Below are 57671 nucleotides of genomic sequence, written 5' to 3' on the forward strand. Positions count from 1 at the left end.
CCCTGATTCTTGAAGAATCTTCTTACCTAGCTCTACGTTTGTTCCTTCTAAACGCACAACTAATGGTAAGCTTAAGCCAACTTGTTTTGTCGCTTCTACAACACCAGTTGCAATTACATCACACTTCATAATTCCACCAAAGATGTTAACAAAAATCCCTTTTACATTTTGGTCAGATAGAATAATTTTGAACGCTTCTGTTACTTTCTCAGCTGTAGCGCCGCCCCCAACATCAAGGAAGTTAGCCGGGTCTCCGCCATAGTGCTTAATGATGTCCATTGTGGCCATAGCAAGTCCAGCACCGTTTACCATACAACCGATGTTTCCATCTAATGAAATATAGCTTAGGTCATATTTAGACGCTTCAATTTCTTTCGCATCTTCTTCATCTAAATCGCGATACTCTAAAATATCTTTTTGACGATATAGTGCATTTGAGTCGAAGTTTAGCTTCGCATCAAGTGCCATTACGTTTCCATCGCCTGTTACAACAAGTGGGTTGATTTCAGCGATTGAACAATCTTTTTCAACAAATACAGTATATAAACCAGCCATAAATTTAACTGCCTTACCTACTAATTCTTTTGGAATATTAATATTAAACGCGAGTCGACGCGCTTGGAAACCTTGTAGACCAATTGCTGGATCAATGTATTCTTTGAAGATTTTTTCAGGAGTTGCTTCCGCTACCTCTTCAATCTCCGTACCACCTTCTTCAGAACCCATTAATACAACTTGAGAAGTAGCGCGATCTAATACTAAACCAATGTAGTATTCTTTCTTAATATCGCAACCTTCTTCAATAAGTAAACGCTTTACTTCTTTCCCCTCTGGACCTGTTTGATGCGTAACGAGCGTTTTACCTAAAATATCTTGTGCATATGTACGAACTTCATCTAAGCTTTTCGCTACTTTTACACCACCCGCTTTTCCACGTCCCCCAGCATGGATTTGCGCTTTAACAACTGAAACTTGAGATCCAAGTTCTTTAGCAGCTTCAACCGCTTCTTCTACACTATATGCTACTTTACCATTAGGTACTGCTACTCCATATTTTCTTAGGAGTTCTTTCCCTTGATACTCATGGATATTCATTTCCCATCCTCCTAACGTAATCAACCAATAAAATAGACTGCGCTTTCATTGTATAAAAATAATTGTCTAGTTGTCTACTATTCAATTAAAAAATATTAAAATAATTGGAAAATTATTTTTTCTTTATCTCTTGGTCCAGCTGATAAACAAACGCAAAAACCTCTGCCACCACTTCATAAAGCTCGCTTGGAATCTTTTCATGAATAGTTAGCGTGCTTACTAGCTCGGTTAAAGAAGCATCTTTTTGAACAGGAACGTTATGCTCCTGTGCCTGTTCAATGATACGCTTTGCAACTTCTCCACTTCCTTTGGCAACGATCCTAGGCGCCTCATCTCTTTCTTGATTATACGTTAGCGCAACCGCCTTTTGTTTTCTATCATTTATGCTCATATCAAAAAGTCAACTCCTCCTCTATACGAATAAGACGATGTAGACATTTTCTTTTCAATTGAACTTTCTTGTTTCAAAGGACGATAACTAACTCCTGATAGCTGGTAATCCAACTCTTCCAGCTTTTTTACTAAGCTTTTTGTAAACTTTTCACCGCTCTCTTTCAACAGGTCGGCATATTGATTTATTATCTGCAAAGTAATGATTCGATTTTGGATATTTACACTAATGACAACGTCTTGTAACGCTTCAAGGTTCACATAAAACAAAATATGACAATAATTAGGATTAACCCCTTGGTTTTCTTGTCTTTGACCACTCCATTGTATAGAAACATCTCTCCACTGTTTGCCAACTAACAGTGGAACTTCCATGTAGAAGTTAGACAGTGGACCATTGGCCTGTGATAGAAGTTGAAAACCAGTTATTCGAGATATAAGCAGCTCCATCTTCTCTCGAATACCTGCATCGTCGACCGATTTGACTTCTGAAGCTAAAAGGTTCAGAAGTGCTCCTCCACCTTCTTGTGATAATCCAAACGCGTGAAAGAAAGCTGTTAAGCGCTGTACTCCCATTAGTTGTTTGATTACCTCGCTATTAGAGTACTGGTCAATTGCTTTCCATGCGTTCGAGAATGCTTCATACTCCCCAGCCTGTTCGTACACTTCTTGTGATAGCTGACGCACCATGTCAAAACCTTCACGAAAAGATTCTTGCACCTTGGCTAAGAACACAGCTTTCACTTCGCTTTGCTGTAAGGTAAATAAGCGTGAGGCTACACTTAATACGTCTTCTTCCCTTTTACTCTTAGGAAACAAATTCAAATGTTGCAGCATTTGATAGGCTTTTTCGTTATGATTCGTCGCTTGTAACCAATTCACGAATGTTTTTTTAAAAGGTTCATTTTGAGCACCGCTAGACTGAAAAAAGATTGAATCAATTACCTTTCCAAGCCCTGAGTTTGGATTATATTCTTTAATCGCTTGTAACTCTTTTGAAAAAGAGCTGCTTCCCATAACATTTTTCAATGCATCGAACACTTCTTTAGACAAGGGAAGACGCAGCTTTAACATATAGGTTAGAATTTCCTTCGTTTGTTCTGTCAAGCTCTCTTTTGCAAGAATATTACCGAGGCTATTTACCTTTTCTTTAGTAAGCGCATGTCCTTGTTCTACAAGATTAGACAACCACTTTTTGCTCTCTTTATTCACTTCAATTCTCAGTTCTTGCACTAATGATTCAACTAATTCAGAACCTTGTTTGATGGGAGAAATCATTTTTAAGTGCGGCAATTCTCCTTCTGTCGAAGTAACTTGAAACCAGTAGTTTTGTCTAACTATTAATGGGGCTTCCAATTTTCCTACCATTGTCATTCCGTTGAGCTTTAAAAGTGCTGTTTGTTTCGGAAAAAGTTTGAGCACCCGTCCAAGAACATGATCGCCAGCAGTAAGTGTAAACGACCTGGTACTATGACTAGATGCTGAGAAAAGCTGTTGAAAACCTGAAATTTTCATCATTCTTCCCCCTCTTTACCACTTATATTTTCTCTTTAATAGGTGCAAAAGAACGGCGATGCTCCTTTAAAATTCCATAGGTATCAATTGCCTCTAAGTGTTGCTTTGTACCATATCCCATATGCTTTTCAAATCCATATTCGGGATAAATTAAAGCTAGTTCCTTCATCATTCGGTCTCTTGTCACTTTTGCAACCACAGAGCTTGCTGCAATAGAAATGCTTGTGGCATCACCTTTAATGATAGACTCCTGCGGAATATTAAGCGGCAACTCCATAGCATCTATTAATAAGGCTTGAGGCTCAATAGATAATCCCTCGATTGCTTCTAACATGGCTTTTTTCGTTGCTTGATAGATATTTAATTTATCAATAGTTGCTGCATCTACAATTCCAACACCAACTGCTACTGCTTGCTGACAAATCTGTTCGTAAAACTCTTCTCTCTTGGCTTCTGATAACTTTTTAGAATCTGTTAATCCAGGTAAAAAGAAGTCCCTAGACAAAATAACTGCGGCGGCAACTACCGGTCCTGCTAAAGGTCCTCTCCCTACTTCATCAACTCCTGCAATAAACTGTAAGCCTTGGTCATACAGTTTGTTTTCATATGCTAACATTTGATAGAATTGCTCTTTTAAGCTCTCAGAGGCTTGTATTTGTTTCTTTCTTTGTACAACAGCTTGTTGTACACCCTTGCGCTCATCTTGCTCATACTGCGCAAATAAGGGATCCTGAAGGTTGTCGATTGCTTGCAACGCCTGCTTAATGTCATTAATGTTTAGTTTCATCTTTTCCTCTCTCCTTACTATCCTTCTATATCGACTGTTCTGTTATTATTTTCAATCAATAAAAAAGCCGCCTTTACCTTACATAGGTAAAAAGCGACCTTAACTTTTTTTACAGCCTATTCTTCTGACGAAAGCTCAGCTGGATCATCAAACGTTAGCATTCCTAGCTTATCCGTTCGAATCTCTCTCAGCACCAGTTCGGCTGTTTTATCATAATCAACCATTCCACCGCTCATAATACAACCTCTTTTTTTGGCAATCGCATCAAAAAGCTCAACAATATCCTCTGGTATCTCCTCAAGACCATAACGCTCTTTAAGATTAACGGGATAATAGCGAGAAAGGAAGCGAAGTGCATAAACACAAATGTCCTGCATGTTAACGATTGTATCTTTAATTGCACCTGTTGTCGCTAATTTATAGCCTACCGTTTGATCTTCAAACTTCGGCCAAAGAATTCCTGGCGTATCTAAAAGCTCTAGCTCACTTCCCACTTTAATCCATTGCTGTGCTTGAGTCACACCAGGACGATCTCCTGTTTTGGCAATCTTTTTGCTTGCTAAGCGGTTGATAAGCGTAGACTTTCCTACGTTGGGAATTCCAACAATCATCGCTCGAATCGCACGAGGTTTTTTAATTCCTTTTGCTTTCATTCTCTCAAATTTTTCATGGAGAATTTCTTTTGATAAAGAGACAATTTGTTTCATCCCTTTTCCTGCCTGTGCATCAATCGCTAACGCTTGTACACCCTGTTCACGATAGTAACGCAACCATTCTTCTGTCATGCGCGGATCCGCTTTATCTGTTTTATTTAATAAGACAATGCGAGGCTTATTTACAATAATCTCATCAATCATTGGATTTCTTGATGATTGTGGAATACGAGCGTCTACTAGCTCATATACAATATCAATTAATTTTAGTTTTTCCGTAACTTGACGTCTCGCTTTCGCCATATGTCCCGGAAACCATTGTATTGTCATGTTCTACTCACCTTTTATCAATTACTACATTTTTTAATTAGATAGTCGAGCTTCAGATAGCGGCCAGTAAACTAAGCTTGTCTTTCCAAGTACTTGATCCATACTTACAAACCCAATTTGTCTACTATCCTTACTGTAGCGACGATTATCTCCCATTACAAACAAATGGCCTTCAGGTACTTCTCCTTCACCTGTTAAACCTTCTAGGGTAAAATCTTCTGTTAAGTTACCATCAATAACTTCTTTTTTATATTCATCAAGATATGGTTCTTCATACGGCTTTCCGTTCACATATAAAACATCATCACGATATTCAATATGATCACCCGGTAGACCAATAATTCGCTTTATGTAGTCCTTTTGTTCATCTGCATGAAAGACGATAATATCAAAACGATCAGGATCCCCAATTTTATACGAAAACTTATTTACAATCATGCGGTTCTGATCATGTAGAGTTGGCATCATTGATAATCCATCTACTACAATCGGCGCAAATAAAAAGTAGCGAATAACTACAGCTAATAAAACAGCAATAGCAATGGCTTTAATCCATTCAAAAAATTCATTTTTTCCTCGGGCCATTCTCAGTCCCCCAACCTTTATATACTACATCTTTTATTGTATCTGAAAGTCACTGAAACACCTAATAATTATAAAAAAAGATTTGAAAAAAGGAGCTTGTTTAACAAGCTCCCCTTCACGATTATCGAATTTCTTTAATACGCGCAGCTTTACCACGTAATTCACGTAGGTAATAAAGTTTCGCACGGCGTACTTTACCACGGCGCATTACTTCGATTTTTGCAATTTTTGGCGTATGAAGTGGGAATGTACGCTCTACACCTACACCGTAAGAGATCTTACGTACTGTAAATGTTTCGCTGATACCACCACCACGACGCTTGATAACAACACCTTCAAATACCTGAACACGTTCACGGCTACCCTCAACGATATTTACGTGTACACGTACAGTATCACCAGGACGGAACGTAGGAAGATCGGTTTTAAGTTGTTCTTTTGTAATTTCTTCGATTAATTTTTGCATCGCGTGTTTCAACTCCTTCCAACAGACGCTCATAACAATGCTTATAGATCATTGCAGCGGAACACCGTTATAAGTGACAAAAGCCTATCAGCTCAAGCCACAAGATTTATCTTAGCACACTCTCATGGCGTATGCAATAAGAGAAATTATTTTTCTGTATCTTTTAAAACACATTGGGAACTCTTCGTCTTATTCACTTTCTTCATTTTGCAATTCAGCTATTATTTTCTTTTGCTGTGAAGAAAGCTCAAGCTGTTCTAGCATATCTGGCCTTCTTAGCAGCGTTCGCTTGAGAGACTCTTTTTCGCGCCATGCTGCAATTTTTTGATGGTCACCGCTCATTAAGACATCAGGAACCTTAAATCCTCTGAAATCAGCAGGACGTGTATAATGTGGGTGTTCTAACAACCCTGTGCTATGCGAGTCCTTTACAGCCGAATCCTGATTCCCTAATACGCCTGGCAATAGACGTACTACGCTGTCAATTACAACCATTGCCCCTAGCTCTCCACCGGTTAACACATAATCACCAATTGAAATCTCATCAGTTACAACGTGCTCACGGATTCGCTCGTCATATCCCTCATAGTGACCACATACAAAGATTAGATGCTCTTCTTGCGCTAGCTCTTCTGCTTTTTTTTGCGTATAGCGCTCTCCTTGTGGACACAGTAAAACAACGCGTGGCTTAGAGTCTTTTGTCAGCGCATCTACCGCATCAAAAATTGGCTGAGGTGTTAATACCATCCCTGCTCCGCCGCCATACGGATAGTCATCAACATTTTGATGCTTATTCGCTGAGTATTCTCTAAAATTTACCACGTTTAACTCTACGGCTTGCTTTTCTTGCGCTTTTTTTAAAATGGATTCACCAAACACTCCTTCAAACATTGAAGGAAATAAAGACAGGACATCAATCTTCATCAGTCTAATAACCCTTCCATTACTGTAATAATAATTTCTTTATTCTCAACATCAATCTCCTGAACAACTGCGTCGATATAAGGAATTAAAATCTCTTTTCCATCTTTTCCTTTTACAACCCACACATCATTCGCACCAGGAACTAAGATTTCTTTTATCTTCCCAAGCTCTTGACCTTCTTCCGTTTTAACAATGCAGCCAATAATTTCATGAAAATAAAACTCACCGTCTTCAAGCTCAGACAATTGATCTTCCGATACTTTCACCGTGCTGTTCTTAAATTTCTCAACGTCATTTACATTTGGATACCCTTCAAATGATACAAGGTCAAAATTTTTATGCTTTCTATGCGTAGCCACAACTACCTCAACAGGTTCAGTTTGCTTTTCTTGGAACAAATAAAGTTTGTTTCCTACTTCGTAGCGTTCATCTGCAAAATCTGTGGTTGAGATAATGCGTACTTCACCTTTAATCCCATGTGTATTAACAATTTTACCTACTTTAAACCAATTATTCATTGTTCACCTCTATCGAATTTCAACGACAATGCCGTCTTTGATTACAATCTCTTTTTTTTGCTTTATATCATTCCAATTATCACCGATTTTCACTTCAAGCAACGAATCCATTTCTGATTCAACAAGCTCACTTCCTAACGCCAGGCGCTCTAGCTGTTCAATTTGAAAATCAATTACGTCTATTTTTTCAAGTCTGGATGAACGCTCTTTTTCAAACTGGGTATGAAGCAAAGATGATTGAGTTTTTTTTGTTTTCTCTATTTGTTTCAGTTGAAACTTAAGCTGCTCTAACTCTTTTTGCAGCTCGACTTTTCGCTGAGAGAAACGATTATGTAGTAACGCCTTGCTGCTTTCCGTCACAACTTGCTTCACAACAACCTTTTGAATAATTTGCATCAAACCCCTCCTCTTCATCCTACGATTCTTATTAAACCATTTCTATCCGTCATTTGAGAAGTAGTTACATAAAAAAAAGGGGGAGGTTATCCCTCTCCCTTTTTTCACTCTTGAATTTTCACATGCACTTTTTTATCTAATTGCGATGCCGCCGCAGAGACAACAGTCCGAATCGCTTTGGCAACCCGCCCTTGCTTTCCAATAATCTTTCCGATATCTTCTTTGTGAACTTCAATGAAGTACGTCACTTGATGTTCTTCACTTACTTCTTTCACTCGGACTTCATCTGGATAATCAACAAGTGGCTTAACAATCGTTTCAATTAGTGATGTCATCGCGAGTATAATTATTTTCCTAATTTAGCGTTATGGAATTTCTCCATGATGCCTTCGTTAGAGAAAAGGTTACGTACTGTATCAGATGGTTTTGCACCATTTTGTAACCATTTAAGAGCTAACTCTTCATCAATTTTAACTTCAGCTGGTTGAGCTACTGGATTGTAAGTCCCAACCACTTCGATGTAACGTCCATCACGTGGTGAACGAGAGTCTGCTGCTACGATACGATAGAAAGGAGATTTTTTAGCTCCCATACGTTTTAAACGAATTTTTACTGCCATTTTTAAAGCACCTCCGAATATGTTTCAACAAGATAATATAATATCAAAAAGATAAAATGTTTGTAAAGGTTTTTTTCTTAACAGTATAAAAAATATTTTATTCTGTTTATTTTTACAACTAAATTTAGTGACAAATTAAGAAAAGAAAGGTAATTTCATGCCCTTTTTCTTCCCTTTAGACATGTTTGTCATTTGCTTCATCATTTTCTTCATGTCTTCAAACTGCTTCAATAGTCGGTTAACCTCTTGAACCGATCGACCGCTACCTTTTGCAATGCGTTTTCGTCGACTAGCGTTAATGATTTCAGGATTTGTTTTTTCAGCTTTTGTCATGGAACGAATAATCGCTTCTACATGACTAATTTGCTTTTCATCTACCTGTAAGTTCTTGAGGCCTTTCATTTTATTAGCACCTGGAAGCATGCCAATAAGTTCATCTAACGGCCCCATTTGACGAACTTGAGCAAGCTGCTCTAAAAAGTCATCAAATGTAAACGACTGCGTACGCAGTTTCGCTTCAAGCTCTTTAGCTTTTTCTTCATCTACGTTAGCCTGCGCTTTTTCAATCAGCGTAAGAACGTCTCCCATTCCTAAGATACGAGAAGCCATACGCTCTGGATGGAATGCATCGATTGCATCCATCTTTTCACCCAAACCAACAAACTTAATCGGTGTATTGGTAACTGCACGAATTGATAAAGCCGCACCACCGCGCGTATCTCCATCTAGCTTCGTTAATACCACACCTGTTAAGCCAAGCTGTTTATTAAAGCTATCAGCTACGTTTACAGCATCCTGACCCGTCATTGCATCGACAACTAAGAAAATTTCATGAGGGTTTGTGAGCTCTTTAATTTGCTCTAACTCTTCCATTAAATTTTCATCTACATGCAAACGTCCGGCTGTATCAATTAATACATAATCATGATGCTCTTCTTTAGCATAAGCAATGGCCTGCTTTGCAATTTCAACGGGACTTACTTGATCTCCCAGTGAAAAAACAGACATACTTAACTGCTTTCCAAGCGTCTCAAGCTGTTTAATCGCCGCAGGGCGATATACATCAGCTGCTACAAGCAATGGGTTGCGGTTATGTTTCTTACGCAGTAGGTTAGCTAGCTTACCAGTAGTTGTCGTTTTACCTGCACCTTGAAGTCCTACCATCATAATAACCGTAGGAGCCTTTGGAGCCACTGCAATTTTGCTTTGTTCGCCGCCCATCAGTGCTGTTAATTCTTCTTGTACAACTTTAATAACCTGTTGACCAGGCGTTAAGCTTTTTAATACGTCTTGACCTACTGCGCGCTCACTTACTCGCTTAATGAAGTCTTTTACTACTTTAAAGTTTACATCCGCCTCTAAAAGGGCTAGGCGTACCTCACGCATCATTTCCTTAACATCTGCTTCAGTTACTTTACCTTTTCCCTTTAGCTTTTGTAACGTGCTTTGCAAACGGTCAGCTAATCCTTCAAATGCCATATATGCCGCCCCCTAATCTAATTTCTCGAGCGAATCAAGAAGAGAAGAAAGCTTGTTGTTTGTTTCAAGTTCGCCTGTCAGTTCATTTTTTAGTTGTTGAACAATTGATTGACGCTCTTGAAACCGTTGAAATAACAATAGCTTTTCCTCATATTGTTCAAGCATTTGCTCTGTACGTTTTATATTATCATAAACTGCTTGACGACTCACATCAAATTCCTCTGCTATTTCACCTAGGGAATAGTCATCTAAATAATAAAGAGACATATAACTTCTTTGCTTTGGTGTAAGCAACGCTTGATAGAAGTCGTATAAAAAGTTCATTCGCGTCGTTTTTTCTAACATACGACCGCCCCCCCTTGTTAAGTGAAAAGCCTTTACATGTCTTTAGTTTACAAAGAAGCAATTAGAATGTCAAGTTTTTTCCTTAACAGCAAAAACGCGACGAAGAAAGGCTTCATCGCGTTTTTAAATTAACTGTTTTGCACTTCATCTTCTACCGCATTAGCAAATAACCCATAGATGTATTGTTCCGTATCAAACGGCTGAAGGTCGTCCATCTTTTCCCCTAGCCCTACGAATTTCACTGGTAAGTTCAGTTCGTTTCGAATAGCCAACACAATACCACCTTTTGCAGTACCATCTAGCTTTGTCAGAACAATTCCCGTTACGTTTGTTGCTTCTGAGAAGATTTTAGCTTGGCTAAGAGCGTTTTGCCCAGTTGTTGCATCCAACACAAGTAGCACTTCATGTGGAGCTCCAGGCACTTCACGCTCAATTACGCGTTTTACTTTCTCTAGCTCCTTCATTAAGTTCACTTTATTTTGCAAACGACCCGCTGTATCACATAGTAAGATATCCGCTTTACGAGCTTTTGCTGACTGAATAGCGTCATACATTACAGCAGCTGGATCTGACCCAGCTGATTGCTTAATAACATCTACTCCAACGCGTTCGCCCCATACTTCAAGCTGCTCAATAGCACCTGCACGGAACGTATCGCCTGCTGCCATCAGAACGTTCTTGCCTTCTGACTTAAACTTATGAGCAATTTTACCAATTGTTGTTGTTTTCCCTACGCCATTAACACCAACAAACAGAACAACAGTAAGGCTATCTTGCTGCATATTAAGGCCTGCCAGCTGTTCCTCGCCTGACTCATAGATATCAATTAATTTTTCAGAGATGACCGCTTGAACTTCTTGAGGATCTTGAATGTTCTTTCGTTTTACTTCATCTTTTAATTCATCAATCAAATCCATAACAGTCGAAACGCCAACGTCTGCGCCGATTAGAATCTCTTCCAACTCTTCAAAAAACTCTTCATCCACTTTTCGATAGCGAGAAACTAAATCATTGACGCGTTCTGAAAACGAATCGCGCGTTTTTGAAAGTCCATCTTTAAACTTTTGAGTAACGGAGTCTGTTTGATTTGTAATCTTTTCTTTTAATCGCTTAAAAAAGCTCATGTTTTAACACCCTTTCTACTAAACATATTGCTTCGAATCTTCTAAGCGTACGGATACAAGTTTTGAAACTCCCGATTCCTGCATTGTTACGCCGTACAGCACATCTGCTTCTTCCATTGTTCCTTTACGATGCGTAATGACAATAAACTGTGTTTGCTCACTATAACTTCTTAAGTACGTAGCAAAACGGTGCACGTTCGCCTCATCTAAAGCTGCTTCTACTTCGTCTAATACACAAAACGGTACAGGACGAACCTTTAAAATGGAGAAGAGAAGAGCAATGGCTGTTAAAGACCGTTCTCCTCCAGAAAGAAGCCCTAAGTTTTGAAGTTTTTTACCTGGAGGCTGGGCAATAATGTCCACCCCAGTGTTCAACAGATCCGTCGCATCTGTTAGCTTCAGCTCTGCTTTTCCTCCACCAAATAGAGACTGGAATACATGGTTAAACTCTTCCCGAATTCGGTAGAACGTATCAGAGAAACGCTTTTTCATCTCTTCATCCATTTCATCAATAACCTGATAAAGCGTGTTTTTAGCTTCATCTAAATCATTTTTCTGGTTGCTTAAAAATTCATAGCGCTCTGCTGTTCGCTCATATTGTTCAATAGACCCTAAGTTAACCGTACCAAGCTCCTCGATACCTAACTTAATAAGCTTAATCTTTTTACGAGCTTCGTCAATTGGAATCGTTAGCTGATACGAAGCTTTTGCTGCTTCAAAGCTCGTTTGATATTCTTCATTCAGCTGATGTAAACGACTGTCTAACTCAACGTCAATTCGGTTCAGTTTTACTTCTTCGTCTTTTAACGCATTTGCAATTTGCTTATGCTGGCGATGCAACTCTTTGACAAAGCGCTCTGCATCTTCTAGCTTGTTTTGTGATTTCAAGCGCTCTGCCCGACAGTCATCCATTTTCTTCAACGTTTCTGCTTTTTCTTTAACCTTTTCTGCAGCCGCTTCTTCTAGTGAAAGCTCTCCAGAATCATTTGATGTCATCTCATTCGTTAAAAGTGCCAAGTCTTCTGTTACTTCTTCTAAGCGCTTCGTTGTTTGATTTAGCTCAAAGCAAATACGATCATATTTTTCACGCTTATTTTTAAGAGACTGTTCTTGTCCAGCCAGCTCTACTTTTACTTCGGTTAGCTTCTGGCGCACTTCCTCTCGGGAAGTTTGTTGCGTACGCTTACGATGAGTAAGCTCTTCAATAACTCCCTCTAGCTCTGAAGTCTGTTCTTTTGCTTCACCTAGCTGCTTTTCTAACACTTGAATTCGCTTGATCAAATGTTCTTGATCGCTTTTAAAGCTAACCATGTCTTGATCATACATCGCTAATCGATCGTTTACCGCTTGCTCTTCAATTTCTACTTGCTTCACATCTCGATCTAACGCTTTTTCTTGCTCTTCTAGACGCTTAACAAAAGACTGTTCTTTACCAATAGCTTGTTCCAACTCTTCAATCGTTTCTTTCTTAGCTTTCACATTTTTCTCAAGTTGAAGCGTTTTTTCTTCCATTTCCTTCAGCTTCGCAGTAATTGTTTCAAGCTCTCGCTGACGACCAAGCAATGAATTGGTTTTTTGCTTAACCGATCCACCTGTCATGGACCCGCCTGGATTCACCACGTCTCCTGTTAAAGTAACAAAGCGGTAGCGATGCTGAATCAGTCTAGCAAGCTCATTTGCTCCTTTTAAATCTTTTACAATAATAACCGTACCAAGCAAGTTCTCTGCAATACTACGATACTTCTCATCATATTTTACAAGCGAAGAAGCGACGCCCACAAACGTATCGTGAGTTTCAATTAACGAAATGGTTTGTGGCGGTATAAAACGCGAACGCACGGATGTTAATGGTAAAAATGTAGCGCGTCCGTAATGATTTTGTTTTAAAAAGCTAATTGCTTGTCGCGCACTCTGCTCATCAGACGTCACAATATGCTGAGTTGCACCACCGAGCGCAATTTCAATCGCTGTCTCATACTCTTTCGGCACGCTAACTAGTTCAGCAATAGCTCCTTCAATCCCGTGAAGCTTCTGGCTTCTCGCTTTTAAAATTTCCTTTACACCATGGAAATACCCTTCATAGTCCTCCTGCATCTCTTCAAGCATTTGCTTTCTAGACTTTGTTTGCTGGACGTATTGATAGGCTTGATACAGGGTTGACTCTTGCTTTCGATATTCCTCTCGCAGGGAATCGAGCTTTGCAAGCTGCTCTTTTAATTGACGCGTGGCATCCTGCAATTCTTGTTGAAAGTTTTGCAGTTTATCAATAAGAGCTCCTTTTTTCCGCTCTAGATCCACTCGTTGTTGAACATATTGCTCGTTTGCTTTTAAAAGCCGCGCTTCTTTTTCAGACGTTTGATGCTTTTGCTGCTCTAGAAAAGCAATCTCATTTCGAGAAGCTGTCTGTGCATTTGCCAACTCAAAATATTCGCTTTTTAACTGCTCTAACTGCTCATCCAGGTTTTCACTATACGTTGCAAACAGACGCTCTTGTTCGGCTACTTCTTCACGCGTTTTAGCAACGTCGTTTTCAAAGGCAGTTAAGTCATTCTCTTCTTTTTGCTTCGCTATCAGCAACTCTTTTTTTGTTTGAGTATACTCTTTTACAAGTCGCTCTAACTGCTCTTTATTTTGCGAAGCGTTCTTTTTACGCTCTTTTAACACTTCTTTCTTACCTTCTAGCTTTTCAACTTCTTCACTAACAAAAAGAAGGTGTTTATGTAGCGCGTCGATTTCCTCATCCGCACGCTGAATACGCACGCGTAAACAATTAATCTCTTGCTCACGCTCTCCAATGTTGGCAGAAAGCGATTGCTCCATTCGCTGATGAGATGCTATTTCTCGTTTAAGCGCTTCCCACTTACCATGAAGCTCTTCAATTTCAAAAACTGTTACTTCAATATCAATCTGTTCTAATTCTTCTTTTTTCTGCAAGTAATCTTTTGCAATGGAAGACTGTATTTTTAAAGGCTCTAACTGTCCCTCAATTTCATGTAAAATGTCAAGCACGCGATTTAAGTTTTCTTGTGTTTCAATTAACCTTAACTCAGCCTTACGTTTACGCGTTTTATACTTTAAAACGCCCGCTGCTTCTTCAAATATTTTACGACGCTCATCTGGTTTGCTGCTGAGAACTTCTTCAACTTTACCTTGACTAATAATGGAAAAAGCTTCTCTTCCCAAACCTGAGTCCATAAATAAATCCACAATATCTTTTAAACGACATGGTTGGTTGTTAATAAGAAATTCACTATCACCTGAGCGATTTACTCGCCTTGTAATGCTTACTTCATGATAATCAAGCGGTAGGAACTGATCGTCATTTTCTAGCGTAATCGTTACGTCTGCTACATTAACAGCACGCCTTGATTCACTTCCCGCAAAAATAACGTCTTCCATTTTCCCACCACGCAGTGACTTTGCAGACTGCTCGCCCATTACCCAGCGAATTGCATCTGTAATGTTACTTTTACCACTACCGTTTGGTCCAACAACTGCTGTAACCCCTGGTACAAAGTCAATTGATACTTTCTGAGCGAATGACTTAAAGCCAGTAATATCTAAACGCTTGAGGAACATATAGATTCCCCCTTTTCCTTATTTTCATAGTAAATCCCCCTTTGCAACAACCATTCGTTGCTTGGGGGGACTCGTTCCTACATCAGACTAATACTCTCTTTTACTTTGCATTCGACGCTTTTATTTTCGAGATGGCTACTTGAGCCGCTTTTTGCTCAGCTTCTTTCTTAGATCTACCAACTCCAACACCTAGCTCTTCACCATTAAGTGATACACGTGACATAAATTCACGATTATGAGCCGGGCCTTTTTCTTGTAGCACCTTGTACTCTAGCTGACCAAACCCATCTCGTTGAATAATTTCCTGTAACTGACTTTTAAAATCCATCACATGAGAAAAAGCACCCTCATTAATCTTCGGGAATACAACTTTTGTTAAAAATTGATTTACTGTTTCAATTCCTTTATCTAAATACAATGCACCAATAAATGCTTCAAATACATCCGCCAGTAAAGCTGGACGTTGACGGCCACCCGTCATTTCTTCACCTTTACCGAGCAACACTAGTTTACCAAATTCGAGCTCATTTGCGAAAGTCACAAGAGATGGCTCACACACTACGGCTGCACGTAGCTTTGTCAGTTCTCCTTCGCTCATCATTGGGTATTTTTTAAATAGAAATTGTGAGACGGTCAACTCTAACACGGCATCCCCTAAGAATTCTAAACGCTCATTATCTTCATGAGGTTTTTTACGATGCTCATTCACATACGATGAATGTGTAAAAGCTTGAAATAAGAGCTTTTCATTTTCAAACGTCACGTTGATTTCTTCTTGAAACTGTTTAAAGTTTTTTACTACTTGAGAATTATTTTTTCGGTCTCGATTCGAATAATGTTTAGGCATAAAATACCTCCGCTTACCAGCCACAATTAGTTCATAGTTTTTTCATAACATAACCCATTATAAAACGAGGTATCCTAAAAGATACATCGCATTTTGAAAAAAAAAATTATTTTTTTCAAAAATAACGCAAAAAACACAGAAAGCCCCGCTATTAAACGGGGCTTTTAATGATACAACAGAATTAAACTTGACTCTGTATGTAATTAACCGCATCTCCAACAGTTGCGATTTGTTCTGCTTGCTCATCAGAGATTTCCATGTCAAACTCATCTTCAAGCTCCATTACAAGCTCAACTACATCAAGAGAGTCAGCACCTAAATCTTCTTTGAAATTAGATTCTAATTTCACTTCGCTTTCATCTACACCAAGACGATCAACAATGATTTTTGTTACGCGCTCTAGTACTTCTGCCATTGTTCTTCACCTCCCCTCAAGTCATTATAGTAGATTTTCCTTTAAAATACTATGGCTGAATAATAAAGTTTGTCAAAACCCTTACTTTTCAATTCTTTTAAGATATTACATAACCATTCCGCCGTCAACATGGATGGTTTGTCCCGTAATATAGCGGCTTGCATCTGTAGCTAAGAATGAAACAATATTGGCAATATCTTGTGGATCACCAAAGGATGCAAGTGGAATTTGCTTTAGCATTTCAGCTTTTACTTCTTCTGGAAGCTCATCCGTCATATCAGTTGCGATAAACCCTGGTGCCACTGCATTTACTGTAATATTACGACTTGCAAGCTCTTTTGCAGATGTTTTTGTTAATCCGATAACACCAGCCTTAGCAGCTACATAGTTTGCTTGTCCTGCGTTTCCGCTAACACCCACAATAGATGAAATGTTGATGATTCGTCCATGACGTTGTTTCATCATTTGGCGAGTTGCTGCTTTCGTACATAAAAACACGCCCTTTAGGTTTGTTGATAAAACATCATCCCACTCATCTTCCTTCATTCTCATTAGCAGGTTATCTCTTGTAACACCAGCATTGTTTACTAAAATATCTAAAGAGCCAAACGTTGAAATTGCTTCTTTAATCATGCTTTGAACAGAATCTGCATCCGCTACGTTTGCTTGAATCGCAATGGCATCTGTTCCATAACCTTTAATTTCATCAACGACCTCAAGTGCTTTCGCTTCGCTACCTGCATAGTTTACAACTACTTTAGCTCCTTGCTTTCCTAATTCAAGCGCAATCGCACGTCCAATTCCACGAGACGCTCCTGTAACAACCGCTACTTTTCCTTCTAACATTTTATTCTACCCCTTTCACTGCTTCAATTGTTGCTTGTAACGTTTCAACATTACTCACTGAATAAACCGTAGCACGGCGATTCACCTTCTTCACAAGCCCTGATAATACTTTTCCTGGACCAATCTCAATAAATGTATCTACGCCTTCAGCAAGCAATAACTCAACCGTTTCTTGCCAGCGAACTGGAGAATATAATTGTTCAATTAACAGCGCTTGTACAGCTTCTTTTTGGATTGTTGGTTGCGCCGTTACGTTAGCTACAACAGGAACTTTCGCATCTTTAAAATCCATTATGCTAAGCGTATCCTGCAGTTTAGCAGCAGCGGGCTTCATTAAGCTAGAGTGGAACGGTCCGCTTACATCTAAAGGAATCGCTCGTTTTGCTCCTTTTTCTTTCGCTAGTTCACTCGCTTTTTCAACACCCTCTGCTGTTCCAGAAATTACAATTTGACCTGGACAATTAATGTTAGCAAGCTGGACAGAAGCTCCTAAAGCCGTAATTTCGTCCGTTACAGCTTTTAACTCTTCAGCACTCATTCCTAAAATGGCAGCCATTGTTCCTTCACCAGCAGGAACAGCTTCATCCATATAGCGTCCACGCTTGTTTACAGCAACAACAGCATCTTCAAAAGACATTACTCCAGCTGCTACTAACGCACTGTATTCTCCCAAACTATGACCTGCTACATAATCAGGTGTAATCCCACTTTTGTTAAACTCGTTTAAAAGCATTGTGCTAGCAGTAACAAGAGCAGGTTGCGCATGATACGTTAACGTCAGTTCATCTTGTGGACCTTCAAACATAAGGTTTGATAATGAAAAGCCTAGCACTTCATCTGCCTTTGAAAGAAGTTGCTTTGCTTCTTCAGATTGCTCATATAAGTCTTGCCCCATACCTACGGCTTGTGAGCCTTGGCCTGGAAACATAAAAGCTATTTTCCCCATTCTTATCCTCTCCTCGTTTATTCGTTATTTTATTCACTTTCAACGGAAGCTTGAATGGTAGAAGAGACGTTATTTTCTACCATATTTACGGTTTGTTTAATCGCATTAAAGATGGCCGTAGCGTCTGACGAACCATGAGCTTTAATAACCGGTGCATTTAGACCGAACAGGCCTGCGCCGCCATACTCGCTATAGTCCATTTTTGCTTTTAGCCCTTTAAGCTGAGGCTTTAACACGGAAGCAGCTACCTTGCTTTTAAAACTACTCATTAACTCTGCTTTTAACATTGAAAATAGTGAAAGTGCCGTTCCTTCAATAGTTTTCAATGCAACATTACCCGTAAAACCATCCGTTACTACAACGTCTGCAACGCCGTTTAAAAGATCTCGTGATTCTACGTTTCCGATAAAGTTAATGTTGGTTTCTTGAAGCAATTTAAACGTTTGCTTTGTTAACTCATTACCTTTTTTCTCTTCCGTTCCAACGTTTAAAAGCCCAACTTTAGGCGATTGAACACCTCTTACCTTCTCTGCGTATACCGAGCCCATAATTGCATATTGTACAAGGTGCTCAGGTTTCGCATCAACGTTAGCTCCTACATCTAGCATTAAGAAACCTTTGCCGTCCAAAGTTGGCAGCGTCGGAGCTAGAGCAGGACGCTCAATTCCTTTAATACGACCAACAACAAATAACCCAGCCGTCATTAAAGCACCCGTGTTACCTGCAGAAATACATGCATCAGCACGCCCCTCAGCTACTTCAGTAGCCATAAGCACCATTGATGCATTTTTCTTTCTGCGTACTGCACGAACTGGTTCATCTGTTGCTTCAATTACTTCTTCAGTATGAAGAATTGTGATACGCTCTGGATTTGTTAGGTACTTCTTTATTTCAACTTCATTACCAACAAGTGTAATATGTAAGTTTTCAAACTGCTGAATGGCTAATTCTGCACCTTCAATAACCGTTTTGGGAGCGTTGTCCCCTCCCATAGCATCAATTGCTATTTTCATGTTCTTTCTCATCCTTTAGTTTTATTTATCAGATGTAGATCGGTACATATTAAACGTTCCTGAAAACACCTGCTCTTGTCCTACAAAACTATTTACCTCTACGATTGTTCGAGTTTCATCTGTAGACAGAACCTTTGCTTTTGCTATCACGCGCTCATGAATCTTTACCGAACGATGATAGCGAATTGTAGCCTCAATTGTTAATGCTAATTCATCATTAATAACCGCTACTGCAAGTGAGTTTGCTTGAGCAAACAAGTGATGTCCTCTTGTAATTTGATTGCGTTGAAAAACGTGTTCTTCACGCACATCAAAGATGGAAATAGCGGATTGGTCTAGTTCAATATCGATAATTTCCCCAATTACTTCTTCAATAGGCAGAGAACGCACTTCATCTTCTAATTTCTTAGAAGCTACATATTTAATTCGCTCGCGTAATTCAGGGATAGACAATTCTAGGCGGTCTAAGCGAATTGTTTGTACGCTAACTGAAAAACGGTCGGCTAATTCTTCGTCTGTGATAAATGGATTCTCGTCAATTGTAGCTTTTAATAACAGCTGTCGATCTCTTTTATTACGCTTCATAACACACCATCCGAACTTTTAATACTAGGTACTAACAGCAGTATATAATTATTGCAATTGAAATGCAACATTTTTAGTAAAGTTACACCTCAATTGCAACGCCGATTCACTGACTATTAATCAAATTTTTCACCTGCTAATACACCTGTTGCTTCCAAATAAGAACGCATCAACTGATATTGCTCATCTTGCCAAAACGCCTCCGAATTCACAAGCTCAGTAGCATCTGTACGGGCTACTTCAAGCGCTCGATAATCGTGGACCATATCCGCTATTTTGAACTCAGGCATTCCGCTTTGCTTTCGGCCAAAAAAGTCCCCAGGCCCTCTAAGCTCAAGGTCTCTTTCTGATAATACAAAACCATCATTTGTCTCCGTCATAATATTCATGCGCTCTTTTCCAGCTTCAGACTTTGGATCTGCTAACAAAATACAATACGACTGCGCGTCTCCTCTTCCTACTCGCCCGCGAAGCTGATGGAGCTGTGATAGTCCAAAGCGCTCCGCATCATAGATGACCATAACCGTGGCGTTTGGAACGTTCACCCCTACTTCAACAACCGTTGTCGAAACAAGAATTTGCACATTGTTTACGCTAAACTCTTTCATGACTTCTTCTTTTTCATCTGGTGTTAAGCGCCCATGCATCAGTCCTACATTCCATTGCCCTTTAAAATATTGAACAAGGGTACTATGAACATCAATGGCATTTTGAACGTCCAACTTCTCTGATTCTTCAATCAATGGACAAATTACGTAGGCTTGCCGTCCTTCACTCAGTTCTTTCTGGACAAATTGCAAAATACGCTCTAGCATATCATGCTTTACCCAATACGTTTCGATTGCTTTTCGACCAGCTGGCATTTCATCTATAATCGACACGTCCATCTCACCAAAAGCAGTAATGGCAAGCGTTCTTGGAATAGGAGTCGCCGTCATAAATAATACATCTGGACTTTCACCTTTCTCACGAAGAACTCTACGCTGACCTACACCAAAGCGATGTTGCTCATCCGTAATGACAAGACCAAGACTTTTATACACTACTTCATCTTGGATGAGCGCATGAGTACCGACTAACACGTCTATTTCTCCGGCCTGAACTTGTCGCAGAAGCTCACGCCTTGCTTTCCCTTTAACTGAACCCGTTAACAACCCGACGCGCACTTGAACTTTTTCAAGCATGGCACTTAAGGATTCAGCATGCTGTTCGGCTAAAATTTCAGTTGGAACCATTAGAGCACCTTGATGCCCTGCCAATACCGTTGCATATAGCGCAACGGCAGCAACAACCGTTTTACCTGAACCTACATCTCCTTGTAATAGGCGATTCATTCGATAAGGCGACTTCATATCAGCAGTAATTTCATTCACTACTCGTTTTTGAGCGTTTGTTAACGGGAATGGCAGTTGATTTGTAAACTCAACTAAATCGCTTGATTGAAACACTTGAGACATACCAGCCGTTTCTTCTCGCTCACGCTTTCGAAGCGCCTGCATCTTTAGCTGAAACAGCAAAAACTCTTCATATACAAATCGCCTGCGCGCTTGTTTTAAATCGCTATGGTCTCGAGGTAGATGAATCGTTCGCACCGCATCTTCTCGTGCCATTAACTTATATCGATTTCGGAGCGATAAAGGGAGCATGTCTTCAATTTGACTTCCATACTGATTTAAAGCCAGGGTGATAAACTTACGAATTGCTTTTACAGTAAGCGCTGCTTTTGTGGAATAAACTGGCTCAATGGTTTGATTTTTTTTGAAAGGTGAAAACTGTAGTTCTTGAAGAGTAATCGTTTGGCGGTGCTGATCCCATTTTCCCGTCACAGTAACCGTTTGATCAATTTCAAGCTTTGATTTGTAATAAGGTCGGTTAAAGCACGTAACGGTAACAAGATAACGACCAACCAACAAGCGAAAGGTTAATCGAGACCGTTTTTTTCCGTAATAAGTAAGAGAGGGAACGCTGTGAACCTTTCCCTCTACCGTTACTTTTTCATCATGTTTAGCATCCGCTAAATCTTTCAGCTCATAGTCCTCATAGCGATAAGGAAAATGCTCAAGTAAATCTTGTACAGATTGTATCTTCATTTCTTCGAGAAGAGTCGCTGTCTCTTCTCCAATCCCTTTAATGGTTTTAATGGAAATTTTATTTAATTCATTCACTTTTGTTTAATGCAATACCAAAGATCTTTGCTTCTAGCTCGCGACCTGTTGGTGTTGCCGCTAAGCCTCCTTGTGCAGTTTCTCGTAACGCTACTGGCATTGTTTGACCAATTCGATACATTGCATCAATTACTTCATCACACGGAATTCGACTTGTAACACCTGCTAACGCCATATCAGCAGCAATCATTGCATTCGCAGCGCCCATCGCGTTTCTCTTTACGCACGGTACTTCTACTAATCCTGCTACAGGGTCACATACTAATCCTAGCATATTTTTAAGCGTAATTGCCATTGCTTCAGCTGCTTGACTAGGTGTACCACCCGCCATTTCTACAATCGCTGCCGCTGCCATGCCAGACGCTGACCCTACTTCAGCTTGACACCCTCCTGCTGCACCTGAAATGGAAGCATTGTTTGCCACAACAAATCCAAATGCTCCTGATGTAAATAGAAATTCAATCATTTCTTCACGCGTTGGATTTAATTTATTTTTCACTGCAAATAACGTTCCAGGCACCACTCCAGCTGAACCGGCTGTCGGTGTTGCACAAATCGTTCCCATCGCAGCATTTACTTCGTTCGTTGCTACCGCTTTACTTACTGCATCTAAGATTAAATTACCAGATAAAGCATTTCCACTTTCAATATACTTTTGTATTAAAACAGCATCGCCACCTGTTAGACCAGTAACGGACTGAACGCCTCTTAACCCACGCTCCACCGCTTCTTCCATAACCGTTAAATTGCGATCCATTCTTTCAAAGACCTCTTCACGGTTTAAGCCAGTAACTTCTACTTCTTGTTCAATCATAATTTCCGCTATTTTGACCTTTTTACTTTCTGCTAACTCTACTAATTCCGCTACATTTCGAAACATAGTATCCTCCCATTTTACAACATGATGTCATTCTATCTAAGCCAATATCATCTTGCTAAGCATTTATTTAAACGATAGATTACTTCCTTTTTCCAAAAAGGCATAAAAAGCAGTACGCTACTCAACCATTCTTGTCACTTTAATAATGTGCGGTAATCCTTGCAGCTCTTCAATTACTGCATCTTCAATGTTTGTGTCCATTTCAATGGCCATTAATGCAACCTGTCCTTTTTCCTTTCGAGATACTTCCATATGGCCAATGTTAATAGAATGCTTCATTAATATATTCGTCACCGTTGCAATCGCTCCAAAACGATCGTTGTGTACAACAAGGATAGCAGGATTCATGCCTGATAAATTTAACTCAAATCCATTTAATTCTGTGATTTGAATTTTACCACCACCAATTGAGATACCAACAACTTCAATTTCTTTATCACCATCAATCATTCGCACGCGCGCCGTGTTTGGATGATCAGTAATCGCTGTTTCTTCAATAAACGTCACGTCCATGCCCGCTTGTTTAGCTAATGTAAGAGACTCAGGAATTCGAGGGTCAAACGTATCAAAATCTAATACCCCTCCAATGATTGCTACATCTGTCCCATGGCCTTTATATGTTTGAGCAAAAGATCCATAAAGTGAGACGATGACTTTTTCTGGCTGTTTGCCAAACAACGTTCTTGCTACCCTACCAATACGCGCAGCACCTGCTGTATGTGAACTTGATGGACCAATCATAATTGGACCAATAATATCGAATACGGATTTATATTTCATGGTTACTCTCCCCCTGTAAAAAGGATATTAAACTTTAATGTTATCGCTATCACTTTATATGTTACTTGACGTTTTCTATTTTTGGAACCCTAGAAATTCGTTATAATAAAGTTTTAAAATTCGAAATAATAAGCTAACATTTTTCTCTTTATTCTCCGATAAAAAAGAGTTTGGGACATAACAAAATGATTGCTTCTAAGAGACGAACACTAGCTGTTCCCATCTCTTTGGTTTGTCTGAACACGTTCGTTCCATTGCGCTACGGCCACTCGCTTTCCGCGGGGAGGAACCTGAGCTTCCTCGCTGCGCTGCGGGATCTCAGTTTTCCCTCTCTTTCCCGCAGGAGTCGAGTGTCCTACGCTCCATTCCACCCTGTTTCCAACATTGTTTTCACAATCAACCAAAAAACCTGAACGATTAAAAGTGAGAAACTCTCAATCGTTCAGGTTTATCATTGGCTGAATTACTTATGTCCCAGCCCCTTTGAGTTATGCTGCTTCTTTTGTTTCTTGTTCAAGCTCTGCAACTGTTTTGATATTAAAGTTTTTAAACACGTTTGAACCAATATACCCAATAACTGCTCCACCAACTGCACATAGTGCTGCGCAAATTGTTACTTTTATTGGATCGTTAAAGCCATACATAACTGCTAAACCTGCAATAGGAGTAGCTGTTCCTGTCGCATCGTTTACCAATCCAAATAGGGAAACAATGACACCACCTACTGCTCCACCAACAAAATTTGTTACATAAATTGGAATTGGGTTAGCCGATATTATATTAGCTTGCGTTAATGGCTCTACAGCTACTGAAATTGTGGTACGACGATCTCCAAATTTCAAACGATCGAATAATACATAATTCATAAATGACGAACCGAAAACCGCTAGTGCACCAATTGCCATCGGAAGACCCGTTAAGCCAAGCATAGCTGTTAAAGCCATTGAGCTTAGAGGTGCCGTAGCAACAACCGTGATAACGCCACCGAGTATAATTCCCATTAGAATTGGATTAGCATTTGCTGTTTCCTTAATGATGGAACCAATGTTCAATAGCGTGGCATCCACCAAAGGCGAAATCCCTGTTGCGATTAAGCGTGTTAACGGTGCAATAACTAAAATTGCTCCCAATAAATCTAAACCTGCAGGCGCTTTTTTCTCTACTACTTTCATAGCAAAAGCCATGATATAGCCAGCAAAGAAGCCAGGTAACAGGCCTAATCCTGAACAGACAACCCCCATCATTAATGCGTAAACGGGAGATACGCCTAGTGCCAACGCTACTAACGCAGCAGCAGCGACGCCACCCATACCCCCAGCAGCTTCTCCTACTTCACCTAAAAATTTGATGTTTAATAAATCGCCACCCACATACAGTTGAAATGCTTCAACGAGAAACGCCGCAACGGCACCGCTTGCCAAAGCACCCATAGCTTTCATCCCATACGGTGCTTTGTTACTGAAAAGCCAAAATAAAAATAAGACCAATAAAAGCAGTGCCGTACCTTTCAAAATCTCCATTGTAAATTCCCCCTATGCTGCATTCATCTTCACTTAAGTATTCACTTTAAAGTAACGCACGATGTACGCCCCCTTTAAAAATTATCACAATATAGTAGGCTTTTCAACCGAAAGAACCATTTATACGAACAAAAGAACAAATACAAAACAAAATGTTCGTATTCTGTAAATTCCGACAGTTTAAAAATCAATAAAAAAAATGCAAGTTAGTCATAAAACTAACCTGCATTTATATTATTCAATCGCAAAGATATATGAGTATAATGGTTGCCCACCTTTATGGACTTCAACTTCAACATCGTCAAATTGACTTTCAACAAATGATACTAACTCATCCATTTCTGTATCAGTTACATCTTCACCTTGCAAAATCGTGATGATTTCTGAGTCTTCATCAACCATATGTTGTAGTAACTTTTTAGCAGCTTCAAGCTTTTCAGTATCCTTTACAACAATTTGCTTTTCAGCAATTCCCATAAAGTCACCTTTTGCAAGCTCTAAGCCGTCGATATTGGTATCACGTACAGCGTACGTAATTTGCCCCGTCTTCACATGACCAAGGGCTTCTGTCATCGCTTCTTCGTTCGTATTTAGATCTGATTGAGGATTAAACGATAGAAGCGCTGTCATTCCTTGTGGAACTGTTTTAGAAGGAACAACAGCAACGTGATCTCCTACTACAGACGCAGCTTGATTTGCAGCCATCACGATATTACCATTATTAGGAAGGATAATCACTTTTTCAGCGTGTGTTTCTTCGATTGCTTTGACAATATCTTCTGTACTTGGATTCATCGTTTGGCCACCTTCAATTACAACAGTGGCTCCGATACTTTTAAACAGCTCTGCAATGCCACTTCCCATTGAAACCGTCACAATACCGTATGGCTTTTTCTCAGCCTTTACAGGAGCAGGTGCTTCTTTCGAAACAATTTCGCTATGCTGTTCACGCATGTTTTCAATTTTCATTTTTATTAAGCTACCGTAGCGCTGGCCATAATTTAATACTTCACCCGGATGCTCAGCATGAATATGCACTTTTACGACTTCATCATCAGACACAACTAATAAAGAATCGCCCCATTCGCTTAGATCCTGGCGAAATGTCTCTTCTGAGAATGCGTGCTTTTCCATTTTGTCTGCTTCTAACCGAACCATAAATTCTGTACAGTACCCAAACTCGATGTCTTCAGTGTTCATATGGCTTTGAGCGTGCTTATGGTGTTCAGCGTTTACAAGCTCATTCATTGATGGAATTGCCAGAGGTACACCTGGAAGCTTTTCTCCCTTTAGCTCTGCTAGGAATCCTTCATAAATTAAAACTAAGCCTTGTCCACCGCTGTCTACAACGCCTACTTCTTTTAAAACAGGCAGTAATTCTGGGGTGCGATCAAGAGAGGCTTTTGATGCTTTTAGCACTTCTTCCATAAATGGAATCATTTCTGGTTGCTTTTCAGCTACTTCAACTGCTTTTTTAGCCGTATCTTTTGCAACGGTTAGAATCGTACCTTCAATTGGCTTCATAACAGCTTTATAGGCTGTTTCAACGCCCATCTCAAGCGCGTGTGCAAAGTCTACTGTCGTAATAAATTCTTTTTGTTCAATCGCTTTGCCAAAACCTCTGAAAAGCTGTGATAAGATCACGCCTGAGTTACCACGCGCCCCCATTAATAGGCCTTTTGATAAAGCTTGTCCTACTTGTCCAATATGATTTGATACATTTCTTTTTACTTCTTTAGCACCTGATGTGATCGACAGGTTCATGTTGGTACCTGTATCTCCATCTGGAACTGGAAAAACGTTTAGTGCATCTACATAGTCAGCATTGTTTGACAGATGCTGTGCTCCTTGAAGCACCATTTCCGCAAAACGCTTTCCGTTCAATGTTGTCATTGACACGAATCTTCCTCCTTAATTACACGTTCGTTACACGAACACCCTGCACGTAAATATTTACTGAGTCAACCGTTAGACCCACTGTTTGTTCTAGCGTATATTTCACTTTAGTCTGTACGTTATGAGCAATTTCTGAGATTTTCGTTCCATAACTAACAATGATATACATATCAATATGTACTTCATCATTTTCTTGCCTTACGATAATACCCCGTGTAAAGTTTTCTTTACGAAGAATGTCAGTAAGACCATCTTTAATTTGATTCTTAGAAGCCATGCCGATGATGCCATAGCAGTCAATAGCTGCCCCTCCAGCAATCGTTGCAATTACGTCTGTGGAGATATCAATTTGACCGTACTTAGTTTTCATTTCGATGGACATACTTTTTCCCCTTTCTATACATAGGCTAATAAATATTTTACTATAACCAATCTCTTTTTAAAAGAACATTCCCTAATTACCCAAATTTAACTCTCTTTATTATTGAACATACATTCAATTTATATGTCAAGGAAAATTTCTTGAAAGCTTTTGTTGAGAAGTATTGCATTATAAAGAATGCTGTGATAAATTAATATAGTATTTCTCAAAAAGCAGAATTGAGTAGTTTTTTTGTGTTAGGAGGGAAAACTATGGCACGCAAATGTGTAATCACTGGCAGAAAAGCTCGTTCAGGTAATGCACGTTCTCACGCTATGAACGCTACAAAGCGTAAATGGGGTGCTAACGTTCAAAAAGTACGTATCCTTGTGGACGGTAAACCAAAACGTGTATACGTATCAGCTAGAGCCCTTAAATCAGGTAAAGTTGAGCGCGTTTAATTTTCGATAACGAAAAAGCACCATGTATATGGTGCTTCTTTTATTATCTTGCTTTTTAATCTTTTTTAAATGAATTTAGCATGACCTTTACAATACCACCTAAAAACTTTGGAAGTTTAATCGTATAAAATTTCATACTACTCCTCCTCACCATTTCCACCATTCATCTACTTTTAATGGACTACCTTCATCCATTCTTCCATCAACATTATTAAAGTCTTTTACAAGCAATCTGCATCATTGCTTCTTATCATCATTAATATGCCTGTAGTAAATGAAAAAGTACCTCTTTGTGCAAGAAGTTCGTTACTTATACATAAAGTAGAGCCAAGTTCTACATAGTGGTTTGTTAGGGGATACTTAAAGCCTGTTAGCGTAAGGTTTTCAACACCGCCAGCATGAGGAACAAACGAGACGTATTTCGCTTGAGTTCTTACTTCAATTTCATGCGTTCCAGGAGAGAACAATTGAATGCTATTTTGCTTGTCAATTAGCTCTACCTTCACGTTTTCTTGCAGGCTTTTATACAGAAGCTGAATGGCTCCAAACGTATGATCAATTCTACCACCCGTAGCTCCAAAAACCCGAATGTACGCAGGTTTTTTAGACACAGCCCACTCAACCGCAAGCTCTAAATCCGTTGCATCTTTTTCAGAAGGATAAACATGTAAATCTTGCAGCCGATCCTGAATAGCCTTCAGCTGCTCTTCATTGATGGAGTCAAAGTCTCCAAACGCTTCATCAGGAATAATCCCCTGCTCAAGAAGAGTGAACACACCGCGATCTACACCTATCCACTTATCACATGCCTTCCACTTGTGAAGTTCCGGCACATAATTATCCGGACCTCCTGCCAAAATATGAATAATAATGATAAGCCACCCTTTCTATTTATGAATTATTTAAAAAAGTTGCCAAGGAAAAGCAGATTTCACTCCTCCTTTGACAACTTTTGTAGACTCTTTATATAGTTGAACGAATTCGATCAATTGCCGCTGCGCGGTCTTCTTGATCATAAATAGCTGAGCCAGCTACTAAAACGTTTGCTCCAGCTTCTACGCATTTTTTTGCTGTTTCTTCGTTTACTCCACCATCTACTTCCACTTCAATAGATAGCTGACGAATTTCAATAAGCTGCGAGATTTGTTCAATTTTCGGTAGTACGCTATTAATAAACTTTTGGCCTCCAAAACCTGGATTAACCGTCATTAATAAAATTAGGTCGATGTCTTCTAACACGTGCTTTACAACATCAATTGGAGTAGCTGGATTTAACGCAATTCCAACTTTCATACCATGTTCTTTAATCAATTGAATTGTACGATGTAAATGCGTACAAGCTTCTGCATGCACAGTTAAAATATCAGCACCTGCTTTTGCAAACATCGGAATATACGCATCAGGGTTACCAATCATTAAGTGAACATCTAGCGGAAGAGATGTAATTGGACGAATTGCTTCTACAATTAAAGGACCAATTGTAATGTTAGGAACAAAATGGCCATCCATTACATCCACATGAATATAATCAGCTCCACCAGCTTCTACTTCACGAATTTCTTCTCCTAATTTAGAAAAATTAGCTGATAAGATGGAAGGTGCAATTTTTGTCATGTTTAATACCTCGGCTTTCTTTGCTTGATTTCTTCAACAAACTGCAAATAATGCTCATAACGGTAAGCAGGAATTGCTTGGTTCTCCACTGCCTGCTTAACTGCACATTTTGGTTCTTTCACATGCAGACATCCTCTGAACTTACAGTCTTCACTTAAGCGAGACATTTCTGGAAAGCAGTGAGAAAGTTCTTCTACCTCTAGAGTTAGAAACTCCAAGGAGCTAAAGCCCGGTGTATCTGCTACGAGTCCTTCACCAAATGAAATAAGCTCTACATGTCTGGTTGTATGCTTTCCTCGCCCTAGAGATGTTGAAATATCATTTGTCTTCAGCTCTAACTCAGGCTTCAAAACGTTTAGTAACGAAGATTTACCAACTCCTGATTGTCCTGCAATGACCGTTATTTGATTTTCAAACAGCGGCTTAATTTCTGCAATACCACTTTCCATTACGGTTGATGTTAAAATTACCTCATATCCTATTTTACGATAATCTTCGGCATATTGCTCAATTAATTGTTTTTGTTTCTCTGACAACAAATCAACTTTTGAAATACAAATAACCGGCTGAATATCATTTGACTCTACCAAAGCTAAAAAGCGATCCAAAAGCACCGTACTAAAATCAGGCTCGATAGCTGAAAATACTAACAACGCTTGATCAACGTTTGAGATTGGCGGTCGAACTAACTCATTTTTACGTTCTTTAATTTCAAGTATATACCCTTCAAGCTCATTATCAGCTTGAAATACTACTTCATCGCCTACTAATGGAGTGACTTTCTTCTTTCGAAACACTCCTCTTCCGCGACACTGGGTTACTTGTCCATCATGAAGAACATAATAAAATCCACTTAAGGATTTAATAATTCTTCCTTCTGGCATAACCTCACTCCTATCATTCTTCTGGATATTCTACAGCTTTTTCTTCAATTACTTGACCATCTCGAACTACTTTGTACTTGGCTGGCTCGCCTTCTTTCACTAACACATCGAATGATTCAGTAACCGTTTCTGTAATTGTTAGTTCTTTAATAGGCACAGACATTGTATTATCTGCATCTTCTACGTAAATCTCTACTTTTTGCTCAGGATTTTCTCCTTCACTATTCTTTTCCTCATAGGGAATTGTTACTTGTACATTGACAGTTTGAGGAGGTACTTCTTTCTTCCCTAAGGAAACTTTAAACGTTAGCTTATCACCTTTTTTAATAACCGAACCAGCTTTCGGGGTTTGAGAAATAACCAAACCTTTTTCAACAGTATCAGAATATTCGTTTTCTACTGCAATTTCAAATTCTTCTTCTGCTACATAATCTCGAACGCTTTTTTCCGTCCATCCTGAGAAATCCTTCACTTTAATTTCCGGAGGTCCTTTGCTTATCCATAACGTAACGGCCGTGCTTTCTGGAACAACCTCTTCACCTTCTTTTGGACTTTGATCTAATATTGTTCCTTTGGGCTCCTCACTGTCGATTTCAATTGTTCGCACTTCACGATAATTCTGACTTTCAAGCAGCTTTTGAACTTCACTTACATCTCGGCCATTAAAGCGATCAAACGCTACTTTTGCTTTCCCAGTACTTCGATAGATAATAACAGCTGTACCTTCTTTTACCACATTTCCCGCTTTAGGTGATGTTTTAACCACATCTCCTTCTTGTACTTCGTCATCAGCTATATCCTTTGGATCTTTCACATTAAACCCTAATGATACAAGCTCAGTCACGGCTGACTCATAGTCTTCATTATGTAAATCAGGCACCGTAATATCCTTAGGCAATAGTAAAGAAGGAATAAAAGTCACAGCAGCGACGCTCGCTGCCGCTAACAATAAAAAAATGAGCGCAAGCGTTAAAATAACTTTACTTTTCTTTCTAGGCTTTTTCTTAGATTCTACTTCATTTTGATGTGTATTAGAAGGTTTACGAACAGCCGTCTTTTCCAATTCATGACCATACGGTTCATCTTTTATAATTGGAATTGCTTTTGTTACTTCATCATCATCTGGTACAATAAACTTTTGTTCATTGTGTCGAGTGGGATGAATAGCAGAGCGTAAATCTTCTTCAAATTCTTCTACCGTATTATAGCGATAAAAAGGGTCTTTTGTTGTTGCTTTCAATACAACGTTTTCTACGCTTTGTGGGATAGAAGGATTCCATTTCCTTGGTGAGGGTGTTTCCGTTTGTAAGTGCTTTAGTGCAATGGAAACAGCAGACTCTCCCGAGAATGGTACTCGCCCAGTTAACAATTCAAATAAAACAACGCCTAATGAATAAATATCGGACTTTTTATTCGCTAGACCTCCTCTTGCTTGTTCTGGAGATAGATAATGAACAGACCCTAATACAGAGTTTGTATGTGTAATAGTTGTTGAGCTTAAAGCCACGGCAATTCCAAAGTCCGTTACTTTTGCCGTATCATCATGGTCAATTAGAATATTTTGTGGTTTAATATCTCGGTGAATAATTCCATATTGATGAGCATGAGCAATTGCGGATGTAATTTGAGTCATAATATGTATCGCTTTCTCTAAAGATAACGGTGACTCTTGTAAAATATATTGCTTTAAGGTCATTCCAGGGACATATTCCATTACAATATAGTAGATGTCCTCTTCTTCTCCAACATCATAAATACTCACAATATTTGGATGAGCAATGCTTGTTGCAGATTGTGCCTCACGGTGGAAACGCTTAATAAAAGCATCGTCATTAGCAAAATCTAGCCGCAGAACTTTAATTGCCACGTCGCGATCTAAAATCATATCACGTGCTAAATAAACGTTGGCCATGCCACCTCCACCAATGACATGTAGAATTTTATAACGGTCGTTTAGCCGTCTCCCGATTAGCAACGTTCTCACCCACTTTCAGATGTAAAGTCCACAATTGCTAGTGTAATATTATCTTCTCCACCTAATTCATTAGCTAATGTAATTAAGTGTGTACCTGTTTCGTTTAGGGACGTTCCAGGTTGTAAAATGTCTTGGAGCTTCTCTTCGCTTATTTTATTGGAAAGTCCATCTGAACACAATAATAATAAATCTGTTGATTCAACTTCAACTGTTTTTACATCAAGATCTACTTTTTCTTCAGTACCTAATGCACGTAATAAAATATTTTTGCGAGGATGATGTTCCGCATCTTCTCGTGAAATTTGACCGTTTTTCACCAGCTCATTGACAAGGGAATGGTCTTCTGTAATTTGCCTAAAACCATCTTCACTGAATAAGTAGCCCCGGCTATCTCCAATATTACCAATTGTACAAAATTCGGATGTGCAAATAGCTAATACGATGGTTGTGCCCATTCCTTTACATTCTTCATGTTCACTTGCATGTTGATGAATAGCTTCATTTACATTCATCACTTGTTCACGTATCCAAATAGTAGCATCATTCGGTTCATTTATAACTGGGCTACTCGTCCAGACGTCTTGCAATTTTTGAACTGCCATCGCGCTGGCTACATCTCCAGCGCGATGACCTCCCATACCATCTGCTACAATTGCAAGCACCTGGCCATGAGCATTCAAAAATACCCCTCCGTTATCTTCATTGTGTTGACGTATTCTCCCTCGGTCTGTCATAAAGACAGTTTCCATACAATCACCTCGTCTCTTCTTTACGCTCCTTCGCACGCAATTGACCACAAGCTGCATCAATATCATGACCTTGCTCACGGCGAATTGTTACGTTAACACCATGTTTTTTCAACGTACTTTCAAATTCAAAAATTTGTTCACGCGGTGTACGAACGTAATCACGCTCTGGAACATAGTTCACAGGAATTAAATTCACGTGACATTTAATGTTTTTAATAAGCGCTGCTAACTCTTCAGCATGTTCTACCTGGTCATTTACTCCACCAAACAAACCATATTCAAAACTGATACGACGACCTGTTTTGTCCGTATAGTATTTAATTGCTTCCATTAAATCAGGTAGCTTGTACGCACGGTTAATAGGCATCAATTTCGAACGAATATCGTTGTTTGGTGCGTGTAGTGAAATGGCAAAATTAATTTGCATTTGCTCATCAGCAAATTTATAGATTTTAGGGATGATTCCACTTGTTGATACCGTAATATGACGCGCACCAATATTAAGACCGTTATCGTGATTAATAATTTTTAAGAAGCCCATCATTTGATCGTAGTTATCAAACGGTTCACCAATACCCATAATTACGACATGACTTACGCGTTCTCCTTGTTCATCAAGCGCTTTTTGTACTTTCACTACTTGAGCAACAATTTCACCAGCTTCTAAGTTACGCTTTAATCCACCAAGCGTAGATGCACAGAACGTACAGCCAATGCGACAGCCAACTTGTGTTGTTACACAGATTGAGTTTCCGTACTCGTGGCGCATAAGCACTGTTTCAATTGTATAACCATCGTGAAGCTCAAATAAAAATTTCATTGTTCCATCTGCAGAAGTTTGTTGAACAGCTGTTTTTAACGTAGTTAAAACAAACGCTTCATTTAACTTATCACGCAGTCCTTTTGACAAATTTGACATATCGTCAAATTCAGTTACACGCTTTACATATAGCCAGTCAAAAATCTGTTTCCCACGGAATTTTTTCTCTCCCTGAGATACTAACCATGCTTCTAACTCATGTAGTTGTAATGAGTAAATTGACGGTTTTTTATTTTCCACTTTTGTATCTTTCGTTCTTTTACTAACAGTTCCTTCCATTTTTACACCTTCTTTTGTAAACACGCAATATAAAAACCATCGCTTTCCTCGCTTGGAAGCAGTTGAATTTGTCCATGTTTAACGTTTTGTTTAAGCTTTTCTGGCATGCGTTCTGCCAAGGTAGAGTCTACCATAAATTCTGCATGATTATCGAGAAATGCATCCACTACATCTCCATTTTCATCACGATCAATCGTACATGTACTGTATACAAGCGTCCCACCCTTTTTTAAAAGTGGCGCAACAGCTGATAAAATATCAAGCTGGATTTTTGCCAATTGCTGAACGTCACGCTCGGTCTTAACATACTTTAAATCCGGCTTTCTTCGCATAACCCCGAATCCTGAGCACGGAGCATCGACTAAAATGCGATCAAACGTTTCCGCTTCAAAGCGCTCTGCCACCTTACGACTATCTTGCACCGTTGGTGAAACATTCGTAAGCTGCAAGCGCTCTGCTTGCTCAGAAATTAACTTGACTTTATGATCATGAATATCTAAAGAAATGACTTGTCCCGTATTGTTAAGCTTTTCACCGATATGAGTTGATTTCCCACCTGGTGCTGCACAGCTATCTAATATCATTTCTCCTTGTTCGACACCAAGAGCATGAGCGACAAGCATTGAACTTTCGTCCTGTACAGTAAACATCCCTTTTCTAAATGCATCTGTATATGCAGCATTTCCTTTTTGAACTTCTAAAGCTTCCTCAACAAGCTCACCGCTTTCTACAGAAATACCTTCTTCTTTAAGCTGAGCAACTACTTCAGAAACAGTGAACCTCGCTGTGTTTACGCGAAGCGTTTGCTTAGGGGACATTAGATTAGCTAAACAAATTTCACGCGTTTTGTCCAATCCATATTGTTCCACCCATCGTTTTACCAACCATAAAGGATGACTCGTTTCTACCGATAAGCGCTCAATAGGATCTTTAATCTCTTCTACGCTTGGAACTCCGTTTCGTTGCACATTACGTAAAACACCATTCACCATCGAAGCAATTCCTTTATGGCCGCGCTTCTTAGCAATTTCTACTGCTTCATGAATAACTGCGCGATCAGGTACACGATCTAAGTGCAGCATCTGATAAAGAGACAAACGAAGCAATACTTTGACCCACGGCTGAAGCTTTTTGGCTTTCGCTAAAAATGGAGCCAAACTATAGTCTAGCGTATCTCTTCTTTGAATTGTACCATATACAATCTCTGTTAAGAGACCGGCATCTTTCCCTTGAACACCGTACTTTTGAATACTTTTATTTAACAACAAGTTACTGAAAGCCTGATTTTTTTCAATCGAAAGTAAAATATCAAGCGCGATATCACGAACGTTATATTTACTCATTATGAGCTCCTAACACAGCTCCTACTTCAATGCCATTCCCGCGTAAGAACTGCGCGGCTTCCATTCTCTTTTTCCCAGATGGTTGAAGCTCTGTAATTTTAATTCCTGTACGGTTTCCTGTCGCCACGATAAATCCATCTTTTTCAAGGGATACTACCTTCCCCGGATCTCCTTCTGCAGCAACTTTTTCTCCCCACCAAACTTTCATCACTTGACCATCTAGCGTCGTATACGCCACTGGCCAAGGGTGAAGACCGCGGATGTGGTTATAAATTTCCTCACCGCTTCGCGTCCAATCAATTTTTTCTTGTTCGCGCTTTATGTTAAACGCAAATGTGGCTTCATCTTCGTTCTGCTTTATTGGCGTTAGATTACCTGATACGAGGGCTGGAATAGTTTCAGATAATAATTTAGCTCCCGCTTCGCTTAGTTTATCGTGCAGTGTTCCAACATGGTCTTTTTCTTCAATAGGCACTTCGACTTTCGTCAAAATATCACCGGCATCTAGCTTTTCGACCATATACATAATCGTTACGCCAGTTTTGGGCTTCCCTTGTAAAATAGAATAATGAATCGGTGCTCCTCCTCTAAGCTCAGGCAGCAACGATGCATGGACATTAATACAGCCATATTTCGGCGCTTCTAAAATTGGTGTTGGTAAAATTTGTCCAAACGCTGCCGTTACAATTAAGTCAGGGTTATATGCCAATACTTCACTGTACGCTTCTTCTAAACGAATTTTTTCTGGTTGCAGCACTGGAATGCCATGCTTTTGTGCCTCTACTTTCACTGGTGGTGGAGTCATAACTCTTTTTCTTCCTTTTGGACGATCAGGCTGTGTTACAACGGCCACTACTTCATATCCATCTTTAATTAAAGTCTGCAATACCGGTACGGAAAAATCCGGTGTTCCCATAAACACAACTTTCATTTTAAATTCCTACCCTTCTAGTTCTCCATCTTCATAATAACGCGATACTTTCTCAGTAAAAAGTACCCCGTGTAAATGGTCAATTTCATGCTGAATGGCACGAGCTAAAAAACCCTTTGCTTCCATTACAAATACTTTTCCACGACGATTATGTGCTCGTACTTTCACATAATCAGCGCGAGTTACGTCACCAAAAAGGCCCGGAAAACTTAAGCAGCCTTCAGGGCCAGTTTGTTGACCATGCTTTTCAAGAATGACTGGGTTAATCAATTCAATTTTTCCGTGTCGATCTCCTATATCAACCACTGCTACTTGCTGTAATACACCAACCTGTGGAGCAGCAAGTCCTACTCCATCTGCTTCAAGCATTAAATCATACATGCCATTGATTAACTTAGCTAATTTATTATCAAACACTGTGACAGGTTCACATTTTGTCTCTAATACTTCATCGGGATGGTAAACTAGCTTTAATTTAGCCAAATTACTCCCTCCTTCAACTCTTTCTATTTATATCCAAAACTGCAGTCATTTAACGTTTTAGTTGTCGATTTACATCATTGAATAAGGGTGTAAATCAATCGTAATCGTTAATTGTTCCTGCTGCATTTGATCTTGGTACTGGTTCACTACATATTTTAAAGCTGGTATCATATTCGGTTCCAGCTTGTATTTTATCATGCATTGATATCGATATCTATCTTTTATCTTAGCAATTGGAGAGGCAACAGGTCCTAAAATAACGGCTTGCGGAGAGAGCTTTTGTCTTAAATACTGCGATATTTTCCCAGTCACAGACACCACTTTTGCCACGTTTTCATGTGAGACAGTTACCAACGCCAAATAAAAGAACGGTGGATAACGATGAGCTTGTCTAAGCTTCATTTCCTCAAGATAAAAAGTATCATAGTCGTGCTGACTTGCTAACTGAATGCTGTAATGCTCAGGAGCATAGGTTTGAATAACGACTTCACCAGGCAAGTGGTGACGTCCCGCTCTTCCGCTTACTTGTGTAAGGAGCTGAAACGTTTTTTCAGCAGCTCGAAAGTCAGGAAGGTTCAACATCGTATCTGCTGATAACACCCCAACAAGCGTTACGTTTGGAAAGTCTAAACCTTTAGCAATCATTTGCGTACCTAATAAAATCTGCGCTTCTCCATTTCCAAACTTTGTTAGGAGCTTTTCATGCGCCCCTTTTCGGCTTGTTGTGTCAACATCCATTCGAATGACAGCCGCTTCAGGCAACACCTTTCCAAGCTCTTCTTCCACCTTTTGCGTCCCTGATCCAAAAAAGCGAATATGGTCGCTTTCGCACTCTGGACAAGCCGTTTGAGTTGGCTCTTCATAGCCACAGTAATGACATTTCATTCGGTTTTGGTAGCGGTGATATGTCAATGAAATTTCACAGTGCGGACACGAAGGAACATATCCACAGTCACGGCACATAACAAAAGATGAGTGCCCTCTCTTATTTAAGAACAATACAATTTGTTCTCGTCTTTCAAGGCGCTCACGTATTTTTTCAAGAAGAAGCGTAGAGAACATTGACCGGTTTCCATCGCGGAGCTCTTCACGCATATCTACAATATCTACTTTTGGAAGAGCTGATTTATTCATTCGTTCGCGTAGTGGCAGAAGTTTATAAACCCCTTTTTGAGCACGTGCAAATGACTCTAGTGTCGGGGTTGCACTTCCTAAAATTACTGGACAGTTGTGAAATTCTGCGCGTTTAATTGCCACATCGCGCGCGTGATACCTGGGATTCTCCTCTTGCTTATAGCTCGTTTCATGCTCTTCATCAATGATGATGATGCCCACATGTTGAAACGGAGCAAAAATAGCCGACCTTGCCCCTACGACTACGGATACCTCTTTGCGCTGAATTTTACGCCACTCATCGTATTTCTCACCGGCCGACAAACCGCTATGCATCACGGCTACCTTCGAACCGAATCGCTCTTTAAATCTTTTGACCATTTGAGGCGTTAGTGATATTTCTGGAACAAGCATAATTGCTTCTTTCCCCTGTTTCAACACTTGATCAATTGACTGTAAATACACTTCCGTTTTACCGCTTCCAGTTACACCATACATGAGAAAAACATCGTGTTCATGGTTCTCAATATCGCACAGGATTGGCTTGATAGCAGCCGATTGCTCATCTGTTAACGGAAAAGGTTTTGAAGGAATAAAATCACGATTGGCATACGGGTCTCGATAAATCTCCATATCAACCTCGTGAAGCAATCCTTTTGAAACTAATCCTTTAATAGGTGCACTCGTTACGTTAAGCACAGTCATAATGTCTCTTTGTGCTACTACTTCTTCTTGCACAAGCATAAATTCAAGCACTTGCTTTTGCTTTTCAGCTTGTTTAGGCAACTCTTGGAGCAGCTGTTTGACATGTTCAGGCGGCTGAGCTAAACGAAGAGCTTTCACGGTCTTTTTATTCCCTTTACTTTTGACTAAATATACAACTTCTAAGAGTCCTTTTTGAATATCGCGATAAAAGCTATTTACAGACTCTGATTTCTCAATGTCGCTCCACATCACTTCGGAAGTATGTTGAAAGTACGGCTGAACCTTTGAGTGAAGCTGTGAACTTTCTACTCCTGGTTGAAGCAATATCTTTTTGTCATATTTTGCTTTCATCGCAGCAGGGAGCATTACTTGAAAAGCAGATATTTTAAAGCAAAGCGTTTTTTCAGTGAGCCAATGACCTAGCTCTAATAATTCAGGCGTTAACACTGGTGTTAAATCAAGCAGCTCAGCGATTGGCTTCGTTCGCTTTACATCTGTTTCTAATTTAACGTCTACAACAAACCCCTGCACCTTGCGCGGGCCAAACGGAACGATTACCCGCATTCCTGGGACAAGAATCTCTCTCCACTGTTGAGGAATCGAGTAATCGAATGCTCGGTCTGTCTGCTTCGCTGCTACGTCAACAATTACGCTAGCAAAATTCATTGTCGAACACTCTCTAGCAGCTGCTTCACTTCTTCTAATAAAACTTTAGCGACAGATGATTTAGACATAAGAGGAAGCTGCCTTTGCTCACCGTTTCGCTTATAAAATTTTACGATATTCGTATCTGTTCCAAAACCTGCACCTTCACTTGTTACGTTGTTAGCGACAATCATATCTAGATTTTTGCTTTCGAGCTTCTTTTGAGCATATAAGTCTACCTGTTCTGTTTCTGCTGCAAATCCAACGAGCACCTGGTTGTAATCTTTATAATCTCCGAGCGTTTTTAAAATGTCAGTAGTGCGCTCCAACTCTAGTACTGCCTCTCCCGGCTGCTTCTTCATCTTTTGCTGATGAACATGCTTTGGACGATAGTCAGCAACTGCCGCGGATTTAATGACAACATCCATATCCGTATAATGCTTCATCACCGCTTCAAACATCTGCTGTGCACTCTCGACTTGAACTGTTTTGACGTTAACGGGTGGCGTCAGCTGTGTTGGCCCAGATATAAGCGTTACGTTGGCTCCTTGCTTCGCTGCTTCTTCTGCGATAGCATAGCCCATTTTCCCAGTCGAACGATTAGTAAAGAAACGTACAGGATCCACTCGTTCAACCGTTGGCCCTGCTGTAACTAAAACATTCGTACCTTTTAGCGCTTGAGGTGGCTTTTGGTCATAAAAATAAGACTGTAGAAGACTAACAATTGTTTCAGGTTCTTCTAACCTTCCTTTCCCAACATAACCACATGCTAAATAACCCTCTCCAGGCTCCACAAACTGATAGCCAAATGAAGCTAATGTTTGCATGTTCTTTTTTACAGCTGGATGATCGTACATATGAACATTCATTGCTGGAGCAATCCAAACTGGAGCTGTGGCAGCAAGAAGAGTAGTTAAAATCATATCATCAGCAATTCCATTTGCTAATTTCCCTATCATATTAGCAGTAGCAGGTGCGACAAGAATTAAATCTGGCCAATCTGCTAAGTCAATATGTGCAATAACAGCCGGATCTTTTTCATCAAATGTATCTGTGTATACAGGATTTCTTGAAAGTGCTTGAAATGTTAACGGCGTAACAAACTCACGAGCAGAATCTGTCATAATGACTTTCACTTCGGCTCCTGCTTGTACTAACTTACTGGTTAAAGCCGATGCCTTATAAACAGCAATTCCACCACTAACACATAATAAAATTCGTTTTCCTTTCAACATCGTTACCCATACTCCCATCTTTTTATCTACTGAACAACCTTTACAATGTCCATATTATAACATGTTCAAGAATAGAAGTTGATTTTGACAAACCCTCTTTCTAACAGAAAAAAATAACAACCTACTGCGAATAGGTTGTTATTTTAACAATTATCTTTCTTCATTCTCATCTTTTGAAGGTACGTGCGTATACGTAAGTTGTTCTGAGTTGATTTCTTCTAATGCACAACCTACTAATTTATGAGATACAGGTCTTTGGATTGTTGTATCATTATGCATTTGAAGTTGACGTGCGCGCTTTGCAGCTACTGTTACTAGCGTATATTTAGAATCTAAACGTTGCATTAATGAATCAATTGACGGATAAAGCATTTATTCTACCTCCAACATTCTTTTATAGCGTGCAGATACACGGTCGCGGCGGCAATGCTCTGCCGTGACAATTGCTTGAATACGTGCACATGCATTTTCTACCTTGTCATTTTCTACTACATAATCGTATGCATCCATAAGCTCAATTTCTTCTTTTGCTACACGCATACGGTTGTTAATTAAATCTTCTGTTTCTGTACCGCGGTTTACAATACGACTCTTCAACTCTGATAAGCTTGGTGGTGCTAAGAAAATAAACAATCCTTCTGGAAATGCTTCTTTCACTTGAAGAGCACCTTGAACCTCAATTTCTAAAAAGACATCTTTCCCTGAAGCTAACGTTTCTTCAACGTAGTCAATTGGTGTACCGTAGTAGTTCCCTACGTACTCTGCCCACTCTAGAAGCTTTTTATTTTCAATCATGTGCTCAAATTCTTCGCGCTCTTTAAAGAAATAATCCACACCATCAACTTCGCCTTCACGTGGACGACGCGTTGTTGCTGAAATAGAGTACTGAAGTTTAATATCTTCTTGTTCAAATAATGCTTTTCTTACCGTTCCTTTTCCAACACCTGACGGTCCGGAAAGAACGATTAATAAACCTCTTTCAATCATTGGTTTATACGCCCTACCCTTCTACTAATTCTTCTTTATTCACAAGCCTTTGTGCTACAGTTTCCGGTTGAACAGGAGCTAAAATAATATGATTACTGTCCATTACAATCACAGCTCGGGTTTTTCTTCCCTGCGTGGCATCAATTAAACTTCCGCGATCCTTCGCTTCTTGCACAATTCTTTTAATTGGTGCTGATTCCGGCTGAACGACAGAAATGATGCGATTAGAAGAAATAAAATTTCCAAATCCAACATTAATTAATTTACCGCTCATACAAAGCCCCCTACTGTATCCATATTGTGTCCGTCTATTCTGAAGGCTACTAGTAACTATTCAATATTTTGAACTTGTTCTTTCAAACGCTCTAGCTGCGTTTTCATATCGATGACACATTGAGCAATCTTACCATTATTCGCTTTCGCTCCAATTGTGTTCATTTCTCGATTTAACTCTTGCACAAGAAAATCAAGCTTTCTCCCGATAACATCGGTTGTATCAATTGTTTGAAAGAACTGAGTAAGATGACTGTGAATACGGGTTAATTCTTCATTAACGTCTGCTTTTTCAGCGAAAATAGCCACTTCTGCTAGCACTCGCTGTTCATCGATTGTACCTTCAAGATAGTCGGTTAATCTTTTTCTCAAGCGATCCTCATATTGCTCACTAACAGTCGGTGCAAGCGATTCTACTTCGTCGCGAAGCTGCTGGATGTTGGTGAGGTGCTGAACTAAATCTTGATATAATTCTTGCCCCTCTTTTTCACGCATCGTTAGCAGCTGACCTACTGCTTGTTCAACCGCTGTAAAAACCAGCTGGTGAATTGATGTTTGGTCTACTTCTTCTTCAGAAGTCGTCATTACGTCAGGCATATGCAGAATATCTTGAATTTCAACAGACTTGGAAAGCTGGTGACGCTCGCTAATTTCTTGGAAAGCTTTCATATACTCACCTAGCAACTCCCAATCCGTTTGTAACGTCTTTTTAGCTAATCCTTCACCTGAAATCGTAACAAATACTTCTACTCTACCACGTTTTATGTATGTTTGAATGATTTTTTTTATTTTATCTTCAATTTCCATTAATTGCCTTGGCATTCGCACAGTAATTTCACAAAAGCGATGATTTACCGATTTCATTTCTACCGTTACCGCTTGAACCTCATTATCTGCTCGTCCTCGGCCAAAACCTGTCATACTTCTTATCATTATCATCACATCCACTATGTACATCTTACAAAAAAAAAGAAATAAAAGAAAGTGTTACTCAAAAAAAGAGTAAAAGCAATGTACCTCACTCATTAAAAGCTGGTGAAAGCAAACCGTATGCTTCCACCAGTGCTTATTACTATATCATTAATTACGATTTTTTTCTTGTTAAAAGTGATCCCGCTAATAAAAATGTTGGAACACTTGCTAAACCTAAAATAATTAACCATTCCCTTGGCGCAATAGCCATCGTATGGAAGATTGGTTGTAAAGGTGGATAATAAATAACAACTAGCATTAGCAAAATTGATGAAATAACCGCACCAACTAAGTAAAGATTTTCAAAAGGATTCCGGTCGAAAATGGACTTCTCACTTCGACAGTCAAACACATGAATTAGCTGGGCCATGACAAGCGTAGCAAATGCTATCGTTTGAGCGTACTGTAAGTTATCAGGGTTGTTATCATAGACAATAATAAACGCAGCAAGGGTCGCTATTCCAATTAAAAACCCTCTACTTACTACCTTCCAACCAAGTCCGCGTGCAAACACCCCTTCTTTTGGATGCCTTGGTCTACGCTTCATTACATCGTCTTCAGGTTGATCTAACCCCAATGCCATCGCCGGAAGGCCATCCGTCACTAAGTTGACCCATAATATTTGAATGGGTACTAATGGAAGCGGCAGAGCTAGAATCATGGCAAACAACATTACAAGTATTTCTCCTACGTTAGAAGCAAGTAGGTATCGGATGAATTTTCGAATATTTTCATAAATGTTTCGCCCTTCTTTAATCGCTGATTTAATCGTTGCAAAGTTATCATCTAGTAGCACCAGCGCTGAGGCTTCTTTAGCAACGTCCGTTCCTGTAATTCCCATTGCTATGCCAATGTCGGCTGCTTTAATTGCAGGTGCGTCGTTTACACCGTCACCTGTCATAGCCACAACGTGGTCTTTTGCTTGTAACGCTTTAACAATCTTTAATTTATGCTCAGGCGATACGCGTGCATAAACATATACATCATTTACTACGTCTTCAAGCTCCGACTGTGACATTGTATTTAACGTATGGCCTTCTAGTACTCGTCCTCCCTTTGGTAAAATCCCAAGCTGCTTGGCAATCGCTTCAGCGGTTATCACATGATCTCCTGTAATCATAACCGTTTTAATGCCAGCATCTCGGCATTCTTTTACAGCCTGCTTTACTTCAGGTCGTGGAGGGTCAATCATCCCTTGAAGTCCTAAAAACACAAGCTCTTTTTCAGCTGCTTGTTCAGTAGTAATGGTTTCGTACGATTCAAGCGGGCGATAAGCAACCGCAATCGTTCGAAGTGCCTGGCTCGCTAGAGAATGGATGGCGTTTTGCACTTCTTCACGACCGCTAGGAGACAGCTGTTGATGACGATTTTCCCATACAATTGACTTGCTATTTGTTAGTAGAACATCTGGTGCACCCTTTGTCACCACATAGCGCTTGTTATCCTTGCCTTCTATCACCACACTCATCATCTTCCTAGTAGAATCAAAGGGAAACTCTTCAATAACTTTAAAATCTCCTTTTACATTTTGACGGGTAAAGTTCGCTTTCATTGCGGCTACAACTAAAGCGGCTTCTGTAGGATCACCATCGACTACATAATCTTTGTCTTTTTTCGTAACCGTTGTTTGATTACATAATAGGCCGAACAGCAACAGCTGCTGCAGCGGTTTTTCTCGACTAACATTAACTTCTTTCCCCTCAGCAGAAAACGTACCGCTTGGGTCATAGCCTGTTCCAGATAAATTCCACGTTTTCCCACCTGACCACAAGTGAGTAACGGTCATCTTGTTTTGAGTAAGCGTTCCCGTTTTATCTGAGCAAATAACAGATGCACAGCCCAGTGTTTCAACAGCTGGAAGCTTCCGAACAATGGATTTTTGTTTAATCATTCGCTGAACGCCCAATGATAAAGCAACGGTTACAATTGCTGGCAATCCTTCTGGAATTGCAGCAACGGCTAGTGATACGCCGGCTAAGAACATCGTATATAAATCATGCCCTTGCAAGACACCAATTCCCACTACAAGAACAGTTAATAAAAGCGCAACAATAATGAGAATTTTCCCAAGCTGCTCAAGTTTTCGTTGCAGTGGGGTAATGACTGCTTCTGCATTTTGTAATAAGTCGGCGATTTGTCCCATGGCAGTCTTCATACCTGTCCCTACTACAACTCCAACACCGCTTCCACGCGTCACAAGCGTCCCCATAAATGCCATGTTCTCTTGATCTCCAAGTGGAATTTCATTTCCTTCTAATACGCGCGTATACTTTGGAACAGGGACAGATTCACCTGTCAGCGCTGATTCTTCAATTTCTAAACTTTTAGCATCAATAAGACGAATATCAGCACCAATCCGATCACCACTTCCAAACTTGACAATGTCTCCCACTACCAGTTCTCTAGAAAAAGTCTTTGACCACTTACCGTCTCGTAAAGCAAGTACCTGCGGCGCCGATAATTCCTTCAGTGCATTAAGTGACTTTTCAGCACGACGTTCTTGAAAGAACCCAAGAAACCCATTAATCACGACAATCGCAATAATGGCAATAGCATCAATATACTCTCCTAATAAGCCCGATATTAGCGTAGCTGCTAATAAAACCAAAACCATAAAATCTTTAAACTGTTCCAAGAATACGAGCAGCGCAGACTGCTTTTCACCTTCAGCAAGCTCATTGAAACCTTCTTGCTTTTGCCTCAATGCGACTTCTTTTGCAGTTAATCCATTTTCTTTATCTGTTTTTGTCACTTCTAATGTTGCTCGCTCACTCAGCTCATACCATTTCATCGCATTCCTTCACACCCTTTTGTTTGTAAATGAGTCACATAGATTGTTACAATGTTATATCGTATGCTTATTCAGACTCGTCCTAAAAAATGCTATACTTTTACGAAGGACTATTTTTGAAACATTAAAGGATGTGAACAACATGTCATTTGACGGAATCTTTACATACGGAATCTTACAAGAATTAGATAACGCATTAACATCCGGTCGAATCGCAAAAGTCTATCAACCATTTCCAAATGAACTAATTTTACAAGTTCGAGCGAAGGGGGAAAATCGGAAGCTATTTATTTCAACTCACCCCAATTACGCACGCGTTCACTTTACAAATGAAACATATGAAAACCCGGCTGAACCGCCAATGTTTTGCATGCTTCTTCGTAAACATCTAGAAGGAAATATTATTGAACGAATCTACCAGCTAGGGCTCGATCGTATTCTCGTTATTGAAACAAAAGGTCGCAACGAGATTGGAGATGTAACATCTAAGCAGCTTATTATTGAAATTATGGGTCGCCACAGCAACATCATGCTTGTGGATAAAGAAACAAATGTCATTATCGATAGCATCAAGCACATTCCAATGGCGTTAAATCGTCACCGTACGCTACTGCCTGGTGCAACTTATGTACTGCCACCAAATCAAGAAAAGCTAGATCCTTTTGAAGCGGATGAAGAAATGGTTTTAAGAAGTTTAGACTTCAACAGTGGAAAGATTGGCAATCAGCTCGTTCAAGCTTTCGCTGGGCTCTCACCGTTGCTTGCCAATGAAATTGTCTATCGCGCTGGTCTGGCCAATCAAACTACGTTACCCAAAGCGTTTATCAATACAATGAGTGCCATTCAAAACGGCAACATGCAGCCAACCCTCACTTCGGTGCAAGGAAAAGATTACTTTCACCTTCTGTCTCTTAGCCACTTACAAGGTGAAGAAAAGACGTTCCCAACCATTAGTGAACTTTTAGACCGCTTCTATTATGGAAAAGCAGAGCGCGATCGCGTTAAGCAACAAGCACATGATTTACTTCAATTCATGACAACTGAAAAAAAGAAAAATGAAAAGAAAATTAATAAGTTGCAAAGAACGCTACAGCAGGCTGAAAAAGCCGGTGAATACCAACTTGCAGGAGAGCTTTTAACGTCGCATTTACATCTCGTTAAAAAAGGAGATACAACCGTTGATGTCATAAACTACTATGATGAAAAGGGTGGGACGCTAACAATTGAGCTTGATCCTCAAAAAACGCCTGCTCAAAATGCGCAGAGCTACTTTACTAAATATCAAAAAGCAAAGAATTCAGTAGCAATTGTTCATGAACAAATTGAAAAAGCCCAACAAGAAATTGTCTACTTTGAATCTTTACTGCAGCAAATGGAGACAGCTTCTCACAAAGATATTGCTGAAATTCGCGAGGAGCTTGTAGAAGAAGGCTATCTACGCAATCGCCAGCAAAAGAAAAATAAAAAGCAAAAGAATTCAACTCCAACGCTTGAGCAATATAAAGCAAGTGACGGTACCGTTATCTTGGTCGGCAAAAACAACAAACAAAACGAATACTTAACGAATAAGCTGGCAGCCAGAGACCATCTTTGGTTTCATACAAAAGATACACCTGGGTCCCACGTCGTTATTCGTGACGCTGAGCCAACAGAAGAAACCATTCTTGAAGCTGCTCACCTTGCAGCTTACTTCAGCAAGGCGAAAAATTCCAGCTCCGTACCAGTTGACTTTACAAAGATTCGCCATGTAAAGAAACCGAATGGTGCTAAACCTGGTTTTGTTACTTACGACAATCAGCAAACGGTTTACGTAACGCCAAATGAAGAGCTTGTATTAAAATTAAGAGATTAATTTCAGCATAAAAAAGCGTGTCCGTCATATCATGGACACGCTTTTTCATTTAGGTTAAACCGTTTCTTCAGCTGTCATCCAAGCTGGATCTGAAGGGTTTTCTCTCCATTTAAAGAGCTTTTTCATTGCAGCTTCCTGGATGTATCCTGCTTCACTTGCCGCTTCTACAAGCGTTGAATAATCCGTTAATGAGTAAACCTGCAAACCTTCTTCTTTAAATAACTGACGCGCTTTTTCCAGTTCGTATGTAAAGATAGATACGACACCCAGTACGTTGCAGCCTTGTTCTTTTAACGCATTCACTGCTGTCAGAACACTGCCCCCAGTTGAGATTAAGTCTTCAATTACAACGACCTTTTGACCTTCTTTTACTTTTCCTTCAATTTGGTTACCACGACCATGTCCCTTCGCTTTACTGCGAACATAGCACATCGGTAACTCAAGCGCTTCGCTCACCCACGCTGCATGTGGAATTCCAGCCGTTGCTGTTCCTGCAATTACTTCTGCATTTGCAAAATATGTTTTAATCAAACTTTGCAAACCTTTAGCAATCTCTTTTCGAACACCTGGATAAGATAGCGTTAGGCGATTATCACAATAGATGGGAGATTTAATTCCAGAAGCCCATGTAAATGGGTGATCTGGTTGAAGGCTAACTGCCTGGATATCAATTAGTTGTTTGGCGATTTCTTTTCGTAAGTTTGTCATTGTGATACATGCTCCCCTTTCCATTGCTTTAACATTTGGTAATAAGCTTCTACTGGATTGCTTGCGTTTGTCACAGAGCGTCCTACTACAATAGCACTTGCTCCGTATTCTCTCGCAAGCTCAGGTGTTGCTACTCGTACTTGATCATCATTTGAATCAAGCGCCATTCGAATTCCAGGCGTTACGGTTAAAAACGATTTACCTACAGCCTTACGTATGCTTGGCACTTCATGAGTTGAGCATACCACACCATCTAATTTGCTTTGATGAGCAAGAGAAGCATAATGTGTTACAACTTCTTGCATTGAATGTGTAATAAGCTGCTGCTCTTTCAACATTGTATCAGATGTGCTTGTGAGCTGAGTCACTGCGATGCATAGCGGGCGCTGTTTACCAGCAGAAGTACCTGCTTCCAGCCCTTCAAGAGCCGATTGCATCATGTGTGTACCTCCGGCCGCATGAACGTTCACTAAATCAACGTCTAGAGAAGCCAATGATTTCATTCCATTTTTCACTGTATTCGGAATATCATGAAGCTTCAAGTCTAGAAAAATTTCATGTCCCTGCTCTTTTAAATAAGAAACGATTGCTAACCCTTCTTTATAGAAAAGCTCCATTCCTACTTTCACATAAAGAGACTCTCCTTGAAACGGTGCTAAAAAATTTTTCACATCATGAAGTGATGAAAAATCAAGAGCAATGATAAACGGCTTTTTCATGTTTTTTCCAGCTCCTTCCTACACATTCAGATACATGCTCATACCCTAAAGAATTAATTAATTTTGGCAGCTCATCGATGATAGTTGGACAGACGTAAGGATCTACAAAGTTTGCTGTTCCTACTGCAACTGCGCTCGCACCTGCGTATAAAAATTCCAACGCATCTTCAGCCGTCGTCACTCCACCCATTCCAATGATTGGAATATTTACTTTTTGGCTCACTTCATGCACCATACGAATAGCTACTGGCTTAATTGCCGGACCTGATAATCCGCCAGTTCCGTTTGCTAACACCGGCTGTGCCGTTTTTAAATCAAGACGCATTCCCAAAAGCGTATTAATCATCGTTAATCCATCTGCTCCCGCTGATTCTACTGCTGTAGCCATCCCTACAATATTTGACACGTTCGGAGATAACTTAACGTATACAGGCACTTCCGATACCTCTTTTACCGCTTTTGTTAAGCGAGCAGCAATCACTGGATCAACGCCAAAAGCGATGCCACCTTCTTTTACGTTTGGACATGAAATATTTAACTCTAATGCTTTTACATTTGAAGCAGTTGAAATCTTCTTTGCCACTTCTACGTACTCTTCAACAGATGCACCTGCAACGTTTGCAATAATGGGTACATCGTATTTTTGAAGCCATACTAACTCTTCTGACATAACTTTTTCTAACCCTGGGTTTTGTAATCCAATTGCATTTAGCATCCCTGCTTGGGTTTCTGCCACGCGCGGTGTTGGATTTCCAAACCTTATTTTCGCAGTTGTAGCTTTAATCATGATAGCTCCAAGCGTATCCAATGAATAAAACTGTGCATACTCTCTTCCAAACCCAAAGCATCCCGAAGCTGGCATGATGGGATTTTTTAAATTTAATCCTGGTAATTTCGTTTGAAGCATGTTCATAAAAGCACCTCCCCTGCTTGGAAAACGGGTCCATCACTACAAATTTTCTTATATGCATTAGACTCTTCAGCTTGACGACATACACATGCAAAACAAGCTCCAATTCCACAGCCCATTCTTTCCTCTAATGAAATATAAAGGGGCTTATCGCTATAGTTTGCTTCTAAAGCGCGTAGCATGGGCGTTGGGCCACAAGAAAACATCGTGTCGTACGGCAGTTGAAGTCGATCAATTACGTCCGTTACAAACCCTTTTGTACCCAAAGTTCCGTCCACCGTTGCAATATGCGTGTCTCCTAGTTCGTTAAATTCTTCTTCATAAAACACATCCGCAGCTGACTGAAATCCAAGTACATGAACAACCTTGATTCCTTTTGCCATTAAGCGTTTGGACAGCTCGTATAGAGGAGGAACTCCAATCCCTCCACCTACCAATACAGCTGCTTTCCCACTTTCTAGCACATCTGTCGGAAACCCGTGACCTAAAGGTCCTAACACATCTACTGCTTCGCCTGACTGCTTGCTAGCAAGTAGCTTTGTTCCTGCACCTTCCGCACGATAAATCATCTTAAACTCATTTGCATGTTGGTTAATTTCAGCGATGCTAATCGGCCTTCTTAGAAGGGGTAAATACTGATTCTCAACGCGAATGTGAACGAACTGACCAGGCTCATTCATGAAACGAACAAGCTCGCCTTTCAGTGTTAATTCGTAAACGTTATGAGTTAAAGGACGCTGCTTGACGACTTGCATCATTTCATGTTTTTTCATACAGTTGTCACCTCACGAGCTGGGCGCGCTTCTTTCATCGGTACGGTGTGGAAGCTAATTGTTTCAAGTACGCGTAGAATTGCTTCTGCTGTATCTAGTGACGTTAAGCAAGGTACGCCATTTTCAACTGCTTCACGACGAATTTTAAATCCATCACGAGCCGGTTGCTTACCTTTTGTTAATGTGTTAACCACAAGCTGCGCTTCACCTGTGCGAATGACATCAAGTAGGTTATGATCTTGGTCGTGAATTTTGTTTACCACTTTCACGCGAATGTTTTCTTTTTCGAATACTTCTGCTGTTCCTTCTGTTGCAATAACTTGATAACCGATATTGGCAAAGCGTTTTGCAAGCTCTGTTGCTTCTTCTTTGTCTTTATCTGATACCGTCATCAGTACTGAGCCGTATGGTTTGATTGACATTCCCGACGCAATTAAGCCTTTGTAAAGAGCTTTTTCATACGTAGAATCTTGTCCCATTACTTCACCCGTTGACTTCATTTCTGGTCCAAGCGTAATATCAACACGGCGTAGCTTCGCAAATGAGAACACCGGTACTTTTACATACACGCCTTCTTCTTCTGGATGTAGACCAGACTCGTAGCCGAGATCTTTTAGGCTTGTTCCTAAAATCACTTTTGTCGCAACATTAGCCATTGGAATGCGCGTAATTTTACTTAAGAACGGTACCGTACGACTTGAGCGTGGGTTTACTTCTAGTACATAAACCTCCCCTTTTGATAGAACAAACTGAATGTTCAGCAGTCCGATAATATTTAAGCCTTTCGCAATTCTTGTTGTATAGTCGATAATCGTGTTTTTTACTTCCTCTGATAATGTTTGAGGAGGGTAGACTGCAATTGAATCACCTGAGTGGACACCTGCGCGCTCTACGTGCTCCATAATTCCTGGAATAACCACTGTTTCACCATCAGAGATTGCATCTACTTCAATCTCTTTACCCGTTAAGTAACGGTCGATTAAAACAGGATGGTCTGCGTGTACTTTTACTGCATTTTTCATGTAATGCAGCAGCTCTTCTTCTTTGTATACAATTTCCATTGCACGTCCACCTAGTACATAAGAAGGACGAACAAGAACTGGATAGCCGATTTCACTTGCAACAACGACTGCTTCTTCAACTGAAGTTACAGTTTTACCTAAGGGTTGCGGTACATCTAATCGAGCAAGCGTTGCTTCAAACTTTTTACGATCTTCGGCTGCATCTAAGCTTTCTAGAGATGTTCCTAAGATTTTTACACCTCTTGCTGCAAGCTCTTCTGCTAGATTGATAGCTGTTTGTCCACCGAACTGAACAACCACACCTTCTGGCTTTTCTAAGTCGATAATATGCATTACATCTTCTACCGTAAGCGGCTCAAAATATAATTTATCTGAGATACTGAAGTCAGTCGAAACGGTTTCTGGATTGTTGTTAACAATGATTGCTTCGTAACCAGCCTCTTTAATTGCCCATACGGAATGCACCGTCGCATAGTCGAATTCAATTCCTTGACCGATACGAATCGGACCAGATCCTAACACCATCACACTCTTGCGCTCCGTTACGGTTGACTCGTTTTCCTCTTCAAATGTCCCATAGAAGTAAGGTGTGCTTGATTCAAACTCTGCTGCGCATGTATCAACTGTTTTATAAACTGGTGTTACGCCATTTTGCTTGCGGAAATCATATACTTCACGCTCTGATTGATTCCACAGCTTCGCAATGGTATCATCTGCAAATCCCATTTCTTTTGCTTTCTGTAACACTTCAATATTATGAATCTCTTCTTTTAACACAGCTTCAAATGCAATTATTCGTTCAAGCTTCACTAAGAAGAATAAGTCAATCTTACTCCAATCGTGGATCTGCTCGATCGTTACGCCGCGACGAATCGCTTCAGCGATGTAGAATAAACGCTCATCGCCTGCTTTACGAATTCGCTTTTCAATGATTTCATCGCTAAACTCATGCGCGTCTTTAAGCTCTAAGTGATGAACATTTGCTTCTAGCGAACGAACAGCCTTTAGAAGTGACTCTTCAAACGTACGACCAATTGCCATTACTTCGCCTGTTGCTTTCATTTGTGTTCCAAGCTTACGGTTAGCTGATTCAAATTTATCAAACGGCCAGCGTGGAATTTTTGATACGATGTAATCAAGCGCTGGTTCAAAGCATGCATACGTTTTTCCTGTAACAGGATTCATCATTTCATCCAGAGTTAATCCAACAGCAATTTTAGCTGCTAGCTTTGCAATTGGATATCCTGTCGCTTTCGATGCAAGTGCTGAAGAACGGCTTACGCGCGGATTTACTTCAATGACATAGTATTGAAAGCTTTCTGGGTCAAGCGCTAGCTGAACGTTACATCCACCTTCAATCTTTAATGCTCGAATAATCGTTAGTGAAGCATTTCGTAATAGCTGATATTCACGATCGCTTAACGTTTGACTTGGTGCTACAACGATAGAATCACCCGTGTGAATCCCTACTGGGTCAAAGTTTTCCATGTTACATACAACAATTGCATTATCGTTTGCATCACGCATTACTTCATATTCAATTTCCTTAAATCCAGCAATACTTTTTTCTAATAGACATTGCGTTACCGGACTGTTTTTCAAACCGCTTGTGACAATTTCAATGAGTTCTTGTTCATTATGACAAATACCGCCGCCTGTTCCGCCTAACGTGTATGCTGGACGAACAATAACTGGATAATCTACTTGTTCAACGAATGAATATGCTTCGTCAAGCGTATGGATAATTTCACTTGCTGGAACCGGCTGGTTTAGGTCGTTCATTAGAGAGCGGAACTGCTCACGATCTTCTGCTTGTTCAATAGCTGATAACTTTGTACCAAGAATTTCAACGTTAAATTCTTCTAAAATACCTGTGTTGTGAAGCTCAACAGCTAAGTTTAGTCCCGTTTGTCCTCCAAGTGTTGGGAGTAACGCATCTGGGCGCTCTTTACGAATAATTGAACTTACAAACTCAACCGTTAGAGGTTCGATATATACTTTATCTGCCATCTCGGAATCCGTCATAATCGTTGCAGGGTTGGAGTTTACAAGAATAACTTTGTACCCTTCTTCTTTTAATGCAATACATGCTTGTGCACCAGCATAATCAAATTCTGCTGCTTGACCAATGACGATTGGACCTGATCCGATTACTAAAATAGTTTGAATATCTTGACGTTTTGGCATTAGCAATTACCTACTTTCTGATTGTTTTTCATAAGTTCCATAAATTCATTAAATAATCCGTTTGCGTCCTCTGGTCCAGGTGATGCTTCTGGATGATATTGTACGGTGAACGCTGGATACTTCGTATGTTTAACTCCTTCAACTGTTCCATCATTTAACGCGATATGCGTAACTTCTAAATCCGTGTTTTCTAGTGATGCTTCACGCACCGTATAGCCATGGTTTTGAGAAGTAAGAGCAACTTTGTTTGTTCGTAAATCTTTTACAGGATGATTAGAACCTCTATGACCAAACTTCATTTTCTCTGTATCTGCCCCGCAGGCTAATGAAAATAATTGATGTCCTAAACAAATTCCGAACAAAGGTACTTTTCCTAAAATTCCGTTAATCATATCGATAGCTTCCGGCACATCTTTTGGATCTCCAGGTCCATTGCTCAGCATAATCCCATCTGGGTTCAAGCGAAGAACCTCTTCTGCAGTCACGTTGTAAGGAACTACGATGACGTCACACTGGCGAGCCGTTAATTCTCTAAGAATCCCGTGCTTCATTCCATAGTCAACTAGTACTACTTTTTGACCGCGTCCTGGGCTTGGATATGCATTTGTTGTTGATACTTTTTTAACTGAATCTGTTGGCAAGCTGTAGTTTTTAAGACCTGTAACTACCTCTTCTACGTTCACGTCCATCCCGCATACTCGACCGCGAAGCGCACCGTGCTGGCGAATTTTACGCGTTAGTTTACGCGTATCAATTCCAGCTAAACCAGGAATGTCTTTTTGTTTCAAAAACTCATCAACTGAAAGTTCACTTCTGAAATTTGATGGGACTTCGCAAACTTCTTTCACAATTAAACCATGCACAGCTGGTTCAATCGATTCAAAATCATCGCGATTAATTCCGTAGTTTCCAATCATAGGATATGTTAAAGTGACGATTTGTGCGCAGTAAGAGGGATCTGATAAAATTTCTTGATATCCCGTCATGCCTGTATTAAAGACAACTTCTCCCGTCATCTCTCTTTCGCTGCCAAATCCTTCTCCAATAAATACTGTTCCATCTTCTAAAATTAGTTGACGTTGCATACTTTAACATCCTCCCATACTTGTTTACCTTCTACTAATGTCATGATTGGCCAGCCCTTGCAAGACCAGTTTGCAAATGGTGTATTTTTACCTTTTGATACAAATTCTGCTGGATTAATCTTTCTTTCTGTTTCTAAATCAATGAGCGTCAAATCTGCTGGTTTTCCAACTTCAAGCGTTCCGTATGGAAGCTTAAACGTTTCTGCCGGCTTATTCGTTAAGTACGAAATGAGCTGCTCTAATGTAATGACTCCTTTTAAAACTAAGTTTGTATAAAGAAGTGGAAACGCGGTTTCAAGCCCAACAATTCCAAACGGAGCAAGCTCCATCCCTTCCGCTTTTTCTTCAGCCGTATGCGGCGCATGGTCTGTTGCAATGAAATCAAGCGTTCCGTCTAATAACGCTTCAATTAGCGCTTGTTGATCTTCTTTTCCGCGAAGTGGCGGGTTCATTTTGAAGTTAGCATCAAGCGATGGAATATCTTCTTCGCTTAATAAAAGGTGATGCGGCGTTACTTCGGCAGTTACGCGAATGCCTGCTTTTTTCGCATCGCGAATTGTACGAATGGACTCTTTTGTACTTACATGACATACATGGTAGTGACAGCCTGCTTCTTCCGCTAGTAGAACATCTCTTGCAATCTGCACGGCTTCACAAATAGATGGAATGCCGTTAAGCCCATGCTCTTTTGCAAACTTTCCGTCATGTACACACCCTTTGTTAATAAGTTCATTATCTTCACAATGTGCAACAATTGCTTTGTCTAGTTCAGCAGCTGTTTTCATTGCTTCTAGCATCTTTCCTGTCGACTGGACACCCACACCATCATCTGTAAAAGCAAATGCTCCGGCTTCTTTTAACCCTTCAAAGTTTGTAAGATCTTTTCCAAGCTGACGAATTGTAATGGATGCATAAGGTAGCACACGTACATGGGCTGTTTCTTCAATTTGTTTATTCAGCCATTCCATTTGTTCAACAGTATCTGGTACCGGGCGGGTATTTGGCATAGCTGCAATTGCGGTAAATCCACCTTTGGCAGCTGCTAACGTTCCCGTTTCAATTGTTTCTTTCTTTTCTCCACCAGGCTCTCTTAAATGAACATGCACATCAATAAAACCTGGTGCTACTAAATGACCGTTTGCATCAATAACCTCTTCATCCGTTGCGGGAATTTCGCTTGCAATTTCAGTGATTATGCCATTTTCAATCTTTAATTCAATTCTTTCACGCTTTCCCTCAGTTAACCATGTAGCATTTTTGATAATTGTTTTCATCATTCATTCCCCTTTCAACTGATTGTAATGATCGTGCTAAAACAGCCATTCGGATGTAAACGCCGTTTTCCATTTGTTTAAAAATTCTTGAGCGTTGACACTCAACTAGTTCATCCGCAATTTCTACCCCGCGGTTGACTGGAGCCGGGTGTAAGATAATGCTGCCATTTTTCATACTTTTCTCTCGCTCAACCGTAAGGCCGTAGCGACTGTGATATTCTTCCTCTAAAGTAGAGTGGTTCTTTGAATGCCTTTCAAACTGAATTCGAAGTAACATCACCACATCAACAGTTTGTATAGCCTCATCCACGCCTATATATGTACCATATGGATTTGACTCATCTCGCCACTCTTCTGGTCCAGCGAAATAAACCGTTGCGCCTAGTTTTGTTAACATTTCAGCGTTTGAACGGGCAACGCGACTATGCCTCAAATCCCCCATAATGGCAATTTTTAAGCCTTTGAAAGACCCAAACTCTTGCTGAATCGTGAGTAAATCCAGCAGGCACTGCGTTGGATGCTGACCACAGCCATCCCCTGCATTAAGAATTGGAATCGATACTTGTTCTTGAAGTTTTTCATAATAGCGATCTTCTGGATGGCGAATGACCACCGATTGAACTCCAATGGCTGCTAGCGTCTCAATGGTGTCGTAAAGAGTTTCTCCTTTTTGGACACTTGACGTTGTCACTTCAAAAGGGATGGTTGTTAAACCTAACTTTTGCTCAGCCATTTCAAAACTGCAGCGCGTTCTCGTGCTCGCTTCAAAAAATAGGTTCGCCACAAACATCTTTTCCTTCGGGTACCACCCTCGTTGATTTACTCGATAGTTTTCAGCATCACTTAAGATTTGTAGAATTTCATTTACTTCTAGCGTTGAGACTGTCACTAAATGTTTCATATCGATTCCCTCCATTTTGTTTCATCTCATTCACTTTTTATAAAATTGAACTTCCATCAGTGAAGACTTTCTTCATCTCTACTGATTGTTAGTTAAACTTGTTAAACGTTATTTAGCAGTGTAAGTGGAATAAAAAACACCCTTTCTTGATATAGAAAGGGTGTGAGAAAACAAGCATCGTCTTTGACGCGCTGTACTACACCCTTGGAAACCTCTCTGGATTTCTTTTAAAAGGCGTTTATGAAATTTTTTGATTTTCTTGTACTTCTTCTACTTCTGAAGTCACAGCTTCCGGCTCTTTCGATTTTGGTAGTACAAGGTTTAAGATGATTCCTACAATAGTTGCAAGTGCCATTCCATCGATCTGTACTTGTTCAGAAAGCTCCAGGTGTGCTCCTCCAACTCCCAATACGAGAATGATGGATGCGATGACTAAGTTGCGTTTATCTCCAAGGTCAACCTGTCCGTCAACCATCATGCGCAGTCCTGATGCGGCAATAATTCCAAACAAGAGGATTGATACACCGCCCATGACTGGTGAAGGTACGCTCGAAATCAGCGCTGTCACTTTTCCACTAAATCCAAACAAGATGGCGATGACCGCTGCTCCTCCTAGCACAAAAACGCTAAACACTCTTGTAATTGCAAGTACGCCGATGTTTTCACCGTATGTTGTATTCGGAGGACCTCCCATTAAACCTGCAAGCATCGTTGCAACTCCATCACCTAACACCGTACGATGCAAACCTGGCTTTTCGATGTAGTTACGATCGACAATCTTATTTAACACAAGCAGATGTCCAATGTGTTCTGAAAGCGTCACTACCGCTACAGGAACCATTACTAGAATGATGCCTAGCGAAATCGATGGCGTGTAGGACACGAATGGGATATAAAAATCTGGGACTGCAATGAATGGTG

Annotated in this window: 56 protein-coding genes (2 of these 56 cut by a window edge); 2 read left to right on the forward strand and 54 right to left on the reverse strand. The window is 40.0% G+C overall.

From position 1 onward, the window contains the following. The 28 genes from sucC to A2U94_RS01420 all read right to left on the reverse strand — a co-directional run. Window positions 1–1095, reverse strand: the 5' portion of a protein-coding gene (sucC, locus tag A2U94_RS01285; RefSeq protein WP_025909001.1) for an ADP-forming succinate--CoA ligase subunit beta. Its footprint begins 66 nt before the window's first position; 1095 of the gene's 1161 nt are visible here — the first part of the coding sequence; its start codon is at window positions 1093–1095; the stop codon falls past the left edge of the window. Between the two features lie 112 nt (window positions 1096–1207). After that, window positions 1208–1486: an EscU/YscU/HrcU family type III secretion system export apparatus switch protein gene (locus A2U94_RS01290; RefSeq protein ID WP_025909002.1), complete on the reverse strand. Its 279-nt coding sequence runs from the start codon at window positions 1484–1486 to the stop codon at window positions 1208–1210. Continuing rightward, on the reverse strand, window positions 1483–3003 hold the full coding sequence (locus A2U94_RS01295; RefSeq protein WP_152545171.1) for a hypothetical protein: 1521 nt from the start codon (window positions 3001–3003) through the stop codon (window positions 1483–1485). Before A2U94_RS01295 ends, A2U94_RS01290 begins: the two co-directional genes overlap by 4 nt. A gap of 19 nt (window positions 3004–3022) precedes the next feature. Further along, window positions 3023–3787, reverse strand: coding sequence for a ribonuclease HII (gene rnhB, locus A2U94_RS01300; protein ID WP_025909004.1), 765 nt, complete (start codon window positions 3785–3787; stop codon window positions 3023–3025). A 116-nt stretch (window positions 3788–3903) separates the two neighbouring features. Beyond that, on the reverse strand, window positions 3904–4770 hold the full coding sequence (ylqF, locus tag A2U94_RS01305; RefSeq protein WP_025909005.1) for a ribosome biogenesis GTPase YlqF: 867 nt from the start codon (window positions 4768–4770) through the stop codon (window positions 3904–3906). Window positions 4771–4803: 33 nt separating this feature from the next. Then, window positions 4804–5355: a signal peptidase I gene (lepB, locus tag A2U94_RS01310; protein ID WP_025909006.1), complete on the reverse strand. Its 552-nt coding sequence runs from the start codon at window positions 5353–5355 to the stop codon at window positions 4804–4806. Window positions 5356–5476: 121 nt separating this feature from the next. Further along, window positions 5477–5821 carry a 50S ribosomal protein L19 gene (rplS, locus tag A2U94_RS01315; RefSeq protein ID WP_025909007.1) on the reverse strand — a complete coding sequence of 115 codons (345 nt, stop codon included), beginning with the start codon at window positions 5819–5821 and terminating at the stop codon, window positions 5477–5479. A gap of 189 nt (window positions 5822–6010) precedes the next feature. Next, a complete protein-coding gene (gene trmD, locus A2U94_RS01320) occupies window positions 6011–6745 on the reverse strand; it encodes a tRNA (guanosine(37)-N1)-methyltransferase TrmD (protein WP_025909008.1) in 735 nt (244 codons plus the stop codon). After that, window positions 6745–7263, reverse strand: coding sequence for a ribosome maturation factor RimM (gene rimM, locus A2U94_RS01325; protein WP_025909009.1), 519 nt, complete (start codon window positions 7261–7263; stop codon window positions 6745–6747). The genes trmD and rimM overlap by 1 nt, the downstream gene beginning before the upstream one ends. 9 nt (window positions 7264–7272) lie before the next feature. Next, window positions 7273–7659, reverse strand: a complete 387-nt coding sequence (locus A2U94_RS01330; protein ID WP_061784592.1) for a YlqD family protein — start codon at window positions 7657–7659, stop codon at window positions 7273–7275. 104 nt (window positions 7660–7763) lie between these two features. Further along, window positions 7764–7994: a KH domain-containing protein gene (locus A2U94_RS01335; protein WP_025909011.1), complete on the reverse strand. Its 231-nt coding sequence runs from the start codon at window positions 7992–7994 to the stop codon at window positions 7764–7766. Between the two features lie 11 nt (window positions 7995–8005). Beyond that, window positions 8006–8278 (reverse strand): 30S ribosomal protein S16, encoded by a 273-nt coding sequence (gene rpsP / locus A2U94_RS01340; RefSeq protein ID WP_025909012.1) that lies wholly within the window; start codon window positions 8276–8278, stop codon window positions 8006–8008. A 135-nt stretch (window positions 8279–8413) separates the two neighbouring features. Next, window positions 8414–9757: a signal recognition particle protein gene (gene ffh / locus A2U94_RS01345; RefSeq protein ID WP_025909013.1), complete on the reverse strand. Its 1344-nt coding sequence runs from the start codon at window positions 9755–9757 to the stop codon at window positions 8414–8416. A gap of 12 nt (window positions 9758–9769) precedes the next feature. Beyond that, entirely contained in the window at window positions 9770–10102 is a 333-nt protein-coding gene (locus tag A2U94_RS01350) for a putative DNA-binding protein (RefSeq protein WP_025909014.1), read from the reverse strand. 128 nt (window positions 10103–10230) lie between these two features. Next, window positions 10231–11226 (reverse strand): signal recognition particle-docking protein FtsY, encoded by a 996-nt coding sequence (gene ftsY / locus A2U94_RS01355; RefSeq protein ID WP_061784593.1) that lies wholly within the window; start codon window positions 11224–11226, stop codon window positions 10231–10233. Window positions 11227–11244: 18 nt separating this feature from the next. After that, window positions 11245–14805: a chromosome segregation protein SMC gene (smc, locus tag A2U94_RS01360; protein WP_025909016.1), complete on the reverse strand. Its 3561-nt coding sequence runs from the start codon at window positions 14803–14805 to the stop codon at window positions 11245–11247. 100 nt (window positions 14806–14905) lie between these two features. Then, entirely contained in the window at window positions 14906–15652 is a 747-nt protein-coding gene (gene rnc / locus A2U94_RS01365) for a ribonuclease III (RefSeq protein ID WP_025909017.1), read from the reverse strand. A gap of 181 nt (window positions 15653–15833) precedes the next feature. Beyond that, a complete protein-coding gene (gene acpP, locus A2U94_RS01370; RefSeq protein WP_025909018.1) occupies window positions 15834–16067 on the reverse strand; it encodes an acyl carrier protein in 234 nt (77 codons plus the stop codon). 105 nt (window positions 16068–16172) lie between these two features. Continuing rightward, window positions 16173–16913 carry a 3-oxoacyl-[acyl-carrier-protein] reductase gene (fabG, locus tag A2U94_RS01375; protein ID WP_025909019.1) on the reverse strand — a complete coding sequence of 247 codons (741 nt, stop codon included), beginning with the start codon at window positions 16911–16913 and terminating at the stop codon, window positions 16173–16175. Window position 16914: 1 nt separating this feature from the next. Then, the gene (gene fabD / locus A2U94_RS01380) at window positions 16915–17859 is read right to left on the reverse strand and encodes an ACP S-malonyltransferase (protein ID WP_025909020.1); all 945 of its coding nucleotides are present in this window, start codon (window positions 17857–17859) and stop codon (window positions 16915–16917) included. Between the two features lie 29 nt (window positions 17860–17888). Next, window positions 17889–18872, reverse strand: a complete 984-nt coding sequence (plsX, locus tag A2U94_RS01385) for a phosphate acyltransferase PlsX (protein WP_025909021.1) — start codon at window positions 18870–18872, stop codon at window positions 17889–17891. A 21-nt stretch (window positions 18873–18893) separates the two neighbouring features. After that, the gene (fapR, locus tag A2U94_RS01390) at window positions 18894–19457 is read right to left on the reverse strand and encodes a transcription factor FapR (protein ID WP_025909022.1); all 564 of its coding nucleotides are present in this window, start codon (window positions 19455–19457) and stop codon (window positions 18894–18896) included. 116 nt (window positions 19458–19573) lie between these two features. Beyond that, window positions 19574–21622 (reverse strand): ATP-dependent DNA helicase RecG, encoded by a 2049-nt coding sequence (gene recG / locus A2U94_RS01395; RefSeq protein ID WP_025909023.1) that lies wholly within the window; start codon window positions 21620–21622, stop codon window positions 19574–19576. Continuing rightward, the gene (gene sdaAA / locus A2U94_RS01400) at window positions 21615–22502 is read right to left on the reverse strand and encodes an L-serine ammonia-lyase, iron-sulfur-dependent, subunit alpha (protein WP_025909024.1); all 888 of its coding nucleotides are present in this window, start codon (window positions 22500–22502) and stop codon (window positions 21615–21617) included. Before sdaAA ends, recG begins: the two co-directional genes overlap by 8 nt. Before the next feature lie 117 nt (window positions 22503–22619). Then, window positions 22620–23282, reverse strand: a complete 663-nt coding sequence (sdaAB, locus tag A2U94_RS01405; protein WP_025909025.1) for an L-serine ammonia-lyase, iron-sulfur-dependent subunit beta — start codon at window positions 23280–23282, stop codon at window positions 22620–22622. Window positions 23283–23770: 488 nt separating this feature from the next. Further along, on the reverse strand, window positions 23771–24802 hold the full coding sequence (locus tag A2U94_RS01410) for a PTS sugar transporter subunit IIC (protein WP_025909026.1): 1032 nt from the start codon (window positions 24800–24802) through the stop codon (window positions 23771–23773). Window positions 24803–25036: 234 nt separating this feature from the next. Continuing rightward, window positions 25037–26701 carry a DAK2 domain-containing protein gene (locus tag A2U94_RS01415; RefSeq protein WP_025909027.1) on the reverse strand — a complete coding sequence of 555 codons (1665 nt, stop codon included), beginning with the start codon at window positions 26699–26701 and terminating at the stop codon, window positions 25037–25039. A 16-nt stretch (window positions 26702–26717) separates the two neighbouring features. Continuing rightward, window positions 26718–27080 carry an Asp23/Gls24 family envelope stress response protein gene (locus tag A2U94_RS01420; protein ID WP_025909028.1) on the reverse strand — a complete coding sequence of 121 codons (363 nt, stop codon included), beginning with the start codon at window positions 27078–27080 and terminating at the stop codon, window positions 26718–26720. Window positions 27081–27331: 251 nt separating this feature from the next. On the opposite strand from A2U94_RS01420, the gene rpmB reads away from it, so the two are divergent. Further along, a complete protein-coding gene (gene rpmB / locus A2U94_RS01425; RefSeq protein ID WP_025909029.1) occupies window positions 27332–27520 on the forward strand; it encodes a 50S ribosomal protein L28 in 189 nt (62 codons plus the stop codon). A 55-nt stretch (window positions 27521–27575) separates the two neighbouring features. On the opposite strand, the gene spoVM is transcribed toward rpmB, so the two are convergent. From spoVM to A2U94_RS01510, 17 genes are all read right to left on the reverse strand, one after another. Next, window positions 27576–27656: a stage V sporulation protein SpoVM gene (spoVM, locus tag A2U94_RS01430; protein WP_016765421.1), complete on the reverse strand. Its 81-nt coding sequence runs from the start codon at window positions 27654–27656 to the stop codon at window positions 27576–27578. 85 nt (window positions 27657–27741) lie between these two features. After that, window positions 27742–28395, reverse strand: a complete 654-nt coding sequence (locus A2U94_RS01435; protein WP_152545172.1) for a thiamine diphosphokinase — start codon at window positions 28393–28395, stop codon at window positions 27742–27744. Window positions 28396–28483: 88 nt separating this feature from the next. Next, window positions 28484–29134: a ribulose-phosphate 3-epimerase gene (gene rpe / locus A2U94_RS01440; protein WP_025909031.1), complete on the reverse strand. Its 651-nt coding sequence runs from the start codon at window positions 29132–29134 to the stop codon at window positions 28484–28486. 2 nt (window positions 29135–29136) lie between these two features. Beyond that, window positions 29137–30018: a ribosome small subunit-dependent GTPase A gene (gene rsgA / locus A2U94_RS01445; RefSeq protein ID WP_025909032.1), complete on the reverse strand. Its 882-nt coding sequence runs from the start codon at window positions 30016–30018 to the stop codon at window positions 29137–29139. Window positions 30019–30031: 13 nt separating this feature from the next. Beyond that, the gene (gene pknB / locus A2U94_RS01450) at window positions 30032–31993 is read right to left on the reverse strand and encodes a Stk1 family PASTA domain-containing Ser/Thr kinase (RefSeq protein ID WP_025909033.1); all 1962 of its coding nucleotides are present in this window, start codon (window positions 31991–31993) and stop codon (window positions 30032–30034) included. A gap of 5 nt (window positions 31994–31998) precedes the next feature. Further along, window positions 31999–32742, reverse strand: a complete 744-nt coding sequence (locus tag A2U94_RS01455) for a Stp1/IreP family PP2C-type Ser/Thr phosphatase (protein ID WP_025909034.1) — start codon at window positions 32740–32742, stop codon at window positions 31999–32001. A gap of 4 nt (window positions 32743–32746) precedes the next feature. Next, window positions 32747–33841 (reverse strand): dual-specificity RNA methyltransferase RlmN, encoded by a 1095-nt coding sequence (rlmN, locus tag A2U94_RS01460; RefSeq protein WP_025909035.1) that lies wholly within the window; start codon window positions 33839–33841, stop codon window positions 32747–32749. A 2-nt stretch (window positions 33842–33843) separates the two neighbouring features. After that, window positions 33844–35184: a 16S rRNA (cytosine(967)-C(5))-methyltransferase RsmB gene (gene rsmB / locus A2U94_RS01465; protein WP_025909036.1), complete on the reverse strand. Its 1341-nt coding sequence runs from the start codon at window positions 35182–35184 to the stop codon at window positions 33844–33846. After that, window positions 35177–36115 (reverse strand): methionyl-tRNA formyltransferase, encoded by a 939-nt coding sequence (fmt, locus tag A2U94_RS01470; protein WP_025909037.1) that lies wholly within the window; start codon window positions 36113–36115, stop codon window positions 35177–35179. The genes rsmB and fmt overlap by 8 nt, the downstream gene beginning before the upstream one ends. A gap of 9 nt (window positions 36116–36124) precedes the next feature. Then, window positions 36125–36598 (reverse strand): peptide deformylase, encoded by a 474-nt coding sequence (gene def / locus A2U94_RS01475; protein WP_025909038.1) that lies wholly within the window; start codon window positions 36596–36598, stop codon window positions 36125–36127. A 69-nt stretch (window positions 36599–36667) separates the two neighbouring features. Beyond that, window positions 36668–39082 carry a primosomal protein N' gene (gene priA / locus A2U94_RS01480; protein WP_025909039.1) on the reverse strand — a complete coding sequence of 805 codons (2415 nt, stop codon included), beginning with the start codon at window positions 39080–39082 and terminating at the stop codon, window positions 36668–36670. Further along, window positions 39079–40296: a bifunctional phosphopantothenoylcysteine decarboxylase/phosphopantothenate--cysteine ligase CoaBC gene (coaBC, locus tag A2U94_RS01485; RefSeq protein ID WP_025909040.1), complete on the reverse strand. Its 1218-nt coding sequence runs from the start codon at window positions 40294–40296 to the stop codon at window positions 39079–39081. Before coaBC ends, priA begins: the two co-directional genes overlap by 4 nt. 150 nt (window positions 40297–40446) lie before the next feature. After that, window positions 40447–40668, reverse strand: a complete 222-nt coding sequence (gene rpoZ / locus A2U94_RS01490) for a DNA-directed RNA polymerase subunit omega (protein ID WP_025909041.1) — start codon at window positions 40666–40668, stop codon at window positions 40447–40449. After that, a complete protein-coding gene (gmk, locus tag A2U94_RS01495) occupies window positions 40669–41283 on the reverse strand; it encodes a guanylate kinase (protein ID WP_025909042.1) in 615 nt (204 codons plus the stop codon). It abuts the gene before it with no gap. Between the two features lie 13 nt (window positions 41284–41296). After that, the gene (gene remA / locus A2U94_RS01500) at window positions 41297–41557 is read right to left on the reverse strand and encodes an extracellular matrix/biofilm regulator RemA (protein WP_025909043.1); all 261 of its coding nucleotides are present in this window, start codon (window positions 41555–41557) and stop codon (window positions 41297–41299) included. A 56-nt stretch (window positions 41558–41613) separates the two neighbouring features. Beyond that, on the reverse strand, window positions 41614–42489 hold the full coding sequence (locus A2U94_RS01505; RefSeq protein WP_025909044.1) for a YicC/YloC family endoribonuclease: 876 nt from the start codon (window positions 42487–42489) through the stop codon (window positions 41614–41616). A gap of 151 nt (window positions 42490–42640) precedes the next feature. Further along, a complete protein-coding gene (locus tag A2U94_RS01510) occupies window positions 42641–45319 on the reverse strand; it encodes a calcium-translocating P-type ATPase, SERCA-type (protein ID WP_062954393.1) in 2679 nt (892 codons plus the stop codon). 142 nt (window positions 45320–45461) lie between these two features. Here A2U94_RS01510 and A2U94_RS01515 point away from each other — a divergent pair, with 142 nt between their 5' ends. After that, window positions 45462–47171 carry an Rqc2 family fibronectin-binding protein gene (locus A2U94_RS01515; protein ID WP_025909046.1) on the forward strand — a complete coding sequence of 570 codons (1710 nt, stop codon included), beginning with the start codon at window positions 45462–45464 and terminating at the stop codon, window positions 47169–47171. 54 nt (window positions 47172–47225) lie between these two features. Here A2U94_RS01515 and pyrE read toward each other — a convergent pair whose 3' ends face one another. The 9 genes from pyrE to A2U94_RS01560 form a co-directional block, all read right to left on the reverse strand. Beyond that, entirely contained in the window at window positions 47226–47879 is a 654-nt protein-coding gene (gene pyrE, locus A2U94_RS01520) for an orotate phosphoribosyltransferase (RefSeq protein WP_025909047.1), read from the reverse strand. After that, window positions 47876–48598, reverse strand: a complete 723-nt coding sequence (pyrF, locus tag A2U94_RS01525; RefSeq protein WP_025909048.1) for an orotidine-5'-phosphate decarboxylase — start codon at window positions 48596–48598, stop codon at window positions 47876–47878. The genes pyrE and pyrF overlap by 4 nt, the downstream gene beginning before the upstream one ends. Then, a complete protein-coding gene (locus A2U94_RS01530; protein WP_062954394.1) occupies window positions 48570–49511 on the reverse strand; it encodes a dihydroorotate dehydrogenase in 942 nt (313 codons plus the stop codon). The genes pyrF and A2U94_RS01530 overlap by 29 nt, the downstream gene beginning before the upstream one ends. Then, window positions 49508–50281 carry a dihydroorotate dehydrogenase electron transfer subunit gene (locus A2U94_RS01535; RefSeq protein WP_062954395.1) on the reverse strand — a complete coding sequence of 258 codons (774 nt, stop codon included), beginning with the start codon at window positions 50279–50281 and terminating at the stop codon, window positions 49508–49510. The genes A2U94_RS01530 and A2U94_RS01535 overlap by 4 nt, the downstream gene beginning before the upstream one ends. Next, window positions 50278–53490 carry a carbamoyl-phosphate synthase large subunit gene (gene carB / locus A2U94_RS01540; RefSeq protein ID WP_062954396.1) on the reverse strand — a complete coding sequence of 1071 codons (3213 nt, stop codon included), beginning with the start codon at window positions 53488–53490 and terminating at the stop codon, window positions 50278–50280. Before carB ends, A2U94_RS01535 begins: the two co-directional genes overlap by 4 nt. Beyond that, the gene (locus A2U94_RS01545) at window positions 53490–54575 is read right to left on the reverse strand and encodes a carbamoyl phosphate synthase small subunit (protein WP_025909052.1); all 1086 of its coding nucleotides are present in this window, start codon (window positions 54573–54575) and stop codon (window positions 53490–53492) included. The genes carB and A2U94_RS01545 overlap by 1 nt, the downstream gene beginning before the upstream one ends. Beyond that, a complete protein-coding gene (pyrC, locus tag A2U94_RS01550; RefSeq protein ID WP_025909053.1) occupies window positions 54560–55849 on the reverse strand; it encodes a dihydroorotase in 1290 nt (429 codons plus the stop codon). The genes A2U94_RS01545 and pyrC overlap by 16 nt, the downstream gene beginning before the upstream one ends. After that, entirely contained in the window at window positions 55812–56750 is a 939-nt protein-coding gene (locus A2U94_RS01555) for an aspartate carbamoyltransferase catalytic subunit (protein WP_025909054.1), read from the reverse strand. The genes pyrC and A2U94_RS01555 overlap by 38 nt, the downstream gene beginning before the upstream one ends. A 238-nt stretch (window positions 56751–56988) precedes the next feature. Next, window positions 56989–57671, reverse strand: the 3' portion of a protein-coding gene (locus A2U94_RS01560; protein WP_062686229.1) for a uracil-xanthine permease family protein. It continues 628 nt past the right edge of the window; only the last 683 of its 1311 coding nucleotides appear in the window; its start codon lies beyond the right edge, outside the window — the gene reads right to left on this strand; its stop codon occupies window positions 56989–56991.

It is taken from the genome of Bacillus sp. VT 712 (assembly GCF_001614195.1).
Lineage (GTDB): Bacteria > Bacillota > Bacilli > Bacillales > Bacillaceae_H > Priestia > Priestia flexa.

Excerpts from the sequence above, each read along its gene's own strand:
- A2U94_RS01290 (WP_025909002.1), bottom strand. The coding sequence starts at position 1,486 with ATGAGCATAAATGATAGAAAACAAAAGGCGGTTGCGCTAACGTATAAT.
- A2U94_RS01295 (WP_152545171.1), bottom strand. The coding sequence starts at position 3,003 with ATGATGAAAATTTCAGGTTTTCAACAGCTTTTCTCAGCATCTAGTCAT.
- rnhB (WP_025909004.1), bottom strand. The coding sequence starts at position 3,787 with ATGAAACTAAACATTAATGACATTAAGCAGGCGTTGCAAGCAATCGAC.
- ylqF (WP_025909005.1), bottom strand. The coding sequence starts at position 4,770 with ATGACAATACAATGGTTTCCGGGACATATGGCGAAAGCGAGACGTCAA.
- lepB (WP_025909006.1), bottom strand. The coding sequence starts at position 5,355 with ATGGCCCGAGGAAAAAATGAATTTTTTGAATGGATTAAAGCCATTGCT.
- rplS (WP_025909007.1), bottom strand. The coding sequence starts at position 5,821 with ATGCAAAAATTAATCGAAGAAATTACAAAAGAACAACTTAAAACCGAT.
- trmD (WP_025909008.1), bottom strand. The coding sequence starts at position 6,745 with ATGAAGATTGATGTCCTGTCTTTATTTCCTTCAATGTTTGAAGGAGTG.
- rimM (WP_025909009.1), bottom strand. The coding sequence starts at position 7,263 with ATGAATAATTGGTTTAAAGTAGGTAAAATTGTTAATACACATGGGATT.
- A2U94_RS01330 (WP_061784592.1), bottom strand. The coding sequence starts at position 7,659 with ATGCAAATTATTCAAAAGGTTGTTGTGAAGCAAGTTGTGACGGAAAGC.
- A2U94_RS01335 (WP_025909011.1), bottom strand. The coding sequence starts at position 7,994 with ATGACATCACTAATTGAAACGATTGTTAAGCCACTTGTTGATTATCCA.
- rpsP (WP_025909012.1), bottom strand. The coding sequence starts at position 8,278 with ATGGCAGTAAAAATTCGTTTAAAACGTATGGGAGCTAAAAAATCTCCT.
- ffh (WP_025909013.1), bottom strand. The coding sequence starts at position 9,757 with ATGGCATTTGAAGGATTAGCTGACCGTTTGCAAAGCACGTTACAAAAG.
- A2U94_RS01350 (WP_025909014.1), bottom strand. The coding sequence starts at position 10,102 with ATGTTAGAAAAAACGACGCGAATGAACTTTTTATACGACTTCTATCAA.
- ftsY (WP_061784593.1), bottom strand. The coding sequence starts at position 11,226 with ATGAGCTTTTTTAAGCGATTAAAAGAAAAGATTACAAATCAAACAGAC.
- smc (WP_025909016.1), bottom strand. The coding sequence starts at position 14,805 with ATGTTCCTCAAGCGTTTAGATATTACTGGCTTTAAGTCATTCGCTCAG.
- rnc (WP_025909017.1), bottom strand. The coding sequence starts at position 15,652 with ATGCCTAAACATTATTCGAATCGAGACCGAAAAAATAATTCTCAAGTA.
- acpP (WP_025909018.1), bottom strand. The coding sequence starts at position 16,067 with ATGGCAGAAGTACTAGAGCGCGTAACAAAAATCATTGTTGATCGTCTT.
- fabG (WP_025909019.1), bottom strand. The coding sequence starts at position 16,913 with ATGTTAGAAGGAAAAGTAGCGGTTGTTACAGGAGCGTCTCGTGGAATT.
- fabD (WP_025909020.1), bottom strand. The coding sequence starts at position 17,859 with ATGGGGAAAATAGCTTTTATGTTTCCAGGCCAAGGCTCACAAGCCGTA.
- plsX (WP_025909021.1), bottom strand. The coding sequence starts at position 18,872 with ATGAAAATAGCAATTGATGCTATGGGAGGGGACAACGCTCCCAAAACG.
- fapR (WP_025909022.1), bottom strand. The coding sequence starts at position 19,457 with ATGAAGCGTAATAAAAGAGATCGACAGCTGTTATTAAAAGCTACAATT.
- sdaAA (WP_025909024.1), bottom strand. The coding sequence starts at position 22,502 with ATGTTTCGAAATGTAGCGGAATTAGTAGAGTTAGCAGAAAGTAAAAAG.
- sdaAB (WP_025909025.1), bottom strand. The coding sequence starts at position 23,282 with ATGAAATATAAATCCGTATTCGATATTATTGGTCCAATTATGATTGGT.
- A2U94_RS01410 (WP_025909026.1), bottom strand. The coding sequence starts at position 24,802 with ATGGAGATTTTGAAAGGTACGGCACTGCTTTTATTGGTCTTATTTTTA.
- A2U94_RS01420 (WP_025909028.1), bottom strand. The coding sequence starts at position 27,080 with ATGTCCATCGAAATGAAAACTAAGTACGGTCAAATTGATATCTCCACA.
- rpmB (WP_025909029.1), top strand. The coding sequence starts at position 27,332 with ATGGCACGCAAATGTGTAATCACTGGCAGAAAAGCTCGTTCAGGTAAT.
- spoVM (WP_016765421.1), bottom strand. The coding sequence starts at position 27,656 with ATGAAATTTTATACGATTAAACTTCCAAAGTTTTTAGGTGGTATTGTA.
- rpe (WP_025909031.1), bottom strand. The coding sequence starts at position 29,134 with ATGACAAAAATTGCACCTTCCATCTTATCAGCTAATTTTTCTAAATTA.
- rsgA (WP_025909032.1), bottom strand. The coding sequence starts at position 30,018 with ATGCCAGAAGGAAGAATTATTAAATCCTTAAGTGGATTTTATTATGTT.
- A2U94_RS01455 (WP_025909034.1), bottom strand. The coding sequence starts at position 32,742 with ATGGAAACTGTCTTTATGACAGACCGAGGGAGAATACGTCAACACAAT.
- rlmN (WP_025909035.1), bottom strand. The coding sequence starts at position 33,841 with ATGGAAGGAACTGTTAGTAAAAGAACGAAAGATACAAAAGTGGAAAAT.
- rsmB (WP_025909036.1), bottom strand. The coding sequence starts at position 35,184 with ATGAGTAAATATAACGTTCGTGATATCGCGCTTGATATTTTACTTTCG.
- fmt (WP_025909037.1), bottom strand. The coding sequence starts at position 36,115 with ATGAAAGTTGTGTTTATGGGAACACCGGATTTTTCCGTACCGGTATTG.
- priA (WP_025909039.1), bottom strand. The coding sequence starts at position 39,082 with ATGAATTTTGCTAGCGTAATTGTTGACGTAGCAGCGAAGCAGACAGAC.
- coaBC (WP_025909040.1), bottom strand. The coding sequence starts at position 40,296 with ATGTTGAAAGGAAAACGAATTTTATTATGTGTTAGTGGTGGAATTGCT.
- rpoZ (WP_025909041.1), bottom strand. The coding sequence starts at position 40,668 with ATGCTTTATCCGTCAATTGATTCATTAATGCAACGTTTAGATTCTAAA.
- gmk (WP_025909042.1), bottom strand. The coding sequence starts at position 41,283 with ATGATTGAAAGAGGTTTATTAATCGTTCTTTCCGGACCGTCAGGTGTT.
- remA (WP_025909043.1), bottom strand. The coding sequence starts at position 41,557 with ATGAGCGGTAAATTAATTAATGTTGGATTTGGAAATTTTATTTCTTCT.
- A2U94_RS01505 (WP_025909044.1), bottom strand. The coding sequence starts at position 42,489 with ATGATAAGAAGTATGACAGGTTTTGGCCGAGGACGAGCAGATAATGAG.
- A2U94_RS01510 (WP_062954393.1), bottom strand. The coding sequence starts at position 45,319 with ATGAAATGGTATGAGCTGAGTGAGCGAGCAACATTAGAAGTGACAAAA.
- A2U94_RS01515 (WP_025909046.1), top strand. The coding sequence starts at position 45,462 with ATGTCATTTGACGGAATCTTTACATACGGAATCTTACAAGAATTAGAT.
- pyrE (WP_025909047.1), bottom strand. The coding sequence starts at position 47,879 with ATGACAAACTTACGAAAAGAAATCGCCAAACAACTAATTGATATCCAG.
- pyrF (WP_025909048.1), bottom strand. The coding sequence starts at position 48,598 with ATGAAAAAGCCGTTTATCATTGCTCTTGATTTTTCATCACTTCATGAT.
- A2U94_RS01530 (WP_062954394.1), bottom strand. The coding sequence starts at position 49,511 with ATGAACATGCTTCAAACGAAATTACCAGGATTAAATTTAAAAAATCCC.
- A2U94_RS01535 (WP_062954395.1), bottom strand. The coding sequence starts at position 50,281 with ATGAAAAAACATGAAATGATGCAAGTCGTCAAGCAGCGTCCTTTAACT.
- carB (WP_062954396.1), bottom strand. The coding sequence starts at position 53,490 with ATGCCAAAACGTCAAGATATTCAAACTATTTTAGTAATCGGATCAGGT.
- A2U94_RS01545 (WP_025909052.1), bottom strand. The coding sequence starts at position 54,575 with ATGCAACGTCAACTAATTTTAGAAGATGGAACAGTATTTATTGGAGAA.
- pyrC (WP_025909053.1), bottom strand. The coding sequence starts at position 55,849 with ATGAAAACAATTATCAAAAATGCTACATGGTTAACTGAGGGAAAGCGT.
- A2U94_RS01555 (WP_025909054.1), bottom strand. The coding sequence starts at position 56,750 with ATGAAACATTTAGTGACAGTCTCAACGCTAGAAGTAAATGAAATTCTA.